General features: G+C 58.4%; 53 protein-coding genes, 1 other RNA gene and 1 riboswitch (1 of these 55 running past the window's edge). Of the genes, 37 read left to right on the top strand and 17 right to left on the bottom strand.

Features of this window, described 5'->3' with window-relative positions; all coding sequences use genetic code 11:
* On the bottom strand, positions 1-620 hold the 5' portion of the coding sequence (gene pdxR, locus ACR0MS_RS13990; protein WP_480574281.1) for a MocR-like pyridoxine biosynthesis transcription factor PdxR. Its footprint begins 841 nt before the window's first position; 620 of the gene's 1461 nt are visible here — the first part of the coding sequence; it begins with the start codon at positions 618-620; its stop codon lies off the left edge, out of view.
* Positions 621-745: 125 nt separating this feature from the next.
* Here pdxR and ACR0MS_RS13985 point away from each other — a divergent pair, with 125 nt between their 5' ends.
* Complete coding sequence (locus ACR0MS_RS13985) at positions 746-1054, top strand: ArsR/SmtB family transcription factor (RefSeq protein ID WP_480574278.1); 309 nt, start codon at positions 746-748, stop codon at positions 1052-1054.
* Positions 1047-2078 carry a permease gene (locus ACR0MS_RS13980; RefSeq protein ID WP_480574275.1) on the top strand — a complete coding sequence of 344 codons (1032 nt, stop codon included), beginning with the start codon at positions 1047-1049 and terminating at the stop codon, positions 2076-2078. The genes ACR0MS_RS13985 and ACR0MS_RS13980 overlap by 8 nt, the downstream gene beginning before the upstream one ends.
* An 80-nt stretch (positions 2079-2158) precedes the next feature.
* On the opposite strand, the gene ACR0MS_RS13975 is transcribed toward ACR0MS_RS13980, so the two are convergent.
* Positions 2159-2548 (bottom strand): hypothetical protein, encoded by a 390-nt coding sequence (locus ACR0MS_RS13975; RefSeq protein ID WP_480574272.1) that lies wholly within the window; start codon positions 2546-2548, stop codon positions 2159-2161.
* A gap of 52 nt (positions 2549-2600) precedes the next feature.
* Positions 2601-3362, bottom strand: a complete 762-nt coding sequence (locus ACR0MS_RS13970) for a DUF1013 domain-containing protein (RefSeq protein ID WP_480574269.1) — start codon at positions 3360-3362, stop codon at positions 2601-2603.
* A gap of 130 nt (positions 3363-3492) precedes the next feature.
* On the opposite strand from ACR0MS_RS13970, the gene ACR0MS_RS13965 reads away from it, so the two are divergent.
* The gene (locus ACR0MS_RS13965) at positions 3493-4134 is read left to right on the top strand and encodes a ribonuclease T2 family protein (protein ID WP_480574266.1); all 642 of its coding nucleotides are present in this window, start codon (positions 3493-3495) and stop codon (positions 4132-4134) included.
* Here the strand turns inward: ACR0MS_RS13965 and ACR0MS_RS13960 are convergent.
* Positions 4131-4619 (bottom strand): hypothetical protein, encoded by a 489-nt coding sequence (locus tag ACR0MS_RS13960; RefSeq protein WP_480574263.1) that lies wholly within the window; start codon positions 4617-4619, stop codon positions 4131-4133. The genes ACR0MS_RS13965 and ACR0MS_RS13960 overlap by 4 nt on opposite strands.
* Before the next feature lie 188 nt (positions 4620-4807).
* Here ACR0MS_RS13960 and ACR0MS_RS13955 point away from each other — a divergent pair, with 188 nt between their 5' ends.
* Positions 4808-5086 (top strand): hypothetical protein, encoded by a 279-nt coding sequence (locus ACR0MS_RS13955; protein ID WP_480574260.1) that lies wholly within the window; start codon positions 4808-4810, stop codon positions 5084-5086.
* Between the two features lie 183 nt (positions 5087-5269).
* Here the strand turns inward: ACR0MS_RS13955 and recR are convergent, their stop codons facing one another.
* The 3 genes from recR to ACR0MS_RS13940 form a co-directional block, all read right to left on the bottom strand.
* Positions 5270-5863 (bottom strand): recombination mediator RecR, encoded by a 594-nt coding sequence (recR, locus tag ACR0MS_RS13950; RefSeq protein WP_480574257.1) that lies wholly within the window; start codon positions 5861-5863, stop codon positions 5270-5272.
* 64 nt (positions 5864-5927) lie between these two features.
* Positions 5928-6272: a YbaB/EbfC family nucleoid-associated protein gene (locus ACR0MS_RS13945; RefSeq protein ID WP_480574254.1), complete on the bottom strand. Its 345-nt coding sequence runs from the start codon at positions 6270-6272 to the stop codon at positions 5928-5930.
* A gap of 235 nt (positions 6273-6507) precedes the next feature.
* A complete protein-coding gene (locus ACR0MS_RS13940; RefSeq protein ID WP_480577814.1) occupies positions 6508-8268 on the bottom strand; it encodes a DNA polymerase III subunit gamma/tau in 1761 nt (586 codons plus the stop codon).
* A gap of 160 nt (positions 8269-8428) precedes the next feature.
* On the opposite strand from ACR0MS_RS13940, the gene ACR0MS_RS13935 reads away from it, so the two are divergent.
* The gene (locus ACR0MS_RS13935; RefSeq protein ID WP_480577811.1) at positions 8429-8935 is read left to right on the top strand and encodes a protein-tyrosine phosphatase family protein; all 507 of its coding nucleotides are present in this window, start codon (positions 8429-8431) and stop codon (positions 8933-8935) included.
* A gap of 2 nt (positions 8936-8937) precedes the next feature.
* On the opposite strand, the gene ACR0MS_RS13930 is transcribed toward ACR0MS_RS13935, so the two are convergent.
* A complete protein-coding gene (locus tag ACR0MS_RS13930) occupies positions 8938-9345 on the bottom strand; it encodes a hypothetical protein (protein WP_480577808.1) in 408 nt (135 codons plus the stop codon).
* Between the two features lie 83 nt (positions 9346-9428).
* Positions 9429-9651, bottom strand: a riboswitch (cobalamin riboswitch).
* A gap of 138 nt (positions 9652-9789) precedes the next feature.
* Here ACR0MS_RS13930 and ACR0MS_RS13925 point away from each other — a divergent pair.
* Positions 9790-10650: an alpha/beta hydrolase family protein gene (locus ACR0MS_RS13925; RefSeq protein ID WP_480577805.1), complete on the top strand. Its 861-nt coding sequence runs from the start codon at positions 9790-9792 to the stop codon at positions 10648-10650.
* Positions 10651-10673: 23 nt separating this feature from the next.
* Here the strand turns inward: ACR0MS_RS13925 and ffs are convergent.
* Positions 10674-10772, bottom strand: an RNA gene (gene ffs, locus ACR0MS_RS13920) — signal recognition particle sRNA small type.
* A gap of 39 nt (positions 10773-10811) precedes the next feature.
* Positions 10812-12677 (bottom strand): bifunctional 2',3'-cyclic-nucleotide 2'-phosphodiesterase/3'-nucleotidase, encoded by a 1866-nt coding sequence (locus ACR0MS_RS13915; protein WP_480577802.1) that lies wholly within the window; start codon positions 12675-12677, stop codon positions 10812-10814.
* A gap of 179 nt (positions 12678-12856) precedes the next feature.
* On the opposite strand from ACR0MS_RS13915, the gene nudC reads away from it, so the two are divergent.
* Together nudC and ACR0MS_RS13905 are read left to right on the top strand one after the other, a co-directional pair.
* Entirely contained in the window at positions 12857-13837 is a 981-nt protein-coding gene (nudC, locus tag ACR0MS_RS13910; RefSeq protein WP_480577799.1) for an NAD(+) diphosphatase, read from the top strand.
* A gap of 40 nt (positions 13838-13877) precedes the next feature.
* Positions 13878-14345 (top strand): SRPBCC family protein, encoded by a 468-nt coding sequence (locus tag ACR0MS_RS13905; protein WP_480577796.1) that lies wholly within the window; start codon positions 13878-13880, stop codon positions 14343-14345.
* A 29-nt stretch (positions 14346-14374) separates the two neighbouring features.
* Here ACR0MS_RS13905 and ACR0MS_RS13900 read toward each other — a convergent pair whose 3' ends face one another.
* Positions 14375-15208: a prephenate dehydratase gene (locus ACR0MS_RS13900; protein WP_480577793.1), complete on the bottom strand. Its 834-nt coding sequence runs from the start codon at positions 15206-15208 to the stop codon at positions 14375-14377.
* Positions 15209-15327: 119 nt separating this feature from the next.
* Here ACR0MS_RS13900 and ACR0MS_RS13895 point away from each other — a divergent pair, with 119 nt between their 5' ends.
* The 5 genes from ACR0MS_RS13895 to ACR0MS_RS13875 all read left to right on the top strand — a co-directional run bounded on the left by ACR0MS_RS13895 (position 15328) and on the right by ACR0MS_RS13875 (position 21698).
* Positions 15328-15837 (top strand): c-type cytochrome, encoded by a 510-nt coding sequence (locus tag ACR0MS_RS13895; protein WP_480577817.1) that lies wholly within the window; start codon positions 15328-15330, stop codon positions 15835-15837.
* A gap of 173 nt (positions 15838-16010) precedes the next feature.
* Positions 16011-17921, top strand: coding sequence for an extracellular solute-binding protein (locus tag ACR0MS_RS13890; protein WP_480577790.1), 1911 nt, complete (start codon positions 16011-16013; stop codon positions 17919-17921).
* Between the two features lies 1 nt (position 17922).
* Positions 17923-19017 carry a microcin C ABC transporter permease YejB gene (locus ACR0MS_RS13885; protein ID WP_180887524.1) on the top strand — a complete coding sequence of 365 codons (1095 nt, stop codon included), beginning with the start codon at positions 17923-17925 and terminating at the stop codon, positions 19015-19017.
* Entirely contained in the window at positions 19018-20124 is a 1107-nt protein-coding gene (locus ACR0MS_RS13880; RefSeq protein ID WP_480577786.1) for an ABC transporter permease, read from the top strand.
* A complete protein-coding gene (locus ACR0MS_RS13875) occupies positions 20121-21698 on the top strand; it encodes an ABC transporter ATP-binding protein (protein WP_480577783.1) in 1578 nt (525 codons plus the stop codon). Before ACR0MS_RS13880 ends, ACR0MS_RS13875 begins: the two co-directional genes overlap by 4 nt.
* 19 nt (positions 21699-21717) lie before the next feature.
* Here ACR0MS_RS13875 and ACR0MS_RS13870 read toward each other — a convergent pair whose 3' ends face one another.
* Both ACR0MS_RS13870 and hemN read right to left on the bottom strand, forming a co-directional pair.
* Entirely contained in the window at positions 21718-23646 is a 1929-nt protein-coding gene (locus tag ACR0MS_RS13870; RefSeq protein ID WP_480577780.1) for an elongation factor G, read from the bottom strand.
* 205 nt (positions 23647-23851) lie between these two features.
* Positions 23852-25207: an oxygen-independent coproporphyrinogen III oxidase gene (hemN, locus tag ACR0MS_RS13865; RefSeq protein ID WP_480577777.1), complete on the bottom strand. Its 1356-nt coding sequence runs from the start codon at positions 25205-25207 to the stop codon at positions 23852-23854.
* A 61-nt stretch (positions 25208-25268) separates the two neighbouring features.
* Between hemN and fnrL the strand changes: the two genes are divergently transcribed.
* Together fnrL and ACR0MS_RS13855 are read left to right on the top strand one after the other, a co-directional pair.
* Entirely contained in the window at positions 25269-26012 is a 744-nt protein-coding gene (gene fnrL, locus ACR0MS_RS13860) for a transcriptional regulator FnrL (protein WP_480577773.1), read from the top strand.
* A 61-nt stretch (positions 26013-26073) separates the two neighbouring features.
* Entirely contained in the window at positions 26074-26328 is a 255-nt protein-coding gene (locus ACR0MS_RS13855; protein WP_480577770.1) for a GlsB/YeaQ/YmgE family stress response membrane protein, read from the top strand.
* Between the two features lie 37 nt (positions 26329-26365).
* Here ACR0MS_RS13855 and ACR0MS_RS13850 read toward each other — a convergent pair whose 3' ends face one another.
* On the bottom strand, positions 26366-27205 hold the full coding sequence (locus ACR0MS_RS13850; protein ID WP_480577767.1) for a universal stress protein: 840 nt from the start codon (positions 27203-27205) through the stop codon (positions 26366-26368).
* A 196-nt stretch (positions 27206-27401) separates the two neighbouring features.
* Between ACR0MS_RS13850 and ccoN the strand changes: the two genes are divergently transcribed.
* The 11 genes from ccoN (at position 27402) to nusG (ending at position 37450) form a co-directional block, all read left to right on the top strand.
* Positions 27402-29009 (top strand): cytochrome-c oxidase, cbb3-type subunit I, encoded by a 1608-nt coding sequence (gene ccoN / locus ACR0MS_RS13845; protein WP_480577764.1) that lies wholly within the window; start codon positions 27402-27404, stop codon positions 29007-29009.
* Between the two features lie 14 nt (positions 29010-29023).
* Positions 29024-29752 carry a cytochrome-c oxidase, cbb3-type subunit II gene (gene ccoO, locus ACR0MS_RS13840; protein WP_480577761.1) on the top strand — a complete coding sequence of 243 codons (729 nt, stop codon included), beginning with the start codon at positions 29024-29026 and terminating at the stop codon, positions 29750-29752.
* Between the two features lie 11 nt (positions 29753-29763).
* A complete protein-coding gene (locus tag ACR0MS_RS13835) occupies positions 29764-30000 on the top strand; it encodes a cbb3-type cytochrome c oxidase subunit 3 (RefSeq protein ID WP_480577758.1) in 237 nt (78 codons plus the stop codon).
* Positions 29997-30860, top strand: coding sequence for a cytochrome-c oxidase, cbb3-type subunit III (gene ccoP / locus ACR0MS_RS13830; protein WP_480577755.1), 864 nt, complete (start codon positions 29997-29999; stop codon positions 30858-30860). The genes ACR0MS_RS13835 and ccoP overlap by 4 nt, the downstream gene beginning before the upstream one ends.
* A 381-nt stretch (positions 30861-31241) precedes the next feature.
* Positions 31242-32117 (top strand): LysR family transcriptional regulator, encoded by an 876-nt coding sequence (locus ACR0MS_RS13825; RefSeq protein ID WP_480577752.1) that lies wholly within the window; start codon positions 31242-31244, stop codon positions 32115-32117.
* Between the two features lie 101 nt (positions 32118-32218).
* A complete protein-coding gene (gene ccoG, locus ACR0MS_RS13820; protein ID WP_480577749.1) occupies positions 32219-33646 on the top strand; it encodes a cytochrome c oxidase accessory protein CcoG in 1428 nt (475 codons plus the stop codon).
* 2 nt (positions 33647-33648) lie between these two features.
* Positions 33649-34107 carry a FixH family protein gene (locus tag ACR0MS_RS13815; RefSeq protein WP_480577746.1) on the top strand — a complete coding sequence of 153 codons (459 nt, stop codon included), beginning with the start codon at positions 33649-33651 and terminating at the stop codon, positions 34105-34107.
* 3 nt (positions 34108-34110) lie between these two features.
* The gene (locus ACR0MS_RS13810; RefSeq protein WP_480577743.1) at positions 34111-36288 is read left to right on the top strand and encodes a heavy metal translocating P-type ATPase; all 2178 of its coding nucleotides are present in this window, start codon (positions 34111-34113) and stop codon (positions 36286-36288) included.
* A 4-nt stretch (positions 36289-36292) separates the two neighbouring features.
* The gene (ccoS, locus tag ACR0MS_RS13805; protein ID WP_170355309.1) at positions 36293-36451 is read left to right on the top strand and encodes a cbb3-type cytochrome oxidase assembly protein CcoS; all 159 of its coding nucleotides are present in this window, start codon (positions 36293-36295) and stop codon (positions 36449-36451) included.
* Positions 36452-36519: 68 nt separating this feature from the next.
* A complete protein-coding gene (secE, locus tag ACR0MS_RS13800) occupies positions 36520-36717 on the top strand; it encodes a preprotein translocase subunit SecE (RefSeq protein ID WP_171124314.1) in 198 nt (65 codons plus the stop codon).
* 199 nt (positions 36718-36916) lie between these two features.
* The gene (nusG, locus tag ACR0MS_RS13795) at positions 36917-37450 is read left to right on the top strand and encodes a transcription termination/antitermination protein NusG (RefSeq protein WP_170415591.1); all 534 of its coding nucleotides are present in this window, start codon (positions 36917-36919) and stop codon (positions 37448-37450) included.
* 129 nt (positions 37451-37579) lie between these two features.
* Here the strand turns inward: nusG and gntH are convergent, their stop codons facing one another.
* Positions 37580-38836 (bottom strand): guanitoxin biosynthesis MBL fold metallo-hydrolase GntH, encoded by a 1257-nt coding sequence (gene gntH, locus ACR0MS_RS13790; RefSeq protein ID WP_480577740.1) that lies wholly within the window; start codon positions 38834-38836, stop codon positions 37580-37582.
* A gap of 333 nt (positions 38837-39169) precedes the next feature.
* Here gntH and rplK point away from each other — a divergent pair, with 333 nt between their 5' ends.
* On the top strand, positions 39170-39619 hold the full coding sequence (gene rplK, locus ACR0MS_RS13785) for a 50S ribosomal protein L11 (protein ID WP_010440985.1): 450 nt from the start codon (positions 39170-39172) through the stop codon (positions 39617-39619).
* Between the two features lies 1 nt (position 39620).
* Positions 39621-40319 carry a 50S ribosomal protein L1 gene (rplA, locus tag ACR0MS_RS13780; protein WP_171124308.1) on the top strand — a complete coding sequence of 233 codons (699 nt, stop codon included), beginning with the start codon at positions 39621-39623 and terminating at the stop codon, positions 40317-40319.
* Between the two features lie 68 nt (positions 40320-40387).
* Here rplA and ACR0MS_RS13775 read toward each other — a convergent pair whose 3' ends face one another.
* Entirely contained in the window at positions 40388-41365 is a 978-nt protein-coding gene (locus ACR0MS_RS13775) for a phosphotransferase (RefSeq protein ID WP_480577737.1), read from the bottom strand.
* 453 nt (positions 41366-41818) lie between these two features.
* Between ACR0MS_RS13775 and rplJ the strand changes: the two genes are divergently transcribed.
* The 5 genes from rplJ to ACR0MS_RS13750 all read left to right on the top strand — a co-directional run bounded on the left by rplJ (position 41819) and on the right by ACR0MS_RS13750 (position 52994).
* Positions 41819-42337, top strand: a complete 519-nt coding sequence (rplJ, locus tag ACR0MS_RS13770) for a 50S ribosomal protein L10 (protein ID WP_170385948.1) — start codon at positions 41819-41821, stop codon at positions 42335-42337.
* 80 nt (positions 42338-42417) lie between these two features.
* Positions 42418-42792, top strand: coding sequence for a 50S ribosomal protein L7/L12 (rplL, locus tag ACR0MS_RS13765; protein WP_170385945.1), 375 nt, complete (start codon positions 42418-42420; stop codon positions 42790-42792).
* Positions 42793-43041: 249 nt separating this feature from the next.
* Positions 43042-47178: a DNA-directed RNA polymerase subunit beta gene (rpoB, locus tag ACR0MS_RS13760; protein WP_480577734.1), complete on the top strand. Its 4137-nt coding sequence runs from the start codon at positions 43042-43044 to the stop codon at positions 47176-47178.
* Positions 47179-47228: 50 nt separating this feature from the next.
* Entirely contained in the window at positions 47229-51470 is a 4242-nt protein-coding gene (gene rpoC, locus ACR0MS_RS13755) for a DNA-directed RNA polymerase subunit beta' (RefSeq protein ID WP_480577731.1), read from the top strand.
* A gap of 636 nt (positions 51471-52106) precedes the next feature.
* Positions 52107-52994: a DMT family transporter gene (locus ACR0MS_RS13750; RefSeq protein ID WP_480577728.1), complete on the top strand. Its 888-nt coding sequence runs from the start codon at positions 52107-52109 to the stop codon at positions 52992-52994.
* On the opposite strand, the gene ACR0MS_RS13745 is transcribed toward ACR0MS_RS13750, so the two are convergent.
* Entirely contained in the window at positions 52936-53742 is an 807-nt protein-coding gene (locus tag ACR0MS_RS13745) for a putative rhamnosyl transferase (RefSeq protein WP_480577725.1), read from the bottom strand. The genes ACR0MS_RS13750 and ACR0MS_RS13745 overlap by 59 nt on opposite strands.
* A 398-nt stretch (positions 53743-54140) precedes the next feature.
* On the opposite strand from ACR0MS_RS13745, the gene rpsL reads away from it, so the two are divergent.
* The 4 genes from rpsL to ACR0MS_RS13725 form a co-directional block, all read left to right on the top strand.
* Entirely contained in the window at positions 54141-54512 is a 372-nt protein-coding gene (rpsL, locus tag ACR0MS_RS13740; protein WP_005621086.1) for a 30S ribosomal protein S12, read from the top strand.
* Between the two features lie 15 nt (positions 54513-54527).
* A complete protein-coding gene (gene rpsG, locus ACR0MS_RS13735) occupies positions 54528-54998 on the top strand; it encodes a 30S ribosomal protein S7 (protein WP_010441203.1) in 471 nt (156 codons plus the stop codon).
* Between the two features lie 18 nt (positions 54999-55016).
* The gene (gene fusA, locus ACR0MS_RS13730) at positions 55017-57134 is read left to right on the top strand and encodes an elongation factor G (protein WP_480577720.1); all 2118 of its coding nucleotides are present in this window, start codon (positions 55017-55019) and stop codon (positions 57132-57134) included.
* Positions 57135-57194: 60 nt separating this feature from the next.
* The coding region (locus tag ACR0MS_RS13725; protein ID WP_170744588.1) for a GTP-binding protein at positions 57195-57305 on the top strand (111 nt) is incomplete at its 3' end.

Here is a 57305-nt window from a genome sequence, read left to right as displayed (position 1 = left end):
GCCAGCCACAGCGCATTCTGCGCGCCCATGGTGATCAGAATCTCTTCGGGGCGGGCGGCAATACCACGGCGGGGTAGGGTGTGGCGGGCGATGAATTCGACCAGCAGCGGATCGTCCTGATCCACGTAATCCCCGGTCAGGGAATCGAAGTCCTTGTGACCCAGCGCCCGCACCGCACACAGCCGCCAGTTGGCGTGATCAAACAGCGACCGGTCGGCCTGACCGTAGATGAACGGATAGCGATAGTCGCGCCAATCGGCGGGTTTGGTCAGGGTGTCCCCGTCCGAGAATTTGCGCGCCAGCGCCGTGGTCCAATCCACCGTCTCGTCCCCGCGCGGAGTGGGGGTGTATTTCGGCGGCACCGGCGCGTTTTCCGACACATAGTACCCCGACCGGCCCTTGGCGGTCAGGTAGTCATTGGCCAGCAGTTCCGTATAGGCCAGCGTCACCGTAATCCGGCTGACGCCCAGATGAGCGGCCAGTTTGCGGGACGAGGGCAGTTTCTCACCCACATGAAAACGACCCGACAGGATGCCCTCGGCAATCATTTGCTGGATCTGCGCCTGCAGCGTGCCTTGACCGTTGAGTTCAAGAAAGAAGGTGTCGACCGAGATGCCCATGCAGGTCTTATAGGGTGGACTTATGCTGGCGGCAATCTGGACTTACAAGGATTTGACCATTTGCGTTGACAATGAAATGCGACTCACCTAAATAACTAGAAATCTAGTTTAATGGAGATTGCGATATGTGGGAAACCGCCGCAGCAGGATTTTCCGCAATGGGGTCCGAGGCCCGGTTGAAGGTTCTGAAAACGCTGGTCCGGGCAGGTGAAGCCGGACTGACCGTCGGAGAAATTCAGGAACGCACCGGAATCGCACCGTCCACGCTGGCTCATCACCTACGGTTTCTGGCGGCCGGAGGCGTAGTGCAGCAGGAAAAGATCGGCCGAACCACGATCAACCGCGCCAGCTATGACGAACTGCGCGCCCTGGCGCAGTTCATTCTGTCGGAGTGTTGCGCGGACGAGGTGGGAAAGGCTGCGAACGATGGTTGAACTGACACAGAACCCGAAGATTACAGGAAAAGCCGCGCTGGACGTGATCAAAACACCATGGGCTGTGATCGTCGCGATCTTGATTGCCGTGGCGGTTTTGGACCCCGGAAACTGGGCAGAGGTTGTCACTTTCGCAGGCAAGGCCCTTGCCCATACCGGGCAATATATCCTGTTTGCCGTCCTGCTTCTGTCTTACCTCAAGGCAACAGGCGCCGAGGTCATGGTCGCCCGCGCCTTTGAGGGGCGCGAGACACGGATGATTTTCCTCGCTGCTCTGTTCGGAGGGTTGGCACCGTTTTGTTCTTGCGAGGTGATCCCCTTCATCGCCGGACTGCTGGCGCTGGGCGCGCCCTTGTCGGCGGTAATGGCGTTCTGGCTCAGTTCCCCTCTGATCGACCCGCCCACCTTGCTGATCACCGCAGGTGCGTTGGGCTGGCCGTTTGCGATCGGTAAAGCCGTGGCCGCCGTCGCTTTGGGGCTATTCGGTGGTTTCGTCGTGCGCGGTCTGATGCGCAGCGGCGCATTTGCGCAGCCGTTGCGGGAATACAAGCCAGCCGGTTGCTGTGGATGCGGCCCAAAGCAGGATGACAAACCGGTCTGGAGGTTCTGGCAAGAGCCCGAGCGTCGCCAGCGCTTTCGCACCGAGTTCGCTCATAACGGCCTGTTCCTGCTGAAGTGGCTGGCTCTGGCCTATGTGCTCGAGGCGCTGCTGGTCAGCTATGTGCCCGCCGATCTGATCGCCCGCGTGGTTGGCGGTGAGGGTGTCTTGCCCATCGTCATCGCGGCTTTGGTCGGGATGCCTGCTTACCTGAACTCATATGTTGCACCGCCGCTGTTGGCCGGTCTGACCGAACAAGGGATGAGTGTCGGTGCCGCCATGTCCTTCATGGTCGCAGGTGCGGTCAGTTCGATCCCGGCCATGGCAGCCGTCTGGTCGCTGGTTAAACCGAAGGTATTTGCGACCTATCTGGGGCTGGGCATAACCGGAGCCATTGTCGCAGGGATTCTATTCCAGATGGTCTAATGCGATTTGGCTCTCAAGCTGAACCCCAACCGCTCAAAAGAAAAAACCGCCCGGTGGTGTTACCGGGCGGTTTTGCGTGATCAGCTTGCGTCGCAATATCGCGGCAGCTTGAAGCGGTATCGCGGTTCGCCACTTTCGACATACACGCGTTTTTCTATGCAGGCGCTGTCGCCAACGGTCTGGGAAATCGGCGCTTCGGTTGACGTGATCGACGTTGCGGATCCATCCGGCAACCGTACCGAGGCGATGACCCCATTCTTGAGATCCCCGTTGATCGGCGTGGCAGACAGAACCGGGACCGTCATGAATGCTTCGTGTTCGTGCCGCCCGTCATCGTTGAGCAGCAAGAGCGCCGCTGCAACGGCGACGACTCCGACACCTCCGAGCACAGCCAGACCTTTGGTCTTCATAAAGGCATAGATCGACACGGCTCGGTGCGGACCAAATATGGCAGACAATACGTTCAGCATGAGGTTCCCGTCAAAAAAGCCCCGGCCTGTTCAGGCAGGGGCTGTCTGTGCATTAGGGGCGCAGATCGTCTTCGTCTTCATCCTCGGCCCCGCCTTTGGGCAGGTTGAAGAAGCTGTCCGCGTCGAGGACCGGCTCGTCCTCTTTTTCTTCGACCGGCTCGTCAGACAGCGAGAATGTTTCCAGACCTTCGATGGCGGTCGGGATTTTTGGCGCGGCGTCCATTTCCAGCGACTGCTCGGTCGACACCAGCTTGCGGCGCTCATCATCGCTCATGACGCCACCTTCGGCGGCTTTCTTGGCCGCGGCCTTCTGAACGATCGCATCCAGTTCGGACTGTTTGCACAGACCCAGCGCAACCGGGTCGATGGGCTGCATGTTGGCGATGTTCCAATGGGTGCGCTCGCGGATCGACTGGATGGTGGGCTTGGTGGTGCCGACCAGCTTGGCGATCTGGCCGTCGCTCAGTTCAGGGTGGAACTTGACCAGCCACAGGATCGAGTTCGGACGGTCCTGACGTTTGGACAGCGGCGTATAGCGCGGGCCACGACGCTTTTCCTCGCCTGCGGCAGCGGCGTTGAACTTGAGCTTCAGCTTGTGCAGCGGGTTGTTCTGCGCCGCGTCGATTTCGTCCTGGGTCAGCTGGTTGTTGGCGATGGGGTCGAACCCTTTGACGCCAGCGGCCACGTCGCCGTCGGCGATGCCTTGCACTTCAAGCTCGTGCATGCCCACGAAATCCGCGATCTGCTTGAAGCTGATCGTGGTGTTGTCCACCAGCCATACGGCTGTTGCCTTGGCCATAAGCGGTTTTGCCATCAGCCCGTCTCCTTTAAATACATCTGTCCCGTCGCCGGAATTCGGCGGCCCCGTGGTCTTGGGGCAGGTTTCCGTTGTCGGGGAACTTCGGGCCTATATAGTCGCGCAAGGTCAAGAAGGGAAGAGGCGAATGCGCCAAGGGATTCTGGGGCTGTTGTTATGGGTTCTGAGTGCGGCAGCGGCGCTGGCCGAGGGCGAAAAGGCTGGGGAGTTCGACTATTATGTTCTGTCCCTAAGCTGGTCGCCCAACTGGTGCGCGCGTGAAGGGGATGCGCGCGGCTCGGACCAGTGCGACGCGCGTCACGATCACGGTTGGATCCTGCACGGGTTGTGGCCACAGTTTCATCAGGGCTGGCCGTCCTATTGCCAAACCGCCGAGGCGCCACCCTCCCGCCGTATGACGCGGGAAATGACGGATATTCAGGGCACGTCCGGTTTGGCATGGCACCAGTGGAAGAAACACGGAACCTGCTCGGGCCTGTCCGCGCCGGACTATTTCGCGCTGTCGCGCCAGGCCTACCAGCAAGTCGCGCGGCCCGAGGTCTTTCGCAAGCTGGATGAGGCGGTCAAACTGCCGGCTTCGGTGGTTGAGGAGGCGTTTCTGAAAGACAATCCGGGGTTAGAGCCCGAGATGATCACCATCACCTGCAAACAAGGTTACATCGAAGAGGTCCGCCTATGTCTGTCGCGCGATCTTGAACCCGTTCCTTGCGGCCGGGATGTGATCCGCGATTGTGCGGCGACAGACGCCCTGTTCGATCCGATTCGCTAGAGTTTTTTGTTCTGGCAGTCGCGCGCGTATTCCAACGCCTTGGCCGTGCCCTTCAGGTCAATGGCCATGACAGTTTCCCCCGCCGGATTGAAAACCGTCATTGTGCGGTTCTGAGCGATGGCATTCACAAAGTTTCGGTCGGTGAAAAACACGGTCGCCCCCGGCACGCGGTCCAATTTGAACCCCGTGGCCATGGCATCAAAACTCTTGCCGTCCAGTTCGAACCGGATGGGATAGCTTTGACCCTGTTCGATGTCGCCCCACGCCTTGTTGAAAACCGTAAAATACCCGCGATTGTTCAGCGCGTCGTAACCGATCCGAACCACCGAGAGGTCCTCATACACCGTCTGGATCAGACACCCGTTGCCAAGCGCAGGGTCCATCATGATGTTCCAACCCTCAGCGAAGCCCTTATCAATGAGGTCTTGCGACCAGGCGGCGGTGGCGGTGAAGGCGGCGAGGGTGAGGGCGACAAGGCGGGTCATTGCTGCTTCCGATAAAAACTGAACTAATCTTCTCATACCTTAGAGGGTGAACGAAGTAGGCCAAAAACAGAAGTTCTTACAACAATTAATTGTCGTTTTATCCCGAGGTCTTTCAAAAATCCCAACATAGAAAATAATCCAATCGAGCAGTTCCCCCGTATCGTATTTGTTCAAATAGGGAGGGAAATATGAGAATTATTGCTATTTTGGCGGCTACAGCAGTCGTATTTGGCGGAACCGCGTTCGCAGATCCCGGCAAGAGCAAAGGGAAAGGAAACAACGACCAAGCTCAATCTATGGCTGGTAATCTTCAGGGTAATCGCGGCGATGCAAGCATCGCTTCACAAGTAAGTGGGAATGATCCTTCACTGGAAATTGGTGGTGGCAGCTCATCCGGTTGGGGGAATATTGGAAGTTCACTGGACGATGGAAACAGTGTCAGCGGAAAAATTTCTAGCACTAGATAGATGCGTATATGAGGGTTCAGCGTTCCTGAACCCTCATTTTTAGTCTTGTCAGATTGGCTCGCCGCAAGAACAACAATGCAACTTGGGGTTAAAGCCTCGTTAGGTTTAAGAAGTTTGAGTTTGCAATTTACAAGGCAACATCCGGGCAGGCGGATTTTCGTCCAAGTCCGATTTCGTTTGGTTTCACAACTCCTTCCGCGCCCGCAACGCCGCCGTAATCGTACCATCATCCAGATAATCCAGCTCTCCGCCAATCGGCACGCCTTGCGCCAGTGAAGTCAGGCGGACTTGCCCCTCTAGCTGATCGGCGATGTAATGAGCGGTGGTCTGGCCATCGACGGTGGCGTTCAGGGCAAGGATGACCTCGGTAACTCCTTCGGCCACCACCCGGTCTTTGAGACGGGGAATACGCAGCTCATCCGGGCCGACGCCGTCCAGTGCCGATAGCGTGCCGCCCAGAACATGATAGCGGCCTTTGAACACGCCCGCGCGCTCCATCGCCCAAAGGTCAGCGACGTCCTCAACCACGCACAGCTCGCCAGTCGCCCGGGCCTCGCTGTCGCAGATATCGCAAATATCGGAGGTGCCGACGTTGCCACAGTTCAGGCATTCGCGGGCGGTGATGGCGACCTGCTGCATGGCATCCGACAGGGGCGTCAGCAGCAGGGCGCGTTTGCGGATCAGATGCAGCACCGCGCGACGGGCCGAGCGCGGACCCAGACCCGGCAACTTGGCCAACAGGTCGATCAGGTTGTCGATGTCGCTGTTCGAACTCACTGCGCGCGCTCCTGCAAATGGGCCGGGCATGCGCGCCCGGCCTGTGTTTCGTCAGGAGTGTCTATCAGAACGGCAGCTTGATGTCTTTGGGCAGGCCCATGCTTTCGGTGAGCTTTGCCATTTCTTCCTGCGACCGCTCTGCGGCTTTGGTCTGCGCGTCCTTGATGGCGGCAAGGATCAGGTCCTCAACCACTTCCTTGTCGTCGCCGTTAAAGATCGAGGGGTCGATGTCGAGACCTTTCAGTTCGCCTTTTGCAGTGGCGGTGGCCTTGACCAGCCCGGCACCGGATTCGCCAACAACCATGATGGTGTTCAGCTCTTCCTGCATGTCGGTCATCTTGGTCTGCAAATCCTGCGCGGATTTCATCATCTTGGCCATGTCGCCCAGACCGCCGAGTCCTTTGAGCATCGTGTTTCTCCTGTAAGTCAGTTTGAAGCCTAAATACGGGCGGCACCCGCGCGGCACAAGGGCCGGAGGGCTCCCGCCCGTCGTCAAGGTCTTTGGCAAGACCTTTCCTCCCGTTGGGCCCGGCAGCGCGGGCCCAGCCCGCGCTGCCGGGCCCAAGTCCGCTCAGGGGTGTCGGCGTAAGCCGATGGCCCGTGGCGGGCGCGGGAGCATTTCGGGCGTTTCTTTCGTGAAGGGTTCAGTCCTCTTCGAACGGGTCCCATTCGTCTTCAACTTCGGGCAAGGCTTCGGTTTCGACCTTTGCGGCGCGTTCCTGGGGCGTTTCGATCCTTTTGATTCGGGCCTTGGGGAAGTGTTCCAGCACCGCCTGAACCAGCGGATGCTGCTCGGCCTCAGCGCGCAGTGCGAGGTCGGCCGCGTCCCTGACTTCGGCGATTGTCGCCGTTTCGCCATCCGATACGACCGATACCGCCCAGCGATTTCCGGTCCAGCGTTGCAGTGCCGACCCCAGCCTTTGCGCCAAATCCGTCGGCGCGTTGTCGGTCGGAGTAAACTCGATCCGCCCCGGCTGGTACGAAACCAGACGTACACCGTTTTCAACCTCGACCAGTAGTTTCACATCGCGGTTTGTGCGGATCAGTTCAACCACGTGTTCGAATGTCGGATACCGGGCCAATGCGGTCTGTGCGTCCCGCGCCAAAGCCGCGCTAGGTGCACCCGCGCCGCCACCCGCTGGTGCCGCGTAAGACTGTGCCGCTGGCGCATGTGCCTGAACGGTGCCGTGTGTCGGCGTGGGCACTCCGCCGCCGGGTCCGCCGTTCGGGGCAGGGGGTGGCGCGTCCTGAAGACGTCTGATCAGATCTTCCGGGGTGGGAAGGTCAGCGACATGGGTTAGCCGGATAATAGCCATTTCAGCCGACATCATGGCATTGGGCGCGGCTGAAACCTCTTCAAGCGCTTTCAGCAGCATTTGCCACATCCGGGTCAGAATGCGCATCGGCAGGGCTTCGGCCATCTGAACGCCCCGCGCGCGTTCGTCAGGTGAGACTGTTGGGTCTTCGGCAGCGTCCGGCGTTATTTTGACCACCGAGACCCAATGTGTGATCTCGGCCAGATCGCGCAGCACGGCCAGCGGGTCGGCACCTTCGGCATATTGCCCACCCAGTTCCGTCAATGCCGCGGCGGTATCGCCCCGCAGGATCATGTCCATCAGGTCCAGCACCCGCCCGCGATCAGCCAATCCCAGCATGGCCCGCACCTGATCGGCGCTGGTTTCCCCGGCACCGTGCGAAATAGCCTGATCCAGCAGCGAGGTCGCATCCCGGGCCGAACCTTCCGCCGCGCGGGTGATCAGCGCCAGAGCATCCTCGGCGATCTGAGCGTTCTCGGCAGTTGCGATCTTTTTCAGCAGGCCGATCATGTCCTCGGGTTCGATCCGGCGCAGGTCGAAGCGCTGGCACCGGGACAGGACCGTCACCGGAACCTTGCGGATCTCGGTAGTGGCAAAGATGAACTTCACATGCGCGGGGGGTTCTTCAAGGGTTTTGAGCAAGGCGTTGAACGCGCTGTTCGACAACATGTGAACTTCGTCGATGATATAGATCTTGTAGCGCGCACTGGCGGCGCGATAGCGGACGCTTTCGATGATCTCGCGAATGTCGTTCACACCGGTGCGGCTTGCCGCGTCCATCTCCATCACGTCGACATGGCGGCCTTCCATGATGGCCACACAGTGTTCGCACTGGCCGCAGGGTTCGATCGTGGCTTTGCCCTCGCCGTCTGGTCCGATGCAGTTCATGCCCTTGGCGATGATCCGCGCCGTGGTGGTTTTGCCGGTGCCGCGAATGCCGGTCATGACAAAGGCCTGCGCAATCCGATCGGCCTCGAATGCGTTTTTCAGCGTGCGCACCATCGCGTCCTGGCCCACGAGGTCAGCAAATGTTTCAGGACGGTATTTACGGGCGAGGACCTGATAGGCGGGGCTTGGAGTTTCGGTCATGTCTGCTCTGTCGGATTCGTATCAGCTTCGCAGCGTAGTGACCCCTGCCGCCTACGTCCACCGCAGGGAGCGATGAAATTCGATTTGGAATACCGGGGCGCATTGGATACAGGTTCGGCTGGGCGGGTATCGGCTTGCCCGGCCTTCTCATTCGGGCGGGGTGTGCAACTTGGACAGGTTTGAAATTCACTCTATTCCGGTTCGGTCCGGTCTATTGGGTTTGGCGCAGGTGCCTGGGCGATACGGGGATTATGCCGGAGACCTTGAGCGGATCATGCAATGGCGCCCGACCCTGGTGATTTCGATGACCACGTCCAGCGAGTTGGAAGCCGCAGAAGCGCACCATCTCGGGCGCGACCTGCAGAGCCGCGCAATCACCTGGCTTCATCTTCCGGTGCAGGATTTTGGCGCTCCGACCTCGAAAATACGGTCTGACTGGCCAGCCGTCAGTAAGGATGTACATTGTGTCCTGTCTGACGGTGGGCGGGTCTTGGTCCATTGCCGGGGCGGATGCGGGCGGTCTGGTATGATTGTGTTGCGCGTGCTGGTCGAAGGCGGCGAAACCCCGGATAAGGCGCTGCGCCGGTTGCGCGCGGTCCGGCCATGCGCGGTTGAAACCGACGCGCAGATGGCCTGGGCTACGGCGCCGGCATCAACCGAGTCCTGACCTCAGACCATGGCGGGTTGCGGGCTGCCTGTTGCGGGACGCTGGCCCAAAGTCGTGACTTCGAGCATGGCACAAGGCACTTCGGACAGCGCTCCGGTTGGCATGGCGGACAAATCTGTCCCGAACATCATGTCGGCGTAATCGTCCAACTTTGTTGTCGGGGTTTCCGGGGCCGTTCCGCAAAATACCCTGATCTGAGTTGAATGGGCGCGAAACCGTGCGGTGCACCCTTCGGCGCAATGCGAAAGCTCTCCGCTGCCTTCGACCTCGAACGCTTTGGTTGTGACAGGCTGTGCGGTTGCCATCGCGTCCGCCATGGCACGCGCCATCCTTGCCAATGCCGGACATGGTCTGCCGGTTTTCTGACAAATCGTTGCGGAAAACTCGTGCGTTTTTGTCTTCCAGATCATTCTGCGCCCTCCGCGCGATGGACGGGGGGCATGGGTCAGGTCGCTTTATGCGGCTTTGACCTGCCCGGACACCCCGCCCGAGTTTCGGTTTCAGTTAGATGGCAGGTCTCCTGACTTGCGGGTCATCGCTTTGCCGACCTTCCCAGCCATTCGGCCAGTGGTGTTTTTGGCATTGCTTACCGCTTACAGTTGCGGGGGCAGTCGCGGCATTGGTCCGTTTCGGCATCGCCGGGTAGGACCGCACCGTGTTCCCTTTTCATCCCTTCCCGGCAATCCGGGTCGAGAACCATCACGCCATCGCTATCCGGTGAAATCGGTCCGAGTCAAGCGGTCAGTGTTGCCGGTTCCGACGCGGGGTCATCGTCGCGCTCTCTTGACTCTGCGGGTACAAGAAGGGCCGATAGAAAAGTGAACCGAAAAGTTCAGAACCATCAAGAGGACCCCATGTTGGATGGATCACAGCCAGTATTGACCGAGGATTTCTGGATATCCTCCGGATCGTCCAAACTGTCTGCGCGGCTGTACAGGCCGATGACCGATCCCCGCGTTGCGGTGGTGATCCATTGCGCAACGGGTGTTCCGCGCGACTATTATCAGAATTTTGCGCATTGGCTGGCGGCGGAAAGAGGGTATGCCTGCTTAACCTATGACTACAGTGATTTTGGGCATTCTCTGACGATCCGAATGCAGGATTCGCAGGTGACAATGGCGGATTGGGCCTTGGTCGACATGCCCGCCGCCCGCGCCGAGATGCGCCGGAGGTTCCCGGACGCGCAGCAGTGGAGCATCGGCCATTCCCTGGGCGGGATGCTGACCCCGCTTGCACCGGACGTGGCGCAGATGGACCGCATGATCTGCGTTTGCTCGGGCTTGGTGACTTTGCCGGACCATCCGTGGCCCTATCGCGCGTTGGCAACCCTGTTCTGGTACGGGCATGTGCCATTGCTGGTTAAGACATTGGGATACTTACCGGGTCGGGCAACCGGATTTGGCGCGGACTTGCCCGCGCGCGTTTACTGGCAGTGGCGTGAATGGTGTACAGCCGCCCAAAACTATCTACCGGAAATGGGAAAGACCCTTCCTGTGCCCACGTGGTCCGAACATGGTAATCCCGTCGACCTGTTCGCTGTGGCGGATGATCAGCTTGCGTCGCCCAAGTCTGTCTGGCGGCTTGCAGACCTGTACGGGCCTGACGCACGTCGGCACTTGCTGACGGCGCAGGAGTTTGGCGCAAAAGAGCTTGGTCATATCGGAGTTTTCGCACGCCGGAACGCTGCGGTCTGGCCACGTCTGATCGCAGAATGATCTTGAATAGGTCAGGGGAATGAAAGTGAGAGGTTGGACATCGACCCAAGCGGGGCTCGTTGTGGCTGCTTCCTTCCGGACCTGACCAGGTTGGCGAGGCGCTCGCCCGCGCCAACCTCTCAACGGTCGATATAGGCATTTCATTCGCGGATGACAACCCATCACAACGTCAGCCGGATCAGCAGAAAACCATCGTCATCAAGCCCAATGACTGATGGGTCATACTCCTGCAATTCAGCGATATGGCGCTGCGCCTTGGGGCCAGTTCTGAGAATCGCAAATGCCCCGGGAAGCGGTTTGAACGTGAAAGGGCGCGGCGCATCCGCCAACGGATCAGCAGGGCGGCAACCCGCGACATAATCCCGAACGATACGTTGGATCGGCAAGGCTGGTAACGGGATCTGCGACGCGGTGTCTGTAAAGGGGAAATGACCCCCTCCGTTGGCCCGATAATTGTTGAGGGCCACGACAAAGGATTGCTGATCGTCGATAAGTTGCCCGTTGAAGTAGATATCCTTTACCCGGCGGCGCGATGGGTCAGTCAATTTACCGTCAGCGTCGTACCGCGCCGGAATGCCGAGGTCGATCTGGTAGCTAAGCCCGTGCAGAACATCGAAATTGTAACCGGCGCGTCCGGGATTTCGCAGGTCGATGTGTTGACCGGAGTGCATCTGGTTGAGCACGCCGGCGGACATCTCAAGCCAGTCTCTTATCTGTGCGCCCGAAACCACGATAGCCTGCATTTCGTTAGGAAAGATGTTCAGATCGTTGACATGGCGCAGCCGGATCTGACCCGCAGGCACGTCGGTAAAAGATCGTGGCCCTGCGCGCCCACCGAATTTCGAGGGCGAAACGGCAGACAGAACCGGCAGGCCGTCGTGCACTGTATCCTTCAAATAGGGGCGCAGCGCAGCAGCCTGTGCCGCCGCGACCAGCGCCAGCCCTCTATCCGGCGCACAGAAGCTGAAATAGCTATGCAAATGCTGATGCGTTTCGCCCACAGGTTCAGCCGATCGCAACCGTGTCTCTTGGTGCCCATGTGCGAACAGGCGCTTCAGCTCGGCATCCTCGTCTATCGGGGCTGCGGTCGCCTCGGGTGAAACGGATCGCAGCGCAGCGTGCTGATTTTCTATCGACCATTCACCAGTCTCTTTTCGGTGCAGCGTCAGGTCAATGATGCCCAGATGCGAACCCGCTGCACCCGGCATTACAACCGGTTTTCCGTGAACAAGGCCGCTGTGCGGGTCAACATGTTCCAGCCCCTGATGGGCAGAGCCGGGCAGGGTCAAGTGGGAATGTCCGGCGATGATCACATCAATACCGGGCACCGCCGCCAGAGGGATTGCCGCATTCTCAAGGTCGGGCGCAGGCTCGGCGGTGCCAAGCCCTGTATGGGCCAGTGCAACAATCAGATCGCAGCCCCCAGACCGCAATTCCTGCGTCTTTCGACGTGCGCATGTCAGGATGTCCTCTACCGACACGGCACCTTTCAGGCGGTGTGCTTCCCACTTGGCAGTCTGCGGTGGCAGAACAGAAAACACCCCGATTTTCAACGCCAGATTTTGTCCTTGTACTGAGACGTTCCGGTCAAGAACCGCGTGCGTCTGCCAGCTTGCCGAGCGGTCACTTCGCACGGCATTGCTGCAAATGACCGGACACGCGGCCTGCGCTATGACGCGGTCCAGAACCTCCAGACCGAATCCGAAGTCGTGGTTTCCCAGTCCCATGGCGTCATACCCAAGGTCATCAAAGGCCTGCATCAGAACGTGACGATTGTCGGTCTGTTCGGCAGCCCATTCGCCAATGGGCGCGCCTTGAAGGGCGTCGCCATTGTCGAACAGCAAGACAGTGTGACCACGAGATTCAGCCTGCGTTCGGGCTGCTTTGATCAGGCTTGCGGTCCTACTCAGACCAATCGAAGGGTCGGGGGCGTCCGTATAATAATCGAACCCGGTCAAATTCATGTGCAGATCGGTTGTGGCCAAAATCCGGATCTGGGCTGTTGCAATGGAAGGAAGACGTTTCACTACTCTACTTTTAGCAGTTTTTTATTAATCAATTTCAACAAAAAGCGTATCTGGTGCAAATTTCAAGGTGAGCATAAGGCATTTCAGCGGCGCAGGAACTTTTTCATAAGAAGGTGAATAGCCATTGCAACGTCACGGCTGCCATGGCAGCCCTGTGCGGACAACCCAAAGGAACTGCAATGAAAAACGCTGAACAAGTGACGTTTGGTGGCTCTGGCCTGGATCGTGCGGCGCATATTCGCGGTGACGCGGACGCGCTCGCGCTGGCGCGCGCGAATCCCGAGGCGCGGTGCATTTTGCTGTGGCGCGGCAAGCTGTTGGTCCAAGGAGAGGCGTTGGACCGGCTGGGTTTCATTCCAATGACGCATCAACTGGTGAACAACGGACCCGGCGGTATCACGGATGCGCCCATTTTTCTTGGTTTGTCCGACGGTGCGCCCGTGTTCGCCGTCGATATTTCGAACTGGGCCGCCGATGATTTGGATATCTCACAGGTGGGCGGTTTCTTTGACAGGTCCGAGCAGCAGCATCCCGGCCTGCCCAATGGGTTTGTCTTTGCCGAACTGCGCCGCATCATGACCCGCCTGTCACCAAGGGATGCAGAACTGGCGGCCTCGGCCAAGGCTGTGATCGGCTGGCACGAGACGCATCGGTTCTGCGCCCGATGCGGTGCGGCCAGCGAAATGTCACAGGCCGGATGGCAGCGCAGTTGCCCCAGTTGTGGCGGCCAGCATTTCCCGCGCACGGACCCGGTTGTCATCATGCTGATCACGCATGGCGAATCGGTTCTGGTCGGCCGATCACCGGGCTGGCCCGAAGGGATGTATTCTCTGCTTGCCGGGTTCGTCGAACCGGGTGAGACACTGGAAGCCGCCGTCAGGCGCGAAGTCATGGAAGAGGCGGGCGTGCCTGTTGGCCGGGTTTCTTACCTGTCCAGTCAGCCTTGGCCGTTTCCGGCGTCACTGATGTTTGGCTGCGCTGGCGAGGCACTGTCCAAAGAGATCAAAATTGACCCGGTTGAGATCGAGGACGCGATGTGGGTCAGCAAGTCAGAGATGATGCAGGCCATCGCGGGTGAGCACCCGAACCTTCTGCCTGCGCGAAAAGGGGCCATTGCGCATTTCCTTTTGCAAAACTGGCTTGCGGACACGCTGGACTGACAAAATACTAGGCCGACAAGCAAGAGAGCCACGAACTGAAATGCAATTCACTGCGCGTGAAGATATCCAAGCTCCGATCAATGCCGTGTTCGAGATGGTCACTGATTTTGAGCGTTTCGAACGAATGGCGATGCGCCGGGGGATCGAAGTGCGACGTCTGACCGGTCACATGGGCGTGGTCCCCGGAACAACCTGGGAAACGGAGTTCAGACTGCGCGGCAAGCCACGGCATGTCGAGATTCTGATGGCAGAATGCGATCCGCCATCACAGATGCGGTTCGAAGCGACGGGCAAGGGTCTGAACGGCACAACAATCATCGAGTTTCTGGCCTTGTCCCAGCGTCGGACCCGGCTGAAAGTCGATATGTCGCTTGCGGCCAAGTCGCTGCCAGCCCGACTGTTTTTGCAATCACTCAGGCTGGGGCAAAACCGGTTCCGGCGTTGTTTCCAGGCGCGGCTGAGCGAATTCGCCAGAGAGATGGAAGAACGGCATCAGCACGGCATCTGACCGGATTAGACAGACGTCGCCAAGAAATGCTACCCGCGCGGCCGGGCAGCCGGGTAGACGCCCAGAATCTCGACGTTGGTGGTGAAATGCTCCAGTTCTTCCATCGCCAGTTTTACATTCCGATCGTCGGGGTGCCCGACAATGTCTGCGTAGAACTGCGTGGCAGTGAATGACCCATCCACCATGTAGCTTTCCAGCTTGGTCATGTTGATGCCATTGGTCGCGAAACCGCCCATCGCCTTGTACAGCGCGGCTGGGATATTGCGCACCTGAAAAACAAAGCTGGTGATCATGCCATGTTCGCCACGTTGAGTCATATCCGCCTGGCGAGACATGACCAGAAACCGGGTGGTGTTGTTGTCGCGATCTTCAATATGGCGGGCCATGACGTTCAGGCCGTATATTTCTCCGGCCAGTTCGCTGGCCAGCGCCGCGGAATGCAGATCGCCCTGCTCTGAAACTTCGCGGGCTGCGCGGGCGTTGTCCGGGCTGACGCGGCCCTTAATTCCGTGCTTTTTCAGGAACCCTGCGCATTGCGGGAGCAGAACCAAATGAGAGTGTGCCTCGGTAACATCCTCAAGCTTGGCGCCCGGAACGGTCAGAAGGTTGATGTGGACCCGGACAAATGCCTCGTCGATGATGTGCAGGCCGCTATGGGGCAAAAGACGGTGAATATCGGCGACGCGGCCATAGGTGGTATTTTCCACCGGCAGCATCGCCAGATCAGCATCGCCCGAGCGGACCGATTCGATCACATCCTCGAATGTGCGGCAGGGCAGGGCCTCCATGTCGGGGCGGGCATTGCGGCAGGCCTCGTGACTATAGGCGCCGGGTTCTCCCTGAAATGCGATACGTTTGGTCATTTGGTCGATTCCGTGCAACAAGTTCCAGAATTGGGCGTTTAGTCGCGGTGTCTATACCTTGCCTCTTGTCAGGGGAAGCCTTAGACACCCCGCAGACAGCTGAAATGGACTCGCGATCAATGTTCGACACGATGACAGTTACCAAGGCCGCCGCAGGCCTGTTTGGCACCTTCCTGGTGCTGCTTCTGGCCAAATGGGGCGCCGAGGCCCTGTACCATGCCGATGGGCATGGCGAGACGGCCTCTTATATCATCGAAACCGAAAGCGCGGGTGAAAGCGCTGACGGCGAAGAGGTGGTATTTGAAGATATGCTGGCCGCCGCTGATCCGGAAAAAGGCGCACGGGTTTTCCGCAAGTGCACCGCATGTCACAAGCTGGAAGACGGCGCGAATGGCACCGGCCCGTATCTGTACGGTGTAGTTGATCGCCCGGTCGCCTCGGCGAGTGGGTTCACCGGCTATTCCGCCGCGATGCAGGCCCATGGTGGCAACTGGACACCCGAAGCGCTGGATGCGTTCCTGGAACGCCCAAGCGCCTATATCTCGGGTACTTCCATGAGCTTTGCCGGCCTGAAAAAGCCGCAGGAACGCGCCGACCTGATTGCCTATCTGCAGACAATCGGCAACTGATCCGATACTCGGTCTGACCGATTTTCAAAGCCGCTGCTTCCCGCAGCGGCTTTATTTTTGTCTAAGAAGAACTTCACAAAGCGTTCACGCATTCTAAACTTGCATATGACAGTGCTGGTCTTTTAGCTGGCGCTTACAAGGTTAAAGAAGTCAACGATCCAGAGGATGAGCATATGAAACCCCTGCCGCCTGCACCGCGCGTATCGACTGTTCGGCCTTGGGCGGCCTTTGTGGGGATTGCCGTAGCGCTCATGCTTGGAGGTGGCGAAAAGGTTAATGCTGCCGAGGAAAATGTAACTCGCAGCCACGGCTATTCTTATTTCGGAAATCTCGACTATCCCGCTGACTACCCGCATCTGAACTACGTGAACCCCGAAGCACCCAAGGGTGGGGAGTTGTCACTGGCTGGGTCCGGCACGTTTGATTCCCTGAACCCGTATTCGCGTAAAGGTCGGGCCGGGGCGCTAACGACGCTGCAATACGACTCGCTGATCGACAGCACTGCGGACAGCGTCGGGCAGTATTACGGCTTGCTGGCGGAAAGCATGGAATATGACGAAGGCCGCAACTATGTGATTTTCCACATGCGACCCGAGGCGACGTTTTGGGACGGAACCCCTGTCACGGCCGAGGATGTGATCTATAGCCATCGCCTGTTCATTGAGGAGGGTTTGCCGTCCTACGCGCAAGCGGTCGGGCGGATGGTTACCGGGGCCGAGGCACTGGATGATCACACGGTCAAATTCACCTTCAGCCCCGAAGTGACAAGGCGGGGGTTGATCGAAACCGTTGGATCAACGCCGGTTTTCTCAAAAGCGTGGTTCGAAGCGGATGAGAGTCGGCGTCTGGATGAACCCCGGCTTGAGGTCGCGGTGGGATCGGGGCCGTACAAACTTGACAGTTACGACATCAATCGCCGCATCGTTTACAAGCTTCGCGACGACTATTGGGCGCAAGATCTGCCGATCAATGTGGGCCGCAACAACTATGGAACCATTCGGGTCGAGTATTTCGCCGACCAGACTGCCGCCTTCGAAGGGTTCAAGGCGGGTGAATATACGATGCGTATCGAAAGTGACCCAAAACTCTGGGCCTCCAGCTACGACTTTCCAAAACTGAGCGCGGGCTCGGTCGTGCGGGATGAGATCACCGATGGCAGCCCGCCGACACCGTCGGGCTTTGTCTTCAATCTCGGCAAGCCCCAATTCGCGGATAAGAACGTCCGTAAAGCTCTGGCGCTGGCGTTCAATTTCGAATGGGCCAATGAATCGCTGATGTTCGGGTTGAATTCCCCCCGAAGCTCATTTGTTCAGGGCACCCATCTTGAAGCCACCGGCGCGCCGGAAGGGGCTGAACTGGCGTTTCTGGAGACGTTGGGTGACGTGGTCCCCGCAGATGTTCTGAGTGAACCGGCCCTGTTGACGCACGAGTCCAACCCGGCGCGGTTGAACGATCGCCGCAACCTGCGCAAGGCGTCGAAACTGCTGGATGAGGCCGGGTGGCCCGTGGGCGAGGGTAATCTGCGTCGCAATGCGGCAGGTGAAACCCTGAAGGTGAACATTCCCTATGCGTCCAGCATTCCAACCTCGACCGCGACGATGATCGAAACCTTTGTGCAGAACCTGCAGTCGATAGGTGTGGATGCTTCGGCGGAAAAGGTGGACCCGTCTCAGTTCACACTGCGTCGGCGCGAACGGGATTACGACATGGTGTATTCCAACCGGTACGGGTCATTCCTGTCGACCGGTGGCGGTTTGAGCCAGATGTATGGCTCGGAAGAGGCAGCGTTCAGCCTGTTCAACCCCGCCGGACTTGCCAGCCCGCTGGTGGATGCCGTGATCGAGGCGTCTTTTGACACCACAAATCAAGCCGAACAGGACGCCGCGCTTATGGCGCTGGATCGTGTGTTGCGGTATGAGTTTTTCATCATTCCCGATGGATATGTGGCGGACTACTGGACGGCCTATTACGACATGTATGAATACCCCGAAAACCTGCCGCCATTTACGCTTGGCTATCTCGATCTCTGGTGGGTTAACCCCGAGAAAGAAGCTGCATTAAAGGCGAAGGGCGCGCTGCGGTAACATGGGCGCCTATATACTAAGACGCCTGTTGCTGGTTATTCCCACGCTTCTGGGCATTATGATCGTCAACTTCACGCTGGTTCAGTTTGTACCGGGTGGGCCAATCGAACAGATCATCGCGCAGATCGAAGGGCAGGGGGACGTTTTCGCAGGCTTCGCCGGTGCCGGAGATGCCGGTGCCGCCGCCGAACCCGCCGGAGGTTCGTTTGACGACAAATACGTCGGCGCCCGGGGTTTGCCGCCGGAATTCATTGCAGAACTGGAAAAAGAGTTCGGGTTCGACAAGCCACCGCTGGAGCGGTTCCTGTCCATGATGGGCAACTACCTGACATTGGATTTTGGCGAGAGCTATTTCCGGTCGATCAGCGTCATTGATCTGGTCCTCGAAAAAATGCCTGTCTCGATCTCGCTGGGTCTGTGGTCGACGCTGATTGCCTATCTGGTGTCGATCCCGCTGGGCATTCGCAAGGCGATCAAGGACGGCTCGACCTTTGATACCTGGACAAGCGGGACGATCATCGTGGCCTATGCCATTCCCGGTTTCCTGTTCGCAATCCTGTTGCTGGTGCTGTTTGCCGGTGGGTCATATTGGCAGATTTTCCCGCTGCGGGGGCTGACATCGGACAATTGGGACAGCCTTAGCCTGATGGGAAAAATCGCCGACTATTTCTGGCATATCGCATTGCCGATTATCGCCCTGACCATTTCGGCCTTTGCGACCCTGACGCTGCTGACCAAGAACTCGTTCCTGGACGAGATCAAGAAACAGTATGTAATGACAGCCCGCGCCAAGGGCTTGAGCGAGGGCAAGGTGCTGTACGGGCACGTGTTCCGCAACGCCATGCTGATCGTGATCGCGGGATTCCCCGCGGTGTTCATCGGCGTGTTCTTTGGCGGGTCGATCATTATCGAAACGATCTTCTCGCTGGATGGTTTGGGCCGATTGGGGTTCGAAGCTGCCGTCGCGCGCGATTACCCGGTGATCTTTGGCACATTGTTTATCTTTGGTCTGATGGGGCTGGTTGTCGGCATCATCAGTGATCTGATGTATGTGCTGGTCGATCCGCGCATCGACTTTGAAAAGCGGGAGGGGTAGATGGCGCTTTCTCCGCTGAACCAACGCCGCTGGCGCAATTTCCGGCGCAATGGCCGGGCCTTTTGGTCGCTGATCATTTTCTCGATCCTGTTCGGCCTGTCGCTCTTTGCCGAATTCATCGCCAATGACAAACCGATCCTCGTGAAATACCGGGGCGAGTTCTACACGCCCGTCTTCAACTTCTACGCCGAAACCGAGTTTGGGGGCGACTTCCAGACCGAGGCGATCTATCGCGATCCCGAAGTGCGCTGCCTGATCGACAGCGGCGGGTTGGAACAATGTTTCGACGACCCCGAGGATATTATCGAACAGATCGACGCCGGTACGTTCCAAGCCGAAGGGTTCGAGCACGGATGGGCCATCTGGCCCCTGATCCCCTATTCCTTCAACACCAGCGTTGACCGGCCGGGTGCCGCACCGCTGCCGCCAAACGGCCATAACCTGCTGGGCACGGACGACACCAAGCGCGATGTTTTGGCGCGGGTGATTTATGGGTTCCGGCTGTCGATCCTGTTCACGCTGATGGTCACCGGCGTTGCCAGCCTGATCGGGATTTTCGCCGGAGCTATTCAGGGCTTCTTTGGCGGATGGCTGGACCTGATCTTCCAGCGGATCATCGAGATATGGTCCGCGACCCCCTCGCTTTATGTGATCATTATCATGTTTGCCATTCTGGGCCGAAGTTTCTGGTTGCTGGTCGCATTGATGATCCTGTTCAGTTGGACAGGGCTGGTCGGGGTTGTCCGGGCCGAATTCCTGCGGGCCCGGAACCTTGAATATGTGCGTGCGGCGCGGGCGCTGGGTGTGGGCAACATGACCATCATGTTCCGGCACATGTTGCCGAATGCGATGGTCGCGACGCTGACCTTCATGCCGTTTATCGTCACGGGAACCATTGGTGGGCTGGCCTCATTGGACTTCCTTGGCTTTGGCCTGCCATCATCGGCCCCCTCGCTAGGTGAGCTGACCTTGCAAGCAAAACAGAACCTGCAAGCCCCGTGGCTAGCGTTCACGGCGTTCTTTACCTTTGCCATCATGCTGTCGCTGCTGGTCTTCATTTTCGAAGGCGTGCGTGATGCGTTTGATCCCAGAAAGACCTTCTCATGAGCCTTTTGGATGTGAACAACCTCAAGGTCTCGTTCAAACAGGACGGGCAGGTCAGCGCGGCGGTCAAAGGCGTGTCGTTCACCGTCGACCGTGGTGAAACGGTCGCTCTGGTAGGTGAGTCCGGGTCGGGAAAATCCGTGACGGCCTTGTCGACAGTGTCTCTGCTGGGCGACAGCGCGATCGTCGACGGCTCGGTTCGCTATGACGGGAATGAGATGATTGGCGCGTCCGAGGACAGGCTGATGGATGTGCGCGGCAACGACATCAGCTTTATCTTTCAGGAGCCGATGACTTCGCTTAACCCGCTGCATACGATCCAGAAACAGATGGCGGAATCCCTGGCCCTGCATCAGGGTCTGACCGGCGACGCGGCACGTGACCGAATTGTCGAGCTGCTGACAAAAGTTGGTATCCGTGACCCGCAGGATCGTCTGGATAGCTATCCGCACCAGCTATCGGGCGGACAGCGGCAGCGCGTGATGATCGCGATGGCGCTGGCCAACAAGCCCGACATTCTGATCGCGGATGAACCGACAACGGCGCTGGATGTCACCATTCAGGCGCAGATCCTCGAACTGCTGGCCGAGTTGCAGAAATCCGAAAACATGGGAATGTTGTTCATCACCCATGACCTTGGCATCGTGCGCCGCATAGCCGACCGCGTGTGCGTGATGAAGGATGGTGAGATTGTCGAAACCGGCCCGACGGCCGAGATATTCGACAATCCACAACACCCTTATACCCGCAAGCTGCTGGCGGCCGAACCGTCCGGTCACCCGCAAGCGGTGGCTTCGGATGCAGAAGAGGTCGCGCGGACAGATCACCTCAAGGTCTGGTTCCCGATCCAGCGCGGATTTCTGAAGCGGACCGTGGGACACGTCAAGGCGGTTAACGACGCCACGCTCAGTGTGCGGGCGGGTGAGACGCTAGGGATTGTGGGCGAAAGCGGCTCGGGCAAGACAACGCTGGCGCTGGCGATCATGCGCCTGATTGCGTCTGAGGGTGGCATCACCTTCCGCGATCAGGATGTCCGGCGTTGGTCCACGCGAGAACTGCGGCGCCTGCGCAAGGACATGCAGATCGTGTTTCAGGACCCGTTCGGTAGCCTGAGCCCGCGTATGACCTGCCAGCAGATCATTGCCGAAGGTTTGGCAATTCACAAAGTCGACCCGCACCGCGCCCCGCGTGAACTGGTGACTGAGGTGATGACGGAAGTGGGGCTGGATCCGGCTGCAATGGACCGGTATCCGCACGAATTTTCAGGCGGGCAGCGTCAGCGGATCGCCATCGCGCGTGCGATGGTGTTGCGGCCTAAGCTGCTTGTTCTGGACGAACCGACCAGCGCGCTGGACATGACGGTGCAGGTTCAAATCGTCGACCTGCTGCGCGACCTTCAACGCAAATACGGGCTGGCCTATCTGTTCATCAGCCACGATCTAAAGGTCGTGCGTGCCATGTCCCATAACGTCATCGTCATGCGAAACGGTGATGTGGTTGAAATGGGCACGGCCGAGGATTTGTTTGAAAACGCACAGACGGATTACACCCGCGAATTGATTGCGGCGGCGGGCTGAAGCCCGCCCTACAATTTGCTCAGGCGCTGGCTTTTTCCTTAGCCACCGGTTTTGGTACCGGGCCGCGCAGTTCTTCATAATGATCAAAGCTCAGCTTGACCCAGCCGGTGCCGCGTGTGGCGCTGGCCAGACTGCGGTGCAGTTCATCCTCGGCAACTGCCGGAAGCTGCGCGTTGAAAATCTCCCACCCTGACGCGTTGGGATTGCCCTCAAAACCCAGAACCTGACCTTGAAGCGAACTGATCGTGGGCACCAGATCGCCCACGAAATCCGATGGCAGATGGATCTCGGCGATCAGGATCGGTTGCAACACCACGGGCTTGGCCTGTGGCAGCGCCTCGCGCACAGCGTTTTTTCCAGCGGTGCGGAAAGCATAATCCGAGCTGTCCACGTTGTGATGCTTGCCGTCGCTTAGCGTGATTTTCACATCGACAACCGGGAACCCCTCGGGGCCCTGTTCAAGCGCGTCCTTGGCCCCATGTTCGACCGAGGGGATATAGTTGCGCGGCACTGCGCCGCCCTTGACCACCTCTTCGAACTGGAAGCCCGATCCGCGCGGCATGGGCGCGACCGAGATGACGACATCGGCGAATTGCCCGGCCCCGCCGGACTGTTTGCGATGGCGGTGCCGATGCTCAATCGGCGTGCGAATGGTTTCCCGATATGCGGTTTCTACCGGATCGGTGAGGATTTCGATCCCGAAATCCTCGGCCAATTTCGCGCTGACGCGGCGCATATGCTGCGGCCCCTGTGACCCCAGAACTGAATGACCGCTAAGTTCGTCCTGCTCCATGTGCAGGCCGGGGTCAATCTCGACCAGTCGGGTCAGGGCATTGGACAATCGCACATCATCGCGCTCGTGCGCGGGTGAGACCACTTGACGATGGGCCGCTGGATGGGACAAGGCCCACTCGGGCAGGGGTGCGGCTTCTTTGCTGTCATAGAGATTACCGGGGTTCAGGTGATCAGACTTGACCGCCAAACCGATCTGACCCGCGCCCAGCTTGTCGATCTGGGTTTTTGCATCCAGTCCCGTGAGATTGCCAACGGTTTCACCTCCCAAAGGCTCATGAGCTTTTACGCCGTCTCCCAGTCCGCGAAGGACAATGATCTTGCCGATATGTTTTTTCACATCGGCAAAACCGGCGATCGCCCGCGCGTTTTCGGCGGCCTCGTCGCGACCGGCTGCGATATCAAACTCTGGCGCTTCGTGCCGCAAGGCTTTCATCAGGCGCGTCAGGCCGTTTCCATGGCTGGCGGAGCCCAGACAGGCGGGGATAAGCTGATGGTTCTGCAACACCTGCGCAGCAAGGTCATAAATCTCGGCGCTGGGGGGCTGTTTGTCTTCGATCAGTTGTTCGAGCAGGTTGTCGTCAAAGTCGGACAGAGTTTCTAAAAGCTCGGTTCGGGCTTCTTGTTCACGGTCTTCCACAGATTGGGGCAACTCGATCAGATTGGACGGTTTCCCCTCCTGGTATTTCCAGGCCCGCTCTGAGATCAGATCGACCGCGCCAACGATTGAGTCTCCTTCCCGGATGGGGACTTGCCGCAACGCGATGTGATGAACGCAATAGGTCTGTAGCGCCGCGATGATGTCCCGAATGCGCCCGTTTGGGCTGTCCATCCGGTTGATGAACAGAAAGCAGGGAATCCCGGCCTCTTCCACCAACCTCAGGTAAGGGGCGCACAGAACGGCGGCGTCCGGGTCCGGGGGCACAACCACAACTGCCGCATCGGAAATGGCCATGGCCGGGCCGACATAGCCCAGGTTATCCCCGCCGCCATCGACGTCAACGGCGCACCATTGCTCGCCCAAATAAGAAAAACCGTGCAGATGCACGGTTCCGGATACGTCGAATGTGGTGGGTCGACCGTCGAGGCGGCTAATGGCCTCGACCAGGGTTGTCTTGCCCGACTGACTGGGGCCGAGGACGGTGAAAACGCGCATGAGTGCTGTCCCTCTTTCAGGTTGCAGTAATACCTGCACGAAAAGGGCCGTCCCACGCGGATGCGTCGGCAAGAACTGTCTGCGAATTCACCTGCCTCAGGGTGCGGATCGCACACCCCGAGTGTGGAGAAAATCAGATACCTGCGTCAAGCCCCTGCGCGAATGTCACGGTGGCAGCCCGCAGAGCCTGCCCAAACGCGAGACATCAGATCGCCGAGCTGTGCCCTGCCTTGCTGAGGTCATAGGCGTCGAAACTGCGGGCAATCATCCGGGTCAGCGGGCGGGCCTCGGGTGGAATAAACAACCCTTCATCCGAAACGCGCAGCAGGTTGTCGAACGCGGCATTGGCCGTTTGGTACATCTGATTCAGTTCAGCGGCTGTGACATCGTGATCGCGCAGGATTTCGGCCGAATTGATCTGGAAGTCGCACATCAAGGCCTCGATCAGGCGCGAGCGCAGCACGTCCTGCCCTTTGAACATATGCCCTCGGGACGTCGAGAAGCGCCCCTCGCGGATCGCTTTCGTGTGGGCCGACGTTGCGGGTGCGTTCTGGGCGTAGCCCTGCGGAAAGCGCGAGATGGAACTCGCCCCGACACCGATCAACACTTCGGCCTGATCGTCGGTATACCCCTGGAAATTTCGCTTGAGCCGCCCAGCTTTCAAGGCATGGGTCAGGCCGTCATCCTGCGTAGCAAAGTGGTCAATTCCGATTTCCGCGTAATTGTCCCACATGAAAAGGCGACGAGCCGTGTCGAAAAGGTCCAGCCGCTGTTCCGGCGTGGGCAGAGCATCCGACGGGATCAGCTGCTGTCGCTTGGCCATCCATGGCACATGGGCGTATCCATAAAGCGCCACACGATCCGGGCTGAGAGACAGAAGCTTTTGCACGCTTTCGGTCATTCGCGTTTTGGTCTGATGTGGCAGGCCGAACAGAATGTCTGCGTTCAGGCTGGAGATCCCGCGTGCGCGGATCATCTCAACCGCGTTGCGCGTGGTGTCATAGCTTTGAATCCGGCCAATGGTTTTCTGGATTTCATCGTCGAAGTCCTGAACCCCGATCGACGCCCGGTTCATACCCGCCTCGGCCAGCGCATCCAGCCGGTTCTCGTCAATTTCGTTCGGGTCGATCTCTACCGAGAATTCTGCGTCAGCGCCCAAGGGAACCACATCCAGAATATGAGCCGCGAGATCGCGCATCAGGTCCGGGTTCAGCAATGTGGGCGTGCCGCCGCCCCAATGCAGGCGCGACAGAGTCACCCCTTGGGGAAGGCGCGCGGCCAGCAGATCCAGTTCGGCTTTCAGCACGTCCACATAGGCAATGACCGGATTGTCGGTTTGGGTGCCTTGCGTGCGGCAGGCACAGAACCAGCAGAGCCTGCGACAGAACGGAACGTGGATGTACAAAGAGATGGCGCTGCCGGGTTTGATCTGGGAAATCCAGTCGCCATAGCGATTTTCCCCCACGTCATTGTTGAAGTGGGGGGCGGTTGGATAGCTTGTGTAACGCGGTACTTTCGCGTCAAATAGTCCAAGCTGTGCCAGTTGTGGTTTAACTATCATGCCGATACCGTTAGAGGACGGCTCGCAAATAAACCTTGATAGAGATCAAGTGGAAACGCGCATGACACCGATGTTCAAGATCGACCATACCAATTGTGCCGACTGCCCGATTCGACACCGGGCAGTGTGCGCGCATTGCGACGCCCATGAGCTGGAAGAGCTTGAAGGTATTAAGTATTACCGCAGCTTCGAGGCGGGCCAGACGATCCTGTGGTCCGGGGATCAGATGAATTTCGTGGGCTCGGTCGTGTCGGGTATCGCGTCTTTGACCCAAACGATGGAAGACGGCCGTACTCAGATGGTCGGACTTTTGCTGCCCAGCGATTTTGTGGGTCGTCCCGGCCGCGATTCGGCACCTTACGACGTGCAAGCCACGACCGATCTGGTGATGTGTTGCTTTCGCAAGAAACCCTTCGAAGAGATGATGAACGAAACCCCGCATATCGCTCATCGCCTGTTGCAGATGACGCTGGATGAACTGGATGCGGCCCGCGAATGGATGCTGGTGCTGGGGCGTAAAACTGCCCGCGAAAAAATCGCCAGCCTGCTGTCCATCATCGCGCGCCGGGATGCTTCGATCAGCCAAGAGGGGAATGCCGATCCGATCGTCTTTGATCTGCCGCTGACCCGCGAGGCGATGGCGGATTACCTTGGTTTGACACTGGAAACGGTCAGCCGTCAGATTTCGGCGTTGAAACGGGACGGCGTCATTACCCTTGAGGGCAAGCGTCACGTGACTATCCCCGATATGGGGCGTCTGATGGAAGAAGCTGGCGACGATTCAGACGGCGGATTTCTGGTCTGACGTGACCTGACGCGGCAGTCGTGGTTTAGTGGCCTGAGTTCAATCAGTTCAGGAGTAAACCATGGAATTCAGCAGCCTACTGGCCATGATCTTCATCGGTGCCATTGCCGGTTGGCTTTCCGGCAAGATCATGGAAGGCCGGGGTTTCGGCCTGTTTGGAAACATCATCGTCGGAGTTGTCGGAGCGTTTCTGGCGGGAACGATTTTTCCGGCGCTTGGCTTTTCGGTCGGAGGTGGCGTGTTCTCGTCGATTTTCTTTGCCACGGTGGGCGCAGTCATTCTGCTGTTCCTGATTGGCCTTGTAAGACGAGGGTAAAAAAACCGCCCCTTGGGGCGGTTTTTTTAGGCTGGCTTCAATGCGCCAAGAACACGGGAACGGAAGATTGTTCCAGCATGTTTCGCGTTGCACCGCCCAGAATAGCCTCTCGGAACCGCGAATGACCGTAGGCGCCCATGACGATCATGTCGGCTTCGGTGTCCGAGGCATGGCGATTCAGGATGTCTGATACACGCGTCATGGTTTTGCTGAGCACGTCGATTTCACACTTCACCCCGTGCCGAGCCAGCATTTGCGACAACAAGCCGCCCGGATCGGACCGGTCCGGCCCGTGGCGCGGCGGGTCGATCACGACGATCCGCACAAGCTCGGCCTGTTTCAGGAAGGGTAGGGCGCGACGAATGGCGCGCATGGCCTCAACGCTTTCGTTCCAACCGATCAGAATCGTGCCCGGCCGTTCGAACGGCTGCGCGTTTTCCGGGGTGATGAGAACGGGCGCGTGTCCCTCGAACATGGCGGCTTCGACGATGGGTTCACATTCGGCGCCCCGGTCTTCGCCATAGGGCTGGGGCAGAACAACCAGATCCGAGAACCGCGCGCGATGGGCGACATGACGTCCGATATCGGCAATCTGCGCCACGCCGCTTTCAGCCGACCACCGAACACCGGACTTCCCCAGAAACGTGTTGGCATATTCCAGCACGTCTTCGGATTCCGCGTTGGCGCGGCTCAGTGTTTCCTGCAAGATCAGGGCGTTTGCGCCTGCATAGTAATACCCTGTCTGACTACGATCCACGCCCAGGCACAATGCCTCGGCATGGGCGTCTTGTGCCAATGCAAGTGCCGCCATCTGCGAGAGGGCCGCATTTGATTGTTCGGTATCCGTCATTACAGTGAGAAGAGATTTGTAAGCCATTGTTGACCTCTTACCTTCGTGCCGTCGCTACCTGCGACTTTCCAGCTCAGTCGTTTCTTTAGGATTGTCATAGTATTCGACCTCCTGTCTTGACACAGATCAAAGCAGTTTAAGCGGCTGTCCGACAAAAGAGCAGCCAGTCAAAAAGGTTCTGCGATATAAGAGAATCGCGCAGAGCATGGCAAAGGGACGCAATATGTCAAATTACATCAAGCTGATCGTGCTTGGTCTTATCGTGGTTTTTGCCGCGATCGGGACCAATTATGCACGCGATTTGGCGTATCAGGTGCATGCAATTCTGGTGATGCTGATCGCCGGCGGATTGTTCATCTGGACGCTTAGAAACACCGATGAGCCAGATATCCTCGTGGACCGCTCGGCCGAGTATATGGACGGCGTGATCCGCTATGGCGTGATCGCGACTGCCTTCTGGGGCGTGATCGGGTTCATCGCCGGAACATTCATCGCCTTTCAATTGGCCTTTCCCGCGCTGAATTTCGAATGGGCGCAGGGCTATCTGAACTTTGGCCGGTTGCGTCCACTGCATACATCTGCGGTGATTTTTGCCTTTGGCGGCAACGCTTTGATCGCAACCTCGTTCTACGTGGTGCAGCGCACCAGCGCCGCGCGTCTGTGGGGCGGCAACCTGGCGTGGTTCGTGTTCTGGGGGTATCAGCTGTTCATCGTCCTGGCCGCGACCGGCTATGTTCTGGGTGGTACACAGTCCAAGGAATACGCCGAACCCGAATGGTATGTTGACCTGTGGCTGACCATCGTCTGGGTTGCGTATCTGGCCGTTTTCCTCGGCACGGTCGTGAAACGGAAAGAGCCGCATATTTACGTGGCCAACTGGTTCTACCTGGCCTTTATCGTCACCGTCGCTATGCTGCACGTGGTCAACAACCTGACCATCCCGGTCAGCATCTGGGGATCGAAATCGGTCATCGTCTGGTCGGGCGTGCAAGACGCCATGATCCAGTGGTGGTACGGCCACAACGCTGTGGGCTTCTTCCTGACTGCGGGCTTCCTGGGCATGATGTATTACTTCATCCCCAAACAGGCGGAACGTCCGGTTTTCAGCTACAAGCTGTCGATCATCCACTTCTGGGCGCTGATCTTCCTGTACATCTGGGCCGGTCCGCACCACCTGCACTATACCGCGCTGCCTGACTGGGCTTCGACGCTGGGCATGGTGTTCTCGGTCGTCCTATGGATGCCGTCCTGGGGTGGTATGATCAACGGTCTGATGACGCTCTCGGGTGCATGGGACAAGCTGCGCACCGACCCGATCATCCGTATGATGGTCATCTCGGTCGGCTTCTACGGCATGTCCACTTTTGAAGGTCCGATGATGTCGATCCGTGCTGTGAACAGCCTGTCTCACTATACCGACTGGACCATTGGTCACGTGCACTCGGGCGCGTTGGGCTGGAATGGTATGATCACCTTTGGTGCGCTGTACTTCCTGGTGCCTGTCCTGTGGAAGCGTGAGCGTCTGTATTCGCTGCAGATGGTCAGCTGGCACTTCTGGCTCGCCACGATCGGTATCGTTCTGTATGCCGCGTCGATGTGGGTCACCGGTATCATGGAAGGCCTGATGTGGCGTGAAGTGGATGCCAACGGCTTCCTGGTGAACTCGTTCGCTGACACCGTGGCTGCAAAGTTCCCGATGTATGTGGTGCGTGCGCTGGGCGGTGTGCTCTACGTCGCGGGCGGCTTGATCATGTGCTACAACCTGTGGATGACAGTGCGGAAGGCACCGGCTAAAGAAGCCAGCCTGTCCGTCGCGGTCCCGGCTGAATAAGGAGGGCCGGAGCAATGGCAATTCTCGACAAACATAAGATCCTCGAGACCAACGCGACCCTCCTACTGGTGTTCAGCTTTCTGGTCGTGACCATCGGTGGCATCGTTCAGATCACCCCGCTGTTCTACCTTGAGAACACGATCGAGAAGGTGGAGGGCATGCGTCCCTACACCCCTCTCGAAATGGCGGGTCGTGAAATCTATCTGCGCGAAGGCTGCTATGTCTGCCACAGCCAGATGATCCGCCCGATGCGGGACGAGGTCGAGCGCTATGGCCACTACTCGCTGGCGGCTGAGTCGATGTATGACCACCCGTTCCAATGGGGATCGAAACGCACCGGGCCTGATCTGGCCCGTGTGGGTGGCCGTTACTCGGACCAGTGGCACGTGGACCATCTGCGTGATGCACAATCGGTGGTGCCGGAATCGGTCATGCCCAAATATGGCTTCCTCGAGCACCGCAAGCTGGACGGCAAGTATATCGGCGACATCATGGCTGCAAACGCGGTCGTGGGCACGCCCTATACCGAAGAAATGCTGGCCAACGCCGAGGCGGACTTCCGTGCGCAAGCCGATCCGGACAGCGATTATGACGGACTGCTCGAGCGGTATGGTGACAAGGTCAACGTGCGCAACTTCGATGGTCAACCTGAACTGACCGAAGCCGACGCGCTGATCGCTTATCTGCAGATGCTGGGAACGCTGGTCGATTTCTCGACCTTCACCCCGGATCCGAGCCGCTAAAGGAGGGTGTGATGGAAGAATACACAATCCTCAGGCAGTTCGCGGATAGCTGGATGTTGCTGCTGTTGTTTGTCTTCTTTGTTGGCATCGTGCTCTGGGTTTTCCGCCCGGGTGCCAGCAAGGAATACAAAGACACCGCCAACATCCCCTTCCGGCACGCAGACGCACCAGTGCCCCTCCGGGGCGACGACAAAGCTGCGCCCCTAGGGGGCGACAATCCCGCCACACCCAAGGAGGCGCGGCCATGAGCAAGACACCTGAAAAACTGCCGGGTGATCCGAAGACAACCGGTCACAGCTGGGACGGTCTCGAAGAATTTGACAACCCGATGCCCCGCTGGTGGCTGTGGACTTTCTACGTCACGATTATCTGGGGCGTGATTTATACGATCATGTATCCGGCGTGGCCGTTGGTGCAATCAGCGACCGCTGGCGTTCTTGGCTGGTCCTCACGTGCGCTGGTGCAGGAAGAGATGGTTGCCTTCCAGGAGGCCAACGCGCCCTGGAACGCCAAGCTGGTGGAAACGCCGCTTGAGGACATCTCGAAGGATCCTGAGTTGCAGCAATTCGCGGTAAACTCGGGTGGCGCGGTGTTCCGCACCTGGTGTGCACAGTGCCATGGTTCCGGTGCGCAGGGCGCACCCGGCTTCCCGAACCTGCTGGATGACGCGTGGCTGTGGGGCGGTACGCTCGAAGATATCGAGTTCACTATTGCCCACGGCATTCGGAACGAGGAAAGCGACGATGCGCGCTATTCCGAGATGCCGGCCTTTGGCGAGATTCTCGAGAAAGAAGAGATCACGCAGGTGGTTCAGTACGTCATGTCTCTGAGCAACGCTCAGACGGATGACGCGGCGGCGCAGGCGGGCAAGGTTGTTTTCGAGGACAACTGTGCTGCGTGTCACGGTGAAGACGGCACGGGTGACGTATTACAGGGTGCGCCGAGCTTGACCGACGCGATCTGGCTCTATGGCGGCAGCGAGGAAGCTCTGATCGAGACGGTCACTTACAGCCGCTTCGGTGTCATGCCCGCCTGGGAAAACCGTCTGACCGAGGCGCAGATTCGCGCCGTGACTGCCTATGTCCACCAGTTGGGTGGCGGTCAGTAAGGTTTGAAGAATACCTTCGGACGGTTCGCCGCCCGAAGGTTGAGGCACCGGCTGTTCCATCTGTTCGCGCGTTTCCTGAACAGCCGGTGCTAATTTTCCAGATTACTAGTCGCGAATAATGCAGTCCAGATGCACCTTTTCGTGCGCTGGGCTTTTTCTTTTCCAATGATCATGTGCGGGCCACTGCTTTGACCGCGACCCTACGCGGGGTTTGTCGATACGTTCACTGCGATCTCTGGTTTGAGTAGCGATCATGAAGCTTCTTGCAAGGATTGAGAGCATTTTGCCTCTCCTTTCCGGTTTGTGCATGCAGAAAAGATTGAACTTCCGGCCGAAAAATGCGACTCAATTACAATTCGATTGTGTAAGCAGGGCTTACAGATGAACTGGATGAAAATGCCACCCCTGGCCTCGCTTCGGGCATTTTCGGCCTTTGCCGAGGCTGAGAATATTGTCCAAGCTGGTGCTGCGTTGAATGTCAGCCACGCAGCTATCAGTCAGCAGTTGCGGGTTTTGGAGAGGCACCTGGGCGTTTCGTTGCTGGATCGGTCAGGAAAATCCATGACCCTGACCCCCGAGGGTGAAACGCTGGCACGCGCGGTCCGGCTGGGGTTTGGCGCAATCGGAGCAGCCATTGCGGACCTGACGCAAACAGATCAGGACCGTCCCGTCCATGTTTCGCTGACGCCCTCTTTCGCAGCGTCCTGGCTGATGCCGCGCCTGCCTGCCTTTCAAGCTGAATTCCCGAACATTCCTCTGGCCCTGGACCCGACGCCGAAACTCGTCAATCCAAGCCCCGGAGGTGTGGACGTGGCGATACGTTACGGTGGCGGAGATTGGTCCGGCATTGCCTCGGACTTGCTGCTGAGCAGCCCCATCGTGATCGTCGCGGCGCGGAACTTGCTTGGGGACCGGTCCGATTGGACGCCGCAGGAATTAAGCCAGCTCCCGTGGTTGGAAGAGTTGGGGACCACCGAAGCCACAACCTGGCTGGCGCGGCACGGCGTCGAACACGGTCCGCGTGCAGGGCGGATCGCCTTGCCCGGAAATCTTATGCTGGACGCGTTGCGCGCCGGTCAGGGCGTAACTGTCACGGCGCGTCATTTTGTCGGGGCCGACATCGCGTCGGGGCAGCTTGTGGAACTGTTTTGCGAGCCGGAAAATAGCGGTTATCATATTGTAACGGGTGATTTCCCACTTCGCCCGGCTGCCAAGACCTTTGTCCGTTGGCTTCGGGCGCAGTCCGCGGTGCTGTGACAAAAGGTGTCTGTACGATGCGCTTTTGACCCATGTCAAAGAGACTACCTTTGTGATCTGGGACAAGACGCGAAAAACATAGCCACATCTGGAGCCAGCCCGTGAGCGATTCCGACCCCGCCCCCAGCTTATACGCCGCAAGGGAGCCCATTTTTCCCCGGCGTGTATCCGGGCCATTTCGTAACCTGAAATGGATCATCATGGCTGTCACGCTGGGCATCTACTACGTGACGCCGTGGATCAGATGGGACCGTGGGCCAAGCCTGCCGGATCAGGCGGTGCTGCTGGATCTGGCCAATCGCCGTTTCTATTTCTTCTGGATCGAAATTTGGCCGCACGAGTTCTATTTCGTTGCAGGTCTATTGATCATGGCCGGGTTGGGGTTGTTCCTGTTCACCTCGGCATTGGGCCGTGTCTGGTGCGGCTATGCCTGTCCACAGACGGTTTGGACAGACCTGTATATTCTGGTCGAGCGCTGGATTGAGGGTGATCGAAACGCGCGCCTGCGTCTGCACCGGCAAGAGAAGCTGGACTTCCGCAAGGCGCGGCTGCGCGTGACGAAGTGGACCGTCTGGCTGCTGATCGGTTTGGCGACCGGTGGGGCATGGGTGTTCTATTTCGCCGACGCGCCGACGCTTCTGCGTGATCTGGTGACCGGCAATGCACACCCGGTGGCCTATACCACGATGCTGATCCTGACCGGCACGACCTTCCTGTTTGGTGGCTTCGCGCGCGAACAGATCTGTATCTATGCCTGCCCCTGGCCGCGTATTCAGGCGGCGATGATGGACGAGGATACTCTGGTCGTAGGCTACCGCGAATGGCGGGGTGAGCCACGCGGTAAGGGCAAGCGTACTGCTGAGTCCGAGTTGGGGGATTGCATCGACTGCATGGCCTGCGTGAATGTCTGCCCGGTTGGGATCGATATCCGCGACGGGCAGCAACTTGAATGCATCACCTGTGCGCTTTGCATCGACGCCTGTGATGACATGATGGCCAAGATCGGCAAACCGCGCGGCCTGATCGACTATATGGCGCTGAGCGATGAAACCAACGAGCGCGCGGGCAAGCCGCCTCGGAACGTCTGGAAGCATATTCTGCGTCCCCGGACGATCATGTATACAGGGATGTGGGCTGCGGTCGGCTTTGCGCTGTTGTTTGCGCTGTTCATACGGCCCGATATTGATCTGACCGTGGCGCCCGTTCGGAACCCGACCTTTGTGACCCTGTCCGACGGTACGATCCGCAACACCTATGACGTGCGCCTGCGCAACAAACATGGCGAAGAACGGCCGTTCAAGCTGACGCTGACGGGGGACCCGGCCCTTCAGGTTCAGATCGAGGGCAATGACGGTGACACTGTCATTGTCGCTGCGGATACGGCACAATTGACGCGCGTCTATATCGTGGCCTCTGGTGGAACCGGCCCGGCGTCGACCGACGTTACCCCGGTGCGCATCTGGGTCGAAGACCTGCAAAGCGGAGAGCGTGCCTACAAGGACACCACCTTTAACGGGCAAGGGAACTGAACATGGCCGAACGTAAATTCACCGGCAAACATGCCCTGGCCGTCTTTGTGGCCGCATTTGGCGTGATCATCGCGGTAAACCTTGTGCTGGCCTACAGCGCGGTGAAGACTTTTCCGGGGCTTGAGGTCAAGAACTCTTACGTCGCCAGTCAGGAGTTTAACGAACGCCTGCAGGAGCATCAGGCGCTGGGATGGGATATCCGTGCTGAATTGTCTGGTGGGCTTTTGATCCTGCACATTTCAGACCAGACCGGTGCGCCAGTCGAAGTGGCCGAGTTGCAGGCCGTCGTTGGACGGGCCACGCATGTAAAGGAAGATTTCTCGCCGGATTTCACCTTTGATGGCACGGCGTATGCAACGCCCGCGTCGCTGGGCAAGGGAAACTGGAACATCCGTTTGGTCGCAAAAGATCGCAGCGGGGCTGAGTTCGCTCAGCGCGTGCCGCTGTATGTAAAGGGATAGGCAATGACGGCGCAGCTTTCATCTGGCACGGTCGCCTGTCCGGGTTGCATTGCAAGCCCTGCGGAACCCGCGCGCCCGATCCCGGAAGATGTGCAGATTGCACTGTCGCTGCCGGGCATCCATTGCTCGGCCTGTATCGCTACGGTCGAGCGGGAACTGAATGCCCATCCCGGCGTGGAAGTTGCGCGCGTCAACCTGACCCTGAAACGCGCGATGGTCAAAGCGGCACCGGTTTTGTCTGCGGCTGACCTGATCCCGGTTCTGGAAAACGCGGGCTATGAAGCGCATGAGCTGGACCCCGGTGCGCTGTCTGCGACGCAAGCGGACAAGGCGGGACGCGACCTGCTGATGCGGCTGGCGGTGGCCGGGTTTGCGTCGATGAACGTGATGTTGCTGTCGGTCTCGGTCTGGTCGGGGGCAGCGGACGCGACACGGGACATGTTTCACTGGATTTCCGCGGCGATTGCGCTGCCTGCGATTGCGTTCTCTGCGCAGCCCTTCTTTGCGAATGCGTGGTCGGCTTTGCGGGTGCGCCGTCTGAACATGGACGTGCCGATCGTGCTGGCGATCTTGCTGGCGCTGGTTACGTCGCTTTGGGAAACCGCGCTCAGCGGTAAGCACGCCTATTTCGACGCCGCACTGACGCTGACCTTCTTCCTGCTGGCCGGGCGTTATCTGGATTATCGCACACGCGCCGCCGCGCGATCTGCGGCTGAGGAATTGACCGCGCTGGAAGTCCCCCGCGCCATCTGCGTGGTGGACGGGGTCGAGGAAGAAGTCGCCGTTGCCACACTGAACGTCGGCGACCTGATCCTTGTCCGCCCCGGTGGGCGGATGCCTGTGGATGGAGAAATTGTCTCGGGCCAGTCCGAACTGGACCGGTCCCTGCTGACCGGGGAAACCCTGCCGGTCTTTGCCGAAGCGGGCGCGGCGGTCAGCGCAGGTGAGGTCAACCTGACCGGTCCCCTGACCATTCGCGCGACGGCAGTGGGGGAGGATACCTCGCTGCACCGTATGGCAGATCTGGTGGCCATCGCTGAATCTGGCCGGTCGCGCTACACCTCGCTGGCGGACAAGGCGGCCAAGCTTTACGCGCCCGGTGTGCATATCCTGTCGGCGCTCAGCTTTGTGGGATGGTATATCTACTCCGGCGACGTGCGGACGGCGCTGAACATCGCCGCCGCCGTGCTGATCATCACCTGCCCCTGTGCGTTGGGTCTGGCGGTGCCTGCGGTGACCACGGCGGCCTCGGGGCGGTTGTTCCGCCAGGGGATGCTGATCAAACATTCCACCGCACTGGAGCGCCTGGCCGAGGTGGATACGGTCGTCTTCGACAAAACCGGTACGCTGACTTCTGGCACACCCGAGCTGACCAACCTGGGCGATCATTCCCGCGCGGATCTTGAGATTGCGCTGGCTTTGGCCGAAGCGTCCTCGCACCCTTTGTCCGTCGCCTTGACACAGGCCGCGCGTGAGGCGGGGATCAAACCCGCCACGTTGAAAGACATCACCGAGGTTCCGGGTTACGGCACCGAAGGCACTTACCACGGCCAACGCGTCCGCCTTGGGCGGGCGGCATGGACCGGCGGCGAGGCAGGCGACCAGACCGCCGCGTGGTTCTCCATCGCAGGGCAGGCACCCGTGGCTTTCCTGTTCTCGGACAGCCTGCGCCCCGGCGCTGCCGAGGCGGTGCAAGCGTTCCGCGATGCAGGCAAAGAGATCATCCTGATTTCCGGCGATACCCAAGGCGCGGTTCAGGCGCTGGCGGATAAGCTGGGCATCCAGAAATGGATCGCGCAGGCTCTGCCGCAGGATAAGGCCAAGCATGTCGAGGTGCTGCGCGAGCAGGGCCATCACGTGCTGATGGTGGGCGACGGGTTGAACGACACGGCGGCGCTGGCGGCGGCGCATGTGTCGATCTCTCCGGCCTCGGCTTTGGATGCGGCGCGGGTGACATCCGATATCGTCCTGCTGGGCAATGACCTGTCGCCGATCTCTGACGCCTGTGACACGGCGATCAAAGCGACGAAGCGGATTCGCGAGAACTTTCGCATCGCGACTGTCTATAATATCATCGCGGTGCCGCTTGCGGTGGCGGGTCTGGCCACACCCCTGATTGCGGCGCTGGCGATGTCGACCTCGTCGATCACCGTGTCTCTGAACGCGCTGCGTGTAAGGTAAAGCGATGGAAGTTCTGGCCTATCTGATACCGATTTCCCTGTTTCTGGGCGGGGTTGGACTGGTCGCATTTGTCTACACGGTGCGGTCCAACCAGTATGACGACCCCGAAGGCGATGCGCGACGCATCCTCAGCGATGAATGGGACGACAAGCCCAAGCCCTGACAGCCCTTGAAATTGCCGCAATGCCCGGTTATGTCCGGCCCATCCGCTAGCAGAGAGATCCAAGCCAAATGGCAACCACAAACCCGATCCAGTTCATTCAGCAAGTCCGCGCCGAGGTTGCAAAGGTCGTCTGGCCGACGCGCCGTGAGGTCCTGCTGACCACGGTCATGGTGTTCATCATGGCGGCCCTGACCGCCGTGTTCTTTGCGCTGGTCGATCTGGGCATTCGCGGCGGTCTGCAACTGATCCTAGGCGCGTTCGGGTAAACCCGTTCGGGCGTGCGGAAACGCCGCTTGCCCCTTGCACCGCGCGCGATGTCAGAGTAGTGACGCGGGACTATTCGGAATGGGCGTGCGGCGATTCGGGCTGCGCGCCGCTTTTTATTCCGGGTCACGTGATGGAATTTCAATGACGGACGCGTCTGGTTGATTGGATGCGCCGAAAGTAAACAAGGACGACAGGTTCATGGCGAAACGGTGGTACTCGGTCAGCGTTCTTTCGAATTTCGAAAAGAAGATCGCAGAGCAGATCCGCACGTCGGTGGCTGAACAGGGCCTTGAGGACGATATCGACGAAGTACTGGTGCCCACCGAAGAGGTGATCGAAGTGCGCCGCGGCAAGAAGGTCACGACCGAGCGCCGCTTTATGCCCGGTTACGTGCTGGTGCATATGGAGATGTCGGATCAAGGCTATCACCTTGTGAACTCGATCAACCGTGTCACCGGCTTTCTGGGCCCGCAGGGACGCCCGATGCCGATGCGCGACGCCGAGGTGAACCAGATCCTGAACCGCGTTCAGGAAGGCGAAGAAGCGCCCAAGCTGATGATCAGCTTCGAGGTCGGAGAGAAAGTCAAAGTCAACGACGGCCCGTTCGAAGATTTCGACGGCATGGTCGAAGGCGTGGACGACGAGAACCAGAAGCTGAAGGTCTCGGTCTCGATCTTTGGTCGCGAGACCCCGGTCGAACTGGATTTCACGCAGGTTACGAAGCAGAGTTAAGTTAACGCTTCGCGAATTTCTAAAACACCGCGCCATCTCAGACGGCGCGGTGTTTTTGTATTCTCCTACGTCTCAAAGCCGAAACCCCAGAAAGGCTGAGGCAGAGCTTAGACAGGACCAATCAGCCTCTTATTCCTTGAAAGGAAGGCTGGTATACGCGCCAACCTCGCTGTTGCCTGTGCGTTCGTTGAAGGCTTCGATCATGTCATTTGTCGCTTGCGCGGCACCGAGGTCGATACTTTCAAGATCAAAGTCAGAAAACGGAAACTCTGCCGCAGAGTCAGGTGGCTGCTTTGCCATCTGAACCGGGGCAGGGAAGGATTCTTCGTTGGGCACGCCTTGGCGTGTTCGAATGCTATCCTTTGTTACGTTCCAAGTCATAAAGTCGGCGGCCAAGTCCAATGGGCCGTCGTAAGTTTCTCGAATTGCCGAATAGACGGCCAACGCAATGTCGTGATCGTTTTGGAAGTGATAGCAGACTGCCAACCGGGGCTCGGTTTCTGACATGATCTTGCCGAACGCCTGCGCAGCGGTGTGCCCTTGCGAGCCCACGAATATGGCTTCCGAAGGTTCAAAACCATATTTTTCGATCATGAACTCCGGTGGGGTGAAGCATTCGTGGACGGCAAGATCAACACCATTGGCATGCTCCCTCCACCATCGCGTTGGCAGCGTGTCGGACGAAAACGCAAATTTGAGACCATTCCATTCCAAAAGAAAGCTAACCGATTGTTCACCATGAATGGCGGGCAGAGTTCGAACTTGAACGCCGTTCTCGTCAAAGATGACGTTGTTGACAGCTTTCCAGTCGAATTCATTTACCTCTAGTTGCAATCCACGTGGATCAACCGCCGCGCCCCTGGTTGCTTCCTCCCAGGCCCACATCTTCATCATATGGTCTGCCCAAGATTTCGTTCCCCATTCGGGCTTGATCCCCTCAGGTCCCCAAAGGCGAACGGGCGTCAAACGGTTGTTTACGGGGCCGGTAAAGTAGAAGGCTGGAAAATCGCCTGCGTGATCAAGATGCAAGTGGCCCAGAAATACCTTGTCCAGTTGATCCAGGGGAATCCCAAGTGCCATGATGCGCTCATACGAGCCTTCGCCCATATCAAAGATGAATTTTTCACCGTTGCCCAGTTCAACAAGAAAACACGCCGCAGCCTGCTTGAGACGTGGTTGGGGCATTCCGGTTCCACATGCGATGACTCGCATTTCATCAGGGCCCAGAGTTTCGGTTCCGGGATAGTAAACGGTTTGGTTCGGGTAAGGTTCGGTTCTGGACCATTCCGAAGGTTCCTTGTTCTGCGCAACGGCGATCATCGTGGTTGCAGCAATAAGTCCAGCACCCAGCGCAATTGCAGGCACAATATTTCTGGAAAGCGTCATAAAAGGTCCTCCCTCAACGATTTTGTCGAACAAACGTACAGATTCGTCTTATCCAAGGTTCGCAATTTTTGAATACGTCTGGCAAGTTTACTTAGTCTTGGACATATCGCTGCCGTCGCACCTGCCGCGACCTTGCATAAACTTTCAGAGCGAAAGCCCAATTCGGGTTGGGTTTAGACCCCTTGCCAACTCCACCATTCCCCTATAAACGCCGCCTCTATCGTCTTCGGGCGAGATTCTCTCGTGGGAGGTTGCTGGGATCGCGATCCCGGACCGGACCACGCAACATAAACCGGGTGGGACGCGTCCTGCCTTAGTTGAAAGGAAAACCAAATGGCCAAGAAGCTTGCTGGTACAATGAAACTGCAGGTTCCTGCAGGTCAGGCGAACCCCTCGCCGCCAGTTGGTCCGGCGCTGGGTCAGCGCGGCATCAACATCATGGAATTCTGCAAGGCGTTCAACGCCAAGACCGCAGACATGGAGCCCGGCGCGCCGTGCCCGACCGTGATCACCTATTATCAGGACAAGTCCTTCACCATGGACATCAAGACGCCGCCCGCGTCTTACTACCTGAAAAAAGCGGCTGGTCTGAAGCCGGTTGGTAAGCGTAACCGCCCCCGTGGTGCCGAGAACCCCGGTCGTGAGACCGTGGCCACCGTGACCTCCAAGCAGGTTCGCGAAATCGCCGAAGCCAAAATGAAAGATCTGAACGCCAACGACGTCGAAGGCGCAATGCAGATCATCCTGGGCTCGGCCCGCTCCATGGGCATCGAGGTGAAGTAAGATGGCAAAACTTGGTAAACGCACCCGCGCCGCGCGCGAAGCTGTCGCTGGCAAGGAAAACCTGTCGATCGAAGAAGCTGTTGCCCTGGTAAAAGGCAACGCGACCTCGAAATTCGACGAGACCATCGAAATCGCTCTGAACCTGGGCGTTGACACCCGTCACGCAGACCAGATGGTTCGTGGCGTTGTCGGCCTGCCCAACGGCACCGGCAAAGCGATGCGCGTCGCTGTTTTTGCTCGTGGCCCCAAGGCGGACGAAGCGAAAGAAGCAGGCGCGGATATCGTTGGCGCAGAAGACCTGATGGAAACCATTCAGGGCGGCACCATCGAATTCGATCGCTGCATTGCCACCCCGGACATGATGCCGATCGTTGGCCGTCTGGGTAAAGTTCTGGGCCCCCGTAACCTGATGCCGAACCCCAAGGTTGGCACCGTGACCATGGACGTGAAAGCGGCCGTGGAAGCAGCCAAGGGCGGTGAAGTTCAGTTCAAGGCGGAAAAAGGCGGCGTCGTGCACGCTGGCGTTGGCAAAGCGTCGTTCGACGAAGCCAAGCTGGTTGAAAACGTCCGTGCTTTCGTTTCGGCTGTGGCGAAGGCCAAGCCGTCGGGCGCCAAAGGCACCTACATGAAGAAAATCGCGCTGAGCTCGACCATGGGCCCGGGCGTGACTCTGGATGTGGCGGCCGCTGCGGGCGAATAAGCCTTAACGCGACGCAAAAGAATTAAGCCCGGGCAGTGCAAGCTGCTCGGGCTTTTGCATTTCAAAACCTAATCTGGAGTATTGAAGGCGATATCCAGGCGCATTTCCAACCGCGTGCGCCGGAATTCCTCGAACGCGCTGCAGGTAAAGTCGGCGCGCCAATAGTCCAGCCAGTCTTTCAACAGGCGGCCGCGAATGCAGAAATCGAGGATATCCGTGTCAATCGGCAGGCGGTAGCGGCGCAGGAACATCTGCTTGTTTCGCCGCAGAATGCCGCTCCGGTCCACTGCGTTGGGGTCGCCATCCCGAAAGATATCAGCCTTGAGAAAGTCAACGATATCGTAGACGGCGAGTTTTTCGCAAACCTCGGTAAAATCCAGGCCGTAGATTTTGCCTTGTCCCATGATCAGGTTCTGCCCGTGAAAGTCGCCATGCGAAGAAACCCGCAGGTCCTCAATCCCCTTGAGGCGTTCGCCTTCGGTCACCATCGCATCAATCATTTTTCGGCTTTTTCGTGCGATGTCATCCGGGACTGCGGCTGCAAGATCGCATATGCTGTCAATCATCCATTTCGGGCGGAACCCATAATTGACGGGTGCCAGGCGGCTGTGAAAATCGCTGAGCCAAGATCCCGCCCGCCGATAGACCTGTGCCACCTGGTTATCGTCTTTGCTGTTATAGATCAGATCGACAGCGGTGGGGCGGTCGATGAATTCGGTGACCAGAAAGGCGCCTCCGGGGGACAAATAGACAGGCTGCACGACGCGGGAAGAATCTGTGCCTGCAAAGTATCGGGACAGGTCCATTAGTAACTGGAATTCGTCTTTCAGCCGCCCTGTTGCCGGAGACTCGGTGTCGATCTTGAGGGCAAAGGATCCGGCGGCTGAGCGCAGGGCCAGAACGGTCCGCGACTCTGCGAATGCGTGTGACCGATAGATACAGTCATATTGTGTCACGGGCGCGCGCAGGACCGCGTTGGAAAATTCATCTATATACGCGGTGACCCGGTCTTGTTCTTGATCCGAGAGCGGGAGGGAAGCAGCCAACGGGCCATGTCCTTGGTATTGTGCCTTTCCCCGGACTGGACCGCAGTGCGTTTTGCGTGTCAACGGCAAGAATTCCGTTTTGGTCGCGACCAACGGAAAACGTTATTGAAACCGCGCAGTTGGGCAGGCTTTGGTGGGTTGGAACAGGGGTTGATCCGGGTTGGGTAAATTCGCATTTTACCCCTTGGAAACCCCACCCAACTGCCCTAATAAGACGTGCGGAGTAAAGCGTGCGATTCGTCGTGCGCTTTATTTCGTTTCGTCCAAGACGGTGGGTGGTGCCATTCGGCCCCTTAATCTCCTGCCTGAGACGGGTAAGACCAAAGAATTCTGAGGGTCGCGATCCTCGGGCGCATTTTGGCCAAATCCCGTAACAACGGACCTGAACGCCGGGGCGTATGCCGCGGCAAATATGAGCCGGGGTGAGTGATCGCCCCAAACTTGGAGAGAACTGTGGATAGAGCCCAGAAAGAGAAAGTGGTCGAGGAACTCGGCCAAATCTTCGAAAGCTCTGGCGTCGTAGTGGTTGCCCACTACGCCGGTCTGACAGTTGCCGAGATGCAGGACCTTCGCGCACGTGCTCGTGACGCGGGTGGCTCCGTGCGTGTTGCCAAGAACAGGCTCGCCAAAATCGCCCTCGACGGAAAGCCATGTGAAAGCATTGGTGACCTGCTGACGGGTATGACCGTTCTGACCTATTCCGAGGATCCCGTGGCAGCAGCCAAGGTAGCCGAGGACTTCGCCAAAGAGAACCAAAAGTTCGAAATCCTTGGCGGTGCAATGGGCGAGAACGCTCTGGACCGGGCTGGTGTTACAGCCGTGTCGAAAATGCCGTCGCGTGAAGAGCTTATTGCTTCGATCGTGGGCTGTATCGGCGCGCCTGCTTCGAACATCGCCGGTGCAATTGGCGCACCTGCAAGCAACATCGCAAGCATCCTTTCCACCATCGAAGAGAAGGCGGAAGCTGCGTAAGCGGTTGGCACTGAATGATCTGCGTAGGGGAAACACCCTGACGTTGGAACACACACTGTAAAACGGAAAGAGCTAATACAATGGCTGATCTGAAAGCACTCGCAGAAAGCATCGTGGGTCTGACCCTGCTGGAAGCACAAGAACTGAAAACCATCCTCAAAGACGAATACGGCATCGAGCCCGCAGCTGGCGGCGCCGTAATGGTCGCAGCTGGCGGCGACGCCGGTGGCGCAGCCGAGGAAGAGAAAACCGAATTCGACGTCGTTCTGAAGAACGCCGGCGCTTCGAAAATCAACGTGATCAAAGAAGTTCGCGGCATCACCGGTCTGGGCCTGAAAGAAGCCAAAGAGCTGGTCGAAGCTGGCGGCAAGATCAAAGAAGGCGTGGACAAAGCCGAAGCCGAAGAGATCAAAGGCAAGCTGGAAGCAGCTGGCGCCGAGGTCGAACTGGCCTAAGTCAGTCCAATGGCGCATCGCTGATGCGTCGGAAATTTGGCTGGGCCCGGAGAAATCCGGGTCCAGCCGAACCTGTCTTAGAAAGGGCCTCATGAATTGGGGCGTTTTCTAAGACGCGGTTCTTGGATCGGGAGGCTGCCTTCGGGACGGTGGCCATGAATTGATCCGGACGTGTCGTCTCGAATGTGCAAGATGCCGGGGCCCGACGGTGTCTTTGCCCGCTGAGAACATCGAAAGGTGACATCTGACATGGCTCAAACGTTCCTTGGCCAGAAACGTCTTCGTAAATATTACGGCAAAATCCGTGAAGTTTTGGAAATGCCGAACCTCATTGAGGTCCAGAAATCTTCTTATGATCTTTTCCTGCGCTCCGGCGATGCAGAGCAGCCCACAGACGGCGAAGGCATCAAAGGTGTGTTCCAGTCGGTTTTCCCGATCAAGGATTTCAACGAAACCTCCGTTCTGGAATTCGTGAAATACGATCTGGAAAAACCCAAATATGACGTCGAAGAGTGCATGCAGCGCGACATGACCTACAGCGCGCCGCTGAAGGTGACTCTGCGTCTGATCGTGTTTGATGTCGATGAGGACACCGGCGCCAAGTCGGTCAAGGACATCAAGGAACAGGACGTGTTCATGGGCGACATGCCCCTGATGACGCCGAACGGTACGTTCATCGTGAACGGCACCGAGCGTGTGATCGTGTCCCAGATGCACCGCTCGCCCGGTGTGTTCTTTGACCACGACAAGGGCAAAACCCATTCTTCGGGCAAGCTGCTGTTTGCCTGCCGCATCATCCCGTATCGTGGCAGCTGGCTGGACTTTGAGTTCGACGCCAAGGACATCGTGTTCGCCCGAATCGACCGCCGCCGCAAACTGCCTGTGACAACCCTGCTTTACGCGCTGGGTCTGGATCAGGAAGCGATCATGGACGCGTATTACGAGACCGTGTCTTACAAGCTCGACAAGAAGAAAGGCTGGATCACACCGTTCTTCCCCGAGCGTGTGCGCGGCACCCGTCCGACATACGATCTGATCGACGCGAAGTCGGGTGAAGTGATTGCCGAAGCGGGCAAGAAAGTCACGCCGCGCGCGGTTAAGAAACTGATCGACGAAGGCACTGTCACCGATCTGCTGGTTCCGTTTGACCACATCGTTGGCAAGTTTGTCGCCAAGGACATCATCAACGAAGAAAACGGCGCGATCTATGTCGAGGCCGGTGATGAACTGACCCTTGAATATGACAAGGACGGCGATCTGATCGGCGGCACCGTGAAAGAGCTGATCGACGCGGGCATCACCGACATTCCGGTTCTGGACATCGACAACGTCAATGTCGGCCCCTACATGCGCAACACCATGGCTCAGGACAAGAACCTGAACCGTGAAAGCGCGCTGATGGACATCTACCGCGTCATGCGCCCGGGTGAGCCGCCCACCGTCGAAGCGGCCTCGGCCCTGTTCGACACGCTGTTCTTCGACAGCGAGCGCTATGACCTGTCCGCCGTTGGCCGCGTGAAGATGAACATGCGTCTGGCTCTGGACGCGCCGGACACCCTGCGCACCCTGCGCCGCGAAGACATCGTGGCCTGCATCAAGGCGCTGGTGGAGCTGCGTGACGGCAAAGGCGACGTGGATGATATCGACCACCTCGGCAACCGTCGTGTGCGCTCGGTCGGCGAACTGATGGAAAACCAGTACCGCGTTGGCCTGCTGCGCATGGAGCGCGCGATCAAAGAGCGTATGTCGTCGGTCGAGATCGACACCGTCATGCCTCAGGACCTGATCAACGCGAAACCGGCGGCCGCTGCTGTTCGTGAATTCTTCGGCTCGTCGCAGCTGTCGCAGTTCATGGACCAGACCAACCCGCTGTCGGAAGTCACCCACAAACGCCGCCTCTCGGCGCTTGGCCCCGGTGGTCTGACGCGTGAGCGTGCGGGCTTTGAGGTGCGCGACGTACACCCGACCCACTATGGCCGGATGTGCCCGATTGAAACGCCGGAAGGTCCGAACATCGGTCTGATCAACTCGCTGGCCACCTTCGCCCGCGTGAACAAGTATGGTTTCATCGAAACACCGTACCGCGTGGTTAAGGACGCCGAGGTGACCGATGAGGTTCACTACATGTCCGCGACCGAGGAAATGCGTCACACCGTGGCGCAGGCGAACGCGACGCTGGATGCGGATGGCAAGTTCATCAACGATCTGGTTTCGACCCGTCAGGCTGGTGACTACACTCTTGCCCCGCGCGAGAATGTTGACCTGATCGACGTGTCGCCGAAGCAGCTGGTTTCGGTCGCTGCATCGCTGATCCCGTTCCTTGAAAATGACGACGCCAACCGCGCTCTGATGGGCTCGAACATGCAACGTCAGGCGGTTCCGCTGCTGCGGGCCGAGGCACCGCTGGTCGGTACCGGCATCGAGGAAAAGGTTGCGATCGACTCGGGCGCTGCGATTCAGGCGAAACGTGCCGGTATCATCGACCAGGTCGATGCCCAGCGTATCGTTATTCGCGCTACCGAGGATCTGGAACTGGGCGACGCTGGCGTTGACATCTATCGTCTGCGCAAGTTCCAGCGTTCGAACCAGAACACCTGCATCAACCAGCGTCCGCTGATCAAGGTGGGTGACACCGTCCAGAAGGGCGAGGTCATTGCCGATGGTCCGTCGACCGATATGGGTGAACTGGCGCTTGGTAAGAACGTGGTCGTCGCGTTCATGCCGTGGAACGGTTACAACTACGAAGACTCGATCCTGATCTCGGAACGTATCGCGCGTGACGACGTCTTTACCTCGGTCCATATCGAGGAATTTGAAGTCGCCGCCCGTGACACGAAGCTGGGCCCGGAAGAGATCACCCGCGATATCCCGAATGTCGGTGAAGAAGCGCTGCGCAACCTCGACGAGGCGGGCATCGTTTACATCGGTGCGGATGTTGAGCCGGGCGATATTCTGGTCGGCAAGATCACTCCGAAGGGCGAAAGCCCGATGACCCCGGAAGAAAAGTTGCTGCGCGCCATCTTTGGCGAAAAAGCATCTGACGTGCGCGACACCTCGCTGCGCGTGAAGCCGGGCGATTACGGTACGGTCGTCGAGGTTCGCGTCTTCAACCGTCACGGCGTCGAGAAAGACGAGCGTGCGTTGCAGATCGAGCGTGAGGAAGTCGAACGTCTGGCCCGTGACCGGGACGACGAGCTGGCGATCCTTGACCGCAACATCTATGCGCGTCTGCAGGGCCTGATCCTGGGCAAAACCGCTGTCAAAGGCCCGAAAGGTGTCAAGGCAGGGTCGGTGATCACCGAGGAGCTGCTGGAAACCCTGACCCGCGGTCAGTGGTGGCAACTGGCGCTGGAAGGCGAGCAGGACGCACAGATCGTTGAGGCTCTGAACGAGCAGTACGAAGTGCAAAAGCGTGCTCTGGACGCCCGTTTCGAAGACAAGGTCGAGAAAGTCCGTCGTGGCGACGACCTGCCGCCGGGTGTGATGAAGATGGTCAAAGTCTTCATCGCCGTGAAGCGCAAGCTGCAGCCGGGCGACAAGATGGCCGGTCGTCACGGGAACAAAGGTGTGATCTCCAAGGTTGTTCCGATGGAAGACATGCCGTTCCTGGCCGATGGTACGCCGGTTGACTTCTGTCTGAACCCGCTGGGTGTGCCCTCACGTATGAACGTCGGTCAGATCCTTGAAACCCACATGGGTTGGGCTGCACGCGGTCTGGGTCTGAACATCGACGACGCTCTGGGTGAATATCGTCGATCCGGCGATCTGACCCCTGTGCGCGAGGCGATGAAGCTGGCCTATGGCGAAGATGTCTACGAAGAAGGCATCACCGGTCTGGACGAGGATGGCCTGATCGAGGCTGCGGGCAACGTGACCCGCGGTGTTCCGATCGCAACCCCGGTCTTTGACGGTGCCAAGGAAGCAGACGTCAACGACGCGCTGGTGCGTGCGGGCTTCTCGGAAAGCGGTCAGTCGGTTCTGTTCGACGGTCGCACCGGTGAGCAATTCGCACGTCCGGTGACCGTGGGCATCAAGTACCTGCTGAAACTGCACCACCTTGTGGACGACAAAATCCACGCGCGTTCGACCGGGCCGTACAGCCTGGTGACCCAGCAGCCGCTGGGTGGTAAGGCGCAGTTCGGTGGTCAGCGCTTTGGTGAGATGGAAGTCTGGGCTCTGGAAGCTTACGGCGCCGCCTACACCCTGCAGGAGATGCTCACTGTGAAATCGGATGACGTCGCCGGCCGGACCAAGGTCTATGAGTCGATCGTCAAGGGCGAGGATAACTTTGAAGCGGGCGTACCAGAATCGTTCAATGTTCTGGTTAAAGAAGTCCGTGGCCTCGGCCTGAATATGGAACTCCTGGATGCGGAGGTTGAGGAGTAAGGGCGCTGCCCTTTCTCCCGTCCCCCCTTCCGCAAGATTTGAGGTAACAAATGAACCAGGAAATCACCAACAACCCGTTCAACCCGCTGACGCCCCCGAAGGTTTTCGACGAGATCAAGGTCTCGTTGGCGTCGCCTGAGCGGATCCTGTCTTGGTCCTATGGCGAGATCAAGAAACCCGAAACCATCAACTACCGGACGTTCAAACCTGAACGTGACGGTCTGTTCTGCGCGCGTATCTTTGGCCCGATCAAAGATTACGAATGTCTGTGCGGCAAATATAAGCGGATGAAGTATCGCGGCGTTGTCTGCGAGAAATGCGGCGTGGAAGTCACCCTGCAGAAAGTCCGCCGCGAACGTATGGGCCACATCGAACTGGCAGCACCCGTTGCACATATCTGGTTCCTGAAATCGCTGCCGTCCCGTATCGGTCTGATGCTGGACATGACGCTGCGTGATCTGGAACGCGTTCTGTACTTTGAAAACTATGTCGTCATCGAACCCGGTCTGACCGACCTGACCTACGGCCAGATGTTGACCGAAGAGGAGTACATGGATGCGCAGGATGCCTATGGCATGGACGCGTTCACCGCGAATATCGGTGCCGAAGCCATCCGTGAGATGTTGGCCCAGATCGATCTGGAAGCCGAAGCCGAGCAGCTGCGTGCTGATCTGGCCGAAGCAACCGGCGAACTGAAGCCCAAGAAGATCATCAAGCGTCTGAAGGTTGTCGAATCCTTCCTCGAGTCGGGCAACCGGCCTGAGTGGATGGTCATGACCGTGATCCCGGTCATTCCGCCGGAACTGCGTCCGCTGGTTCCGCTGGATGGTGGCCGGTTCGCGACCTCGGATCTGAACGATCTGTATCGCCGCGTCATCAACCGGAACAACCGTCTGAAGCGTCTGATCGAACTGCGCGCGCCTGATATCATCGTCCGCAACGAAAAGCGGATGTTGCAGGAATCGGTTGACGCTCTGTTCGACAACGGCCGTCGTGGTCGCGTGATCACCGGTGCCAACAAGCGTCCGCTGAAATCGCTGTCGGACATGCTGAAAGGTAAGCAGGGTCGCTTCCGTCAGAACCTTCTGGGTAAGCGCGTCGACTTCTCGGGCCGTTCGGTCATTGTGACCGGTCCGGAGCTTAAGCTGCACCAGTGTGGTCTGCCCAAGAAGATGGCGTTGGAGCTGTTCAAGCCGTTCATCTACTCGCGCCTTGAAGCCAAGGGTCTGTCTTCGACCGTGAAACAGGCGAAGAAACTGGTCGAGAAAGAGCGTCCCGAAGTGTGGGATATCCTCGACGAGGTGATCCGCGAACACCCTGTCATGCTGAACCGTGCGCCGACGCTGCACCGTCTTGGCATTCAGGCGTTCGAGCCGGTTCTCATCGAAGGTAAGGCGATCCAGCTGCACCCGCTGGTCTGTTCGGCCTTTAACGCCGACTTCGACGGTGACCAGATGGCGGTTCACGTGCCGCTGAGCCTTGAGGCACAGCTGGAAGCCCGTGTTCTGATGATGTCGACGAACAACGTCCTGTCGCCTGCAAACGGCGCGCCCATTATTGTCCCGTCGCAGGATATGATCCTGGGTCTCTACTATGTGACCCTGGAACGCGAAGGCATGCCGGGCGAAGGCAAGGTGTTCGGGTCGATCGACGAAGTTCAGCACGCGCTGGATTCGGGCGAAGTGCATCTGCACACCAAGATCACCGCGCGGATCACGCAGATCGACGACGAAGGCAACGAAGTTCAGAAGCGTTTCGAGACTACTCCGGGCCGTCTGCGTCTGGGTGCCTTGCTGCCGATGAACAACAAAGCCCCGTTCGAGCTGGTCAACCGTCTGCTGCGGAAGAAAGAAGTGCAGCAGGTGATCGACACCGTCTACCGCTATTGCGGTCAGAAAGAGTCGGTCATTTTCTGTGACCAGATCATGTCGATGGGCTTCAAAGAAGCGTTCAAGGCGGGCATCTCGTTCGGTAAGGACGACATGGTCATCCCGGACGACAAGTGGGGCATCGTTGATGACACCCGCGGTCAGGTGAAGGACTTTGAACAGCAGTACATGGACGGCCTGATCACTCAGGGCGAAAAGTACAACAAAGTTGTCGATGCCTGGTCGAAGTGTAACGACCGTGTCACTGACGCGATGATGAGCACGATCTCGTCGTCGGATCGGGCAGAGGACGGGTCCGAGCAGGAACCGAACTCGGTCTACATGATGGCCCACTCGGGTGCGCGTGGCTCGGTCACTCAGATGAAACAGCTGGGCGGTATGCGCGGCCTGATGGCCAAACCGAACGGTGACATCATCGAGACGCCGATCATCTCGAACTTTAAAGAAGGTCTGACCGTTCTCGAGTACTTCAACTCGACCCACGGTGCCCGTAAGGGTCTGTCGGATACCGCCCTGAAGACGGCGAACTCGGGGTATCTGACCCGTCGTCTGGTGGACGTGGCGCAAGACTGTATCGTGCGTGAGATCGACTGTGGCACCGAGCGTGCGATCACGGCAGAAGCGGCTGTGAACGACGGTGAGGTTGTTGCCTCGCTCGCCGAACGTGTGCTGGGCCGTGTGGCGGCTGACGATGTTCTGCGTCCGGGCACCGACGAGGTGATCGTGGCCGCAGGTCAGCTGATCGACGAACGTATGGCTGACACCATTGATGAAGCCGGTGTTGCGTCGATGCGCATCCGCTCGCCTCTGACCTGTGAGTCCGAGGAAGGCGTCTGTGCAACCTGCTATGGTCGTGACCTTGCGCGCGGCACCATGGTCAACACGGGCGAGGCTGTCGGCATCATCGCCGCGCAGTCCATCGGTGAGCCCGGTACACAGCTGACCATGCGGACCTTCCACATCGGTGGTGTTGCGCAAGGTGGTCAGCAGTCGTTCCAGGAAGCCAACCAGGAAGGTGTTGTTGCGTTCGAGAACCCGCAGATTCTGGTCAATGCCGCAGGCGAAAGCCTGGTCATGGGCCGGAACATGAAGCTGGTGATCAACGACGAACACGGCGAAGAGCGTGCCAGCTTCAAGCTGGGCTATGGCTCCAAGCTGTTCGTCAAGGATGGCGCAACCGTTGCCCGTGGCGACAAGCTGTTCGAATGGGATCCCTACACCCTGCCGATCATTGCCGAGAAAGCCGGTACCGCGAAATACGTTGACCTTGTTTCGGGCCTTGCCGTCCGCGATGAGACTGACGAAGCAACCGGTATGACCCAGAAGATCGTGATCGACTGGCGCGCGGCCCCCAAAGGCAGCGACCTCAAGCCCGAGATCATTCTGGTCGGCGAAGATGGCGAGCCGGTCCGCAACGATGCGGGCAACCCGGTTCACTATCCGATGTCGGTGGATGCGATCCTGTCGGTCGAAGACGGCCAGACCGTCGAAGCCGGTGACGTCGTTGCGCGTATCCCGCGTGAAGGCGCCAAGACCAAGGACATCACCGGTGGTCTGCCGCGTGTGGCCGAACTGTTCGAAGCCCGTCGTCCGAAAGATCACGCGATCATCGCAGAAGCCGATGGTTACGTGCGCTTTGGCCGCGACTACAAGAACAAGCGCCGCATCAGCATCGAACCGGCTGACGAGTCCATGGAGACCATCGAGTACATGGTGCCCAAGGGCAAGCACATCCCGGTCGCCGAAGGGGACTTCATCCAGAAGGGTGAATACCTGATGGACGGTAACCCGGCTCCGCATGACATCCTGTCCATCATGGGTGTCGAAGCGCTGGCGGATTACATGATCGACGAGGTGCAGGACGTGTATCGTCTGCAGGGTGTGAAGATCAACGACAAGCACATCGAGGTCATCGTGCGCCAGATGCTGCAGAAGTGGGAGATACTGGATTCAGGCGACACCACCCTGCTGAAAGGCGAGCATGTCGACAAGCAGGAGTTCGACGCGGCCAACGAGAAGACCATCGCCCGCGGTGGTCGTCCGGCACAGGGCGAGCCGATCCTTCTGGGGATCACCAAGGCCTCGCTGCAAACGCGTTCGTTCATCTCGGCGGCGTCGTTCCAGGAAACCACCCGCGTGCTGACCGAAGCTTCGGTTCAGGGCAAGAAGGACAAGTTGGTTGGCCTGAAAGAGAACGTCATCGTCGGCCGCCTGATCCCCGCCGGTACCGGTGGCGCGACACAGGCCGTACGTCAGGTTGCGCAATCGCGTGACAACGTGGTCATCGAAGCCCGCCGCGAAGAGGCCGAAGCCGCCGCTGCCCTGGCCGCTCCGGTCATTGACGACGACATGGTTGGTGATGAACTGGACGTGGTGGTCGACACCCCGGAAAGCCGCGAATAAACGCCGACCCAGAAAAATAATCAGGCCCTGCGGAAACGCGGGGCCTTTTCTTTTAGTCAAGTTCGTCGACTGAGCCGGATAATGGGCGTTATGCGCCGAGGGTTAAGAACAGAAAGCCGAGCCCAAGGACAACAAAAGCACCGGTTGCAAACCAGTTTAGAAGCAGCTTTCCGCTGAATGCACTCCGGTAGACACCCCGAATAAACAGGCTGGGGATAACGGCGAACCAACAGGCTGAAACCACGGCAACAGGCATCCCGAACGCACCCGGCGCGGAGCTGTTTTTTACAGAATCCGGTGCCAGATCGGAAATCGCTTGAAGATTGAAGAACAGGAATCACACAACAAACGAGCACAGAGCACCCAAGAACATGCGGTCCAGTCTCATGGTCGGCGCGGCAGATCGCGACATGGGGCGCACAGGTTGATGTTGTGTAGCGGCTTGGTAACGACGTGGTTGTTGGCCGAAACCTTGAGAGCCTTTCTCGAACATAATCACTCCAAAAAAAATTCGTCAGAATTACTTGAAGTTTCAGCATATTGGAGCAAATTGCAATCTCATGTTTCTGGACCGAGTATTGACTTAGTACGTATCCTCCGCGCGAATGTGCGGGACGACATTCGAGTTTTGTTTCAATGACCCCAAACATGAAAGGCGCCCTGTTGATGATGGGCAGCATGGCTGCGTTTACCATCAACGATACCTTGGTAAAGGTTGCAGGGGCCGAGATACCTTTGTTTCAGATGGTGGCAATGCGGGGTGTTCTGGCAACGGTGCTGGTTTTCCTGCTGGTTCGCCATTTCGGGGCGCTGCATCTGAATTTCCCGCGTCATGACAAATGGCTTGTCGCTGCGCGCTGCCTGGCCGAGTTGTCGGCCACATTCTTCTTTTTGACAGCGCTTCTGCATATGCCGCTGGCGAATGTGACGGCTGTCCTGCAGGCTCTGCCGCTGACTGTGACGCTGGGGGCTGCGCTGTTTTTTCGCGAATATATCGGTTGGCGTCGGATCGCGGCGATCGGGATGGGATTTGTCGGCATGTTGTTGATCGTGCGGCCCGGCCCCGAGGGGTTCAGCATATTCTCGGTTTATGCGCTGATTGCGGTGGCTTCGGTGACCGCACGGGACCTGATCACACGGAGGATGTCCAGCCATGTGCCTTCGCTTGTTGTGACGCTTGCGACGACAGTGACGATTACGCTGGCCGCAAGTGTCGCCTCGCTTGCAACAGGATGGAAGCCCGTGCCGACCGAGGCGGGCATCTTGGTCGCCTCAGCCGCCGTGTTTGTGCTGATGGGATACCTGTTCAGCGTCATGGTGATGCGCGAAGGGGATGTGGGTTTTATCGCCCCATTTCGTTATTCCAGCCTGATCTGGGCTTTGGGGCTGGGCTGGGCAGTGTTCGGTGACTGGCCCGACGCGATTACAATGCTGGGCGCGGTGCTTGTTGTGGGCGCGGGTCTGTTTACGCTGTTCCGTGAACGCGCCGGACAGCGTCCTGTTCAATCGCGAAACGCGCGATAAATTCGCCTTCCTGTTCTGGGGTGAGGGGCAAAAGATCGGCGTTGTTGTTTCGGGCATGTGGTGAATCGTTGAACTGGTTCAGTGTACGGACCCACATCGGCGCGTCAGGATAGCTGATCACCGGCATGAAGTTCCCCATCCGGTAATGAGAGAAATTCATGATCGTCAGATCACACCCACCGCGCACATACATGCCCAAACCCACACCCAGCAAAGGCTGAAATTTCTGTGCGGCCAGAATTCCATTGGGCCCAAACCGCGCAAGAAACCCGCTATTATAGTCGATTGCGACAGTTTTATTCTTTTCGATCAGCCCTTTGCCATCGTGCAGGGCAATGCGCAGCCGTTCGACGAAGTCGACGGATACCGCATCGTCGTCGTCATGGCGAAATTGCAGGCAGGGCGCATCGGGGTTTTCGCGCGCGGCGTTCAGAACATCTTTCATGACGCGGCGCTGTCGCATGGGTTCCCGGGCGATGATCCTGATTTGCTTGATGCCCGCTGTCAGGTCTTGAAGGCGATCAAAGGCCGGTTTCGGCAGGCAATCACCAATCACGACCAATAGTTGAAAATCCTCGTCGGTCTGTTCTTTAAAACAGGGCAGGGTGGTTGTTTCGAACAGGCGGAACCGCTCTTCCAGACGCGCGGGGTTATAGAGATAGGCGCGGCGCTCTTCGATCGAGTCATGTTCGATCTGAAAGCCGCCATAAGCAGGGTAGGAAAAGCGGCACAGACCGATGACTTGCATGTTTCATCCATGAGGCAGGGCGTTGCCGGGGACTATGCCCACACGATCCGTCGCCCGCAACGCCTGTTGTGCTGGAAGTGCTGGGCAAACTGTGATAATTCAAGGCGAAGTCGTCGGTTGGGCGCCAGATCAGGTGTGCTGTTGACACTTGGGCCGACTCCCCCTATTACGCGCGTCATCTCGGTACCGGGGGCCGCCCCATAACCGATCTCAGTAATGGACTGGTCAAGACCCGGACAATTTTGCAGTTCGCGTCCTCTGATAACCAACCGCGACGTTCACCTCGGAATGGGAACGCTCGCGGGTTTTGCGCTTGTGGACGCATGAGTGCAGCAAAGTTTAACCGCACGCAATGCGCGTGCATGTCATGTGTGTTGCAAAACGGGGAAGAAACCGGAATGCCAACTATTCAACAGCTGATCCGCAAACCGCGGCAGCCCAAAGTAAAACGCTCGAAGTCCATGCACCTGGAGCAGTGCCCGCAGAAACGCGGCGTCTGCACCCGTGTGTATACCACCACACCGAAAAAGCCGAACTCGGCGATGCGTAAGGTTGCCAAAGTGCGCCTGACCAACGGGTTCGAGGTCATCTCGTACATCCCCGGTGAAAGCCACAATCTTCAGGAACACTCGGTTGTTCTGATCCGTGGCGGCCGTGTGAAAGACCTTCCCGGTGTGCGTTACCACATCCTGCGCGGTGTTCTGGATACTCAGGGCGTCAAAGACCGTAAGCAACGTCGTTCGAAATACGGCGCGAAGCGTCCCAAGTAAGAAGGAGAGGCTGATATGTCACGTCGTCACGCCGCCGAAAAACGCGAAGTCCTGCCTGACGCCAAATTTGGCGACAAGGTACTGACCAAATTCATGAACAACCTGATGATCGACGGCAAGAAGTCGGTCGCAGAGCGCATCGTTTACAACGCCTTTGACCGCGTTGAAAACAAGGTAAAGCGCGCACCGGTCGAAGTGTTCCACGAAGCGCTCGATAACATCAAACCGTCGGTCGAGGTTCGCTCGCGCCGGGTTGGTGGTGCAACCTATCAGGTTCCGGTCGAAGTGCGCCCCGAGCGCCGCGAAGCACTGGCCATCCGCTGGCTGATCACCGCCGCCCGTGGCCGTAACGAAAACACCATGGAAGAACGCCTCGCCGGTGAGCTGCTGGACGCTGTACAGTCCCGCGGTACTGCCGTGAAGAAGCGCGAAGACACCCACAAGATGGCCGAGGCGAACAAAGCCTTCAGCCACTACCGTTGGTAATCCAGAGGCTTATCCAAAATGGCACGCGAATATCCGCTCGAACTATACCGTAACTTCGGTATCATGGCGCACATCGACGCAGGTAAGACCACCTGCTCGGAGCGTATCCTGTATTACACTGGTAAATCCCACAACATCGGTGAGGTGCACGATGGTGCAGCCACCATGGACTGGATGGAGCAGGAGCAGGAACGCGGCATCACCATCACTTCGGCTGCGACAACCACTTTCTGGGAACGCACCGAGGACGGTCAGACCGCCGATACCCCCAAGCACCGCCTGAACATCATCGACACCCCCGGCCACGTTGACTTCACCATCGAAGTTGAGCGTTCGCTGGCGGTTCTCGACGGTGCCGTCTGCGTTCTGGACGCAAACGCAGGTGTTGAGCCCCAGACCGAAACCGTGTGGCGTCAGGCTGACCGCTACAAGGTTCCGCGTATGGTTTTCGTCAACAAGATGGACAAGATCGGCGCAGACTTCTTCAACTGCGTTCGCATGATCGAAGACCGCACCGGCGCACGCGCTGTTCCGGTTGGTATCCCGATCGGCGCGGAGTCCGAGTTGGAAGGCCTGATCGACCTGGTCACCATGGAAGAGTGGCTGTGGCAGGGCGAAGATCTGGGCGCAAGCTGGATCAAAGCTCCCATCCGCGACAGCCTGAAAGACATGGCTGACGAATGGCGCGGCAAGATGATCGAAGCGGCCGTCGAAATGGACGACGACGCGATGATGGAATACCTGGAAGGCAATGAGCCCGACGTTGAGACCCTGCGCGCCCTGCTGCGCAAAGGTACTTTGGACATCGCGTTTGTTCCGGTTCTGGGTGGCTCGGCGTTCAAGAACAAAGGCGTTCAGCCTCTGCTCAACGCTGTGATCGACTATCTGCCCAGCCCGCTGGACGTTGTTGATTACATGGGCTTCAAACCCGGCGACGAGGAAGAAGTTCGTGACATCGCACGTCGTGCTGATGACGCAATGGCGTTCTCGGGTCTGGCGTTCAAAATCATGAACGACCCCTTCGTTGGCTCGCTGACCTTCACCCGGATCTACTCGGGCACCATGAACAAGGGTGACTCGATCCTGAACTCGACCAAAGGTAAGAAAGAGCGCATCGGTCGTATGATGATGATGCACTCGAACAACCGGGAAGAGATCGAAGAAGCGTTTGCAGGCGACATCATCGCGCTGGCGGGTCTGAAAGACACCACCACCGGTGACACCCTGTGTGACGCGAAAGAGCCGGTCGTTCTGGAAACCATGACCTTCCCCGATCCTGTGATCGAGATCGCGGTTGAGCCCAAAACCAAGGGCGACCAGGAGAAGATGTCCCAGGGTCTGGCACGTCTGGCCGCCGAAGACCCGTCCTTCCGTGTGGAAACTGATCTGGAATCGGGTCAGACCATCATGAAGGGCATGGGCGAACTTCACCTGGACATCCTGGTTGACCGTCTCAAGCGCGAGTTCAAGGTCGAAGCGAACATTGGTGCACCTCAGGTGGCCTATCGTGAAACCATCTCGATGCCGGTCGAACACACCTACACCCACAAGAAACAGTCGGGTGGTTCGGGTCAGTTCGCGGAAGTCAAGCTGGAGATCCAGCCCACTGAGGCAGGCGAAGGCTATTCGTTCGAAAGCCGCATTGTTGGTGGTGCCGTTCCGAAGGAATACATTCCGGGCGTTGAAAAAGGCATCAACTCGGTCATGGATAGCGGCCCGCTGGCTGGCTTCCCCGTGATCGACTTCAAGGTTGCCCTGCTGGACGGTAAGTTCCACGACGTTGACTCGAGCGTTCTGGCGTTCGAAATCGCATCGCGGATGTGTATGCGTGAAGGCATGCGCAAAGCTGGCGCGAAACTGCTGGAACCGATCATGAAGGTCGAAGTGATCACCCCGGAAGAATATACCGGCGGTATCATCGGCGACCTGACCTCGCGTCGGGGCCAGGTGTCTGGTCAGGAACCGCGCGGCAACGCCATCGCGATTGACGCCTTTGTTCCGCTGGCGAACATGTTCGGCTACATCAACACCTTGCGTTCGATGTCGTCGGGCCGTGCCCAGTTCACCATGCAGTTCGACCACTACGATCCGGTTCCGCAGAACATCTCGGACGAGATCCAGGCGAAATACGCATAAGCGAAAATTTGAGGGAGTCCGATTAACGGGCTCCCTTCATTACCGAAAAAGGAGGCCATCATGGCAAAGGAAAAGTTTGAGCGTACAAAACCGCACGTCAACATCGGCACGATTGGCCACGTTGACCATGGTAAAACGACGCTGACCGCAGCGATCACCAAGTATTTCGGT

It is taken from the genome of Ruegeria sp. CJ2 (genome assembly GCF_056536745.1).
Note: the sequence above shows the minus strand (reverse complement) of the source record. Positions and strands in the feature narration are given on the sequence as shown.

Excerpts from the sequence above, each read along its gene's own strand:
- ACR0MS_RS13980 (WP_480574275.1), top strand. The coding sequence starts at position 1,047 with ATGGTTGAACTGACACAGAACCCGAAGATTACAGGAAAAGCCGCGCTG.
- ACR0MS_RS13900 (WP_480577793.1), bottom strand. The coding sequence starts at position 15,208 with ATGACCAAACGTATCGCATTTCAGGGAGAACCCGGCGCCTATAGTCAC.
- ccoS (WP_170355309.1), top strand. The coding sequence starts at position 36,293 with ATGGAAGTTCTGGCCTATCTGATACCGATTTCCCTGTTTCTGGGCGGG.
- ACR0MS_RS13925 (WP_480577805.1), top strand. The coding sequence starts at position 9,790 with ATGTTGGATGGATCACAGCCAGTATTGACCGAGGATTTCTGGATATCC.
- ACR0MS_RS13750 (WP_480577728.1), top strand. The coding sequence starts at position 52,107 with ATGACCCCAAACATGAAAGGCGCCCTGTTGATGATGGGCAGCATGGCT.
- fusA (WP_480577720.1), top strand. The coding sequence starts at position 55,017 with ATGGCACGCGAATATCCGCTCGAACTATACCGTAACTTCGGTATCATG.
- rpoC (WP_480577731.1), top strand. The coding sequence starts at position 47,229 with ATGAACCAGGAAATCACCAACAACCCGTTCAACCCGCTGACGCCCCCG.
- rpsL (WP_005621086.1), top strand. The coding sequence starts at position 54,141 with ATGCCAACTATTCAACAGCTGATCCGCAAACCGCGGCAGCCCAAAGTA.
- rpoB (WP_480577734.1), top strand. The coding sequence starts at position 43,042 with ATGGCTCAAACGTTCCTTGGCCAGAAACGTCTTCGTAAATATTACGGC.
- ACR0MS_RS13745 (WP_480577725.1), bottom strand. The coding sequence starts at position 53,742 with ATGCAAGTCATCGGTCTGTGCCGCTTTTCCTACCCTGCTTATGGCGGC.
- ACR0MS_RS13815 (WP_480577746.1), top strand. The coding sequence starts at position 33,649 with ATGGCCGAACGTAAATTCACCGGCAAACATGCCCTGGCCGTCTTTGTG.
- hemN (WP_480577777.1), bottom strand. The coding sequence starts at position 25,207 with ATGATAGTTAAACCACAACTGGCACAGCTTGGACTATTTGACGCGAAA.
- ACR0MS_RS13970 (WP_480574269.1), bottom strand. The coding sequence starts at position 3,362 with ATGGCAAAACCGCTTATGGCCAAGGCAACAGCCGTATGGCTGGTGGAC.
- nudC (WP_480577799.1), top strand. The coding sequence starts at position 12,857 with ATGAAAAACGCTGAACAAGTGACGTTTGGTGGCTCTGGCCTGGATCGT.
- ACR0MS_RS13835 (WP_480577758.1), top strand. The coding sequence starts at position 29,764 with ATGGAAGAATACACAATCCTCAGGCAGTTCGCGGATAGCTGGATGTTG.
- gntH (WP_480577740.1), bottom strand. The coding sequence starts at position 38,836 with ATGACGCTTTCCAGAAATATTGTGCCTGCAATTGCGCTGGGTGCTGGA.
- secE (WP_171124314.1), top strand. The coding sequence starts at position 36,520 with ATGGCAACCACAAACCCGATCCAGTTCATTCAGCAAGTCCGCGCCGAG.
- ACR0MS_RS13875 (WP_480577783.1), top strand. The coding sequence starts at position 20,121 with ATGAGCCTTTTGGATGTGAACAACCTCAAGGTCTCGTTCAAACAGGAC.
- ACR0MS_RS13975 (WP_480574272.1), bottom strand. The coding sequence starts at position 2,548 with ATGCTGAACGTATTGTCTGCCATATTTGGTCCGCACCGAGCCGTGTCG.
- ACR0MS_RS13810 (WP_480577743.1), top strand. The coding sequence starts at position 34,111 with ATGACGGCGCAGCTTTCATCTGGCACGGTCGCCTGTCCGGGTTGCATT.
- ccoP (WP_480577755.1), top strand. The coding sequence starts at position 29,997 with ATGAGCAAGACACCTGAAAAACTGCCGGGTGATCCGAAGACAACCGGT.
- ccoN (WP_480577764.1), top strand. The coding sequence starts at position 27,402 with ATGTCAAATTACATCAAGCTGATCGTGCTTGGTCTTATCGTGGTTTTT.
- ACR0MS_RS13855 (WP_480577770.1), top strand. The coding sequence starts at position 26,074 with ATGGAATTCAGCAGCCTACTGGCCATGATCTTCATCGGTGCCATTGCC.
- ACR0MS_RS13985 (WP_480574278.1), top strand. The coding sequence starts at position 746 with ATGTGGGAAACCGCCGCAGCAGGATTTTCCGCAATGGGGTCCGAGGCC.
- ACR0MS_RS13870 (WP_480577780.1), bottom strand. The coding sequence starts at position 23,646 with ATGCGCGTTTTCACCGTCCTCGGCCCCAGTCAGTCGGGCAAGACAACC.
- ACR0MS_RS13945 (WP_480574254.1), bottom strand. The coding sequence starts at position 6,272 with ATGCTCAAAGGACTCGGCGGTCTGGGCGACATGGCCAAGATGATGAAA.
- ACR0MS_RS13905 (WP_480577796.1), top strand. The coding sequence starts at position 13,878 with ATGCAATTCACTGCGCGTGAAGATATCCAAGCTCCGATCAATGCCGTG.
- ccoO (WP_480577761.1), top strand. The coding sequence starts at position 29,024 with ATGGCAATTCTCGACAAACATAAGATCCTCGAGACCAACGCGACCCTC.
- ACR0MS_RS13850 (WP_480577767.1), bottom strand. The coding sequence starts at position 27,205 with ATGGCTTACAAATCTCTTCTCACTGTAATGACGGATACCGAACAATCA.
- ACR0MS_RS13890 (WP_480577790.1), top strand. The coding sequence starts at position 16,011 with ATGAAACCCCTGCCGCCTGCACCGCGCGTATCGACTGTTCGGCCTTGG.
- ACR0MS_RS13955 (WP_480574260.1), top strand. The coding sequence starts at position 4,808 with ATGAGAATTATTGCTATTTTGGCGGCTACAGCAGTCGTATTTGGCGGA.
- ACR0MS_RS13960 (WP_480574263.1), bottom strand. The coding sequence starts at position 4,619 with ATGACCCGCCTTGTCGCCCTCACCCTCGCCGCCTTCACCGCCACCGCC.
- fnrL (WP_480577773.1), top strand. The coding sequence starts at position 25,269 with ATGACACCGATGTTCAAGATCGACCATACCAATTGTGCCGACTGCCCG.
- ACR0MS_RS13930 (WP_480577808.1), bottom strand. The coding sequence starts at position 9,345 with ATGATCTGGAAGACAAAAACGCACGAGTTTTCCGCAACGATTTGTCAG.
- ACR0MS_RS13940 (WP_480577814.1), bottom strand. The coding sequence starts at position 8,268 with ATGACCGAAACTCCAAGCCCCGCCTATCAGGTCCTCGCCCGTAAATAC.
- ACR0MS_RS13825 (WP_480577752.1), top strand. The coding sequence starts at position 31,242 with ATGAACTGGATGAAAATGCCACCCCTGGCCTCGCTTCGGGCATTTTCG.
- rplK (WP_010440985.1), top strand. The coding sequence starts at position 39,170 with ATGGCCAAGAAGCTTGCTGGTACAATGAAACTGCAGGTTCCTGCAGGT.
- rpsG (WP_010441203.1), top strand. The coding sequence starts at position 54,528 with ATGTCACGTCGTCACGCCGCCGAAAAACGCGAAGTCCTGCCTGACGCC.
- ACR0MS_RS13895 (WP_480577817.1), top strand. The coding sequence starts at position 15,328 with ATGTTCGACACGATGACAGTTACCAAGGCCGCCGCAGGCCTGTTTGGC.
- nusG (WP_170415591.1), top strand. The coding sequence starts at position 36,917 with ATGGCGAAACGGTGGTACTCGGTCAGCGTTCTTTCGAATTTCGAAAAG.
- rplA (WP_171124308.1), top strand. The coding sequence starts at position 39,621 with ATGGCAAAACTTGGTAAACGCACCCGCGCCGCGCGCGAAGCTGTCGCT.
- ACR0MS_RS13885 (WP_180887524.1), top strand. The coding sequence starts at position 17,923 with ATGGGCGCCTATATACTAAGACGCCTGTTGCTGGTTATTCCCACGCTT.
- ACR0MS_RS13965 (WP_480574266.1), top strand. The coding sequence starts at position 3,493 with ATGCGCCAAGGGATTCTGGGGCTGTTGTTATGGGTTCTGAGTGCGGCA.
- ACR0MS_RS13880 (WP_480577786.1), top strand. The coding sequence starts at position 19,018 with ATGGCGCTTTCTCCGCTGAACCAACGCCGCTGGCGCAATTTCCGGCGC.
- rplL (WP_170385945.1), top strand. The coding sequence starts at position 42,418 with ATGGCTGATCTGAAAGCACTCGCAGAAAGCATCGTGGGTCTGACCCTG.